Source organism: Bacteroidota bacterium, from assembly GCA_026391695.1.
Lineage (GTDB): Bacteria > Bacteroidota > Bacteroidia > Bacteroidales > JAGONC01 > JAPLDP01.
In genome coordinates this window covers 57672-115342 of sequence record JAPLDP010000088.1, presented here as the reverse complement: position 1 = coordinate 115342, position 57671 = coordinate 57672, and the positions used below count along the sequence as shown (strand labels likewise).

The following is a 57671-nucleotide window of genomic DNA, read 5'->3' as shown; positions in this document are numbered from 1 at the left end:
CTATTTTTGAAAATTCTGCTCTTGATTTTAGTAAGAATAAAACTGAAGGTGATGATATCCTGGGAGATGCCTATGAATATCTTATGCGTCATTTTGCCACAGAAAGCGGAAAAAGCAAGGGACAGTTCTATACCCCTGCGGAAGTAAGCCGTGTGATGGCAATGATCATAGGCATAAGCCATGAAACGACCAGTGCATCTACTACAGCCTATGATCCGACAGGTGGCTCAGGCTCATTATTGCTGAAAGTAGCTGATCAGTCCGAAAGAAGTATTTCTATTTATTTACAGGAGATGGATGTAGCTACTGCGGCTCTTGCTCGCATGAATATGATCCTTCATAATAATCCCACAGCAGAAATCAAACAGGGTAATACGTTAGCTAACCCGCTTTTCATAAATGAGCAAGGCAAAGTGAAAACATTCGACTTTGTCGTAGCCAATCCTCCCTTTTCTTATAAAGCATGGAGTACAGGTGTAGATCCTGTAAATGATGTTCACGGACGTTTTCAGGATTATGGTATTCCGCCTGCTAAAAATGGTGATTATGCCTTCCTGCTTCACATAGTACGTTCCATGAAAAGTAAAGGAAAAGGCGCCTGCATCATGCCTCATGGTGTGTTATTTCGTGGCAATGCCGAAGCAGGGATAAGAAAAAATCTCATTCGTAAGGGATACATAAAGGGCATCATAGGACTTCCTGCAAACCTGTTTTATGGTACGGGTATACCGGCTTGCATCATTGTCCTGGATAAAGAAAATGCTGAAAACCGTAAAAGCATCTTCATGATCGATGCCAGCAAAGGTTTCATGAAGGATGGGAATAAAAATCGTCTTCGTGAACAAGATATTCACAGGATTGTAGATGTGTTCAACAGACAACTTGAGGTTCCTAAATACAGTCGTATAGTACACTTGGCAGAAATAGAAGAGAAAGAATATAACCTCAACATTCCACGGTACATTGACAGCCAGGAACCAGAGGATATCCAGGATATTGAAGCCCATTTGAAAGGAGGCATACCTGATGCAGATATTGATGCCTTACAACCCTATTGGAAAGTGTATCCTTCGCTTAGGAATGTCTTGTTTGAAAACAGTCCACATGTAGGTTACAGTCAATTAAAGTTTGCAAAAGATGATATTAAACAGACTATTTTCTCCCATCCCGAATATGTACGCTACAGCAAACAGGTTGAGTCAGTATTTACCGACTGGATAACCAGAAATATACCGTCTTGCAGAAGTATTAATGCAGGTACAAAACCTAAAAGATTTATTCATGAACTTAGTGAAGATCTGTTACATGCTTTCGACAACCTGAGGCTTATTGACAAATATGATGTATATCAGTGCCTGATGAATTACTGGATAGGGATGATGCAGGATGATGTCTATATGATTGTAAGCGATGGATGGAAAGTAGGAAACCAGGTGGAATGGGATGCCAGGGGAAAAGAATTTGAGGGTAAAATAATTCCGAAGCGTCTGTTAATTGACCGTTTTTTCTCAGATGAGCAGAAAGCCCTTGAAGAATTGGAATCTCAATGTGATGCTATTTCATTGCAAATAGAGGAACTGGAAGAAGAGCACGGAGGTGAAGAAGGTTCTTTTGCAGATTTGGAAAAGGTGAATAAGGCTAATGTTCAGAAGCGACTGAAAGAATTATCCAGGGATGATAGTGATGTAGAAGAAGAAAGAAATGTATTAAAGACATATCTGAAACTGTCGGAACAAGAGGCTGAAGCCAATAAAAAAGTTAAAGAAGAGCTGGCTAAACTGAATGAAAAGTTGCTTTCTAAGTATGATGTCCTGACTGAAGAAGAAATAAAAGTACTTGTAGTAGAAGGTAAATGGATGAATACTCTAACTGCTGATTTACATTCCGAAATGCAGCGCATCAGTCAACGACTTACTCAACGCATTAAAGAGTTGACCGAGCGCTATGAATCACCAATGCCACAAGTAACCTACGAAGTTGAAGAACTGGAAGGGAAAGTATCTGCTCATCTTCAAAAAATGGGATTTGTATGGAAATAAAAGAAGGATATAAGCAGACGGAGATTGGTGTTATTCCATGTGATTGGATTGTAAAAGCTATTAGTAAGGAAATAGATTTGTTAACCGGTTATCCTTTTCCGAGTAATAAATACTCTAATGAAGGTATCAAATTACTTAGGGGTTCAAATATCAAGAGAGGAGTAATAGATTGGTCAGAAGATATTACTCAATATTGGGAAAAGCTGACCCATGAATTGAAAACATATATTCTTGACGAGGGTGATATTGTCATTGCAATGGATGGTTCTTTAGTCGGTAGAAGTTTTGCAAGATTAACAAAAAAAGATTTGCCAGCATTGTTATTACAACGTGTTGCAAGAATAAGATCTAGTAAGATTGACCAAGGATATTTAAAGGAATTTCTTTGCAGTGATTATTTTTCAAAATATTGTGATTCAGTTAAAACGGTAACTGCCATACCCCATATAAGTCCTAGAGATATTAGGAAATTTACTATTCCTATCCCCCCCACACTCATTGAGCAAACCGCCATAGCTACCGCCCTCAGCGATGTCGATACACTCATAAGCAGTCTGGAGAAACTCATTGCCAAAAAACAAAATATAAAACAGGGGGCGATGCAGGAGTTGCTTACAGGTAAAAAGAGGTTGCCAGGATTTAGTGGGGATTGGGAGGTGAAGAAGTTGGGGGATATTGCTTCAATTAATCGTGGTGCATCACCAAGACCTATCGATAGCCCAATATGGTTTAATGAAAACTCAAGAATAGGTTGGGTAAGAATTTCTGATGTAACAAAATCAATAAAATATTTATATGAAACAACTCAAAAATTATCAGAGCAAGGAATAAAATGCAGTCACTTTGTTCCAAAAAATAATCTGATAATGAGTATATGTGCAACAGTTGGCAGACCAATAATTACAAGATTAGATGTTTGTATTCATGATGGTTTTGTCGTATTTAATAACCCAAAAATAGAAAAAGAATATTTGTATTATTATCTAAGCTTTATTGAAGAAAGTTGGTCTAAAAATGGTCAAACTGGCTCACAAATGAATTTAAATACAACAATTATTCAATCAGAGGAAATCCCAGTTCCCCAAAGAGAAGAACAAATAGTCATTGCCCAAATTCTCAGCGATATGGATGCGGATATAGAAGCATTGGAACGGAAGCTAGCTAAATATAGAATGATCAAGCAGGGGATGATGCAGATGTTGCTGACAGGGAAAATCAGGTTAATATGAGCAAACGGATGATTTTAAAACCATTATCGGGCATTATGCTGCTGGCATTACAGATAACGGGGAAGTTACCGGGGAAGTTACCGGGGAAGTTAAAGGAGTTGTTTTCAAAAGAAGTTAAAAGAGTTGGGCTAAATACTATTTTGATGCGCTGGAGATTGAGTAGTGTAGTTCTGAAATTAAAGATTTGTTTCATAGATGCAGACTTTTTCTTTTCGTACTTTTCTTTTGGACACGCAAAAGAAAAGTACATAAATAAAAAACATTCTCTATCCATTTATCTTTTTCAATGAACATCACTTCTATTCGCATTAAAACATACCAGAGAACTTGGCAACAACAAATTGAAATCTTTTCGCATTCGTTCCTGCAAATCAATTTACCTGGCACATCAAAATATTATTTAGCCAAGAGTTGGGCCTTCACAGAAATGCGTACTTTTAGGGTAACGAAGGTAATTCAATTCAATGTTGTCACAATTGTCAATAAACTTGCTTTACGGGCAAATGTGACATAACGTTTAAAGAGAACATACAAAGTTGCATTTTACTACTGGTATAAATGCTTCGAATTGAAAAATCTGATAAATTAATGAGGTATGAGTAATGTTGGTCAAATAGAACGAGCTACCCAAAATCGTATTGTCAAATTATTCAGCGATCAATTAAACTACTTTTACCTTGGTAATTGGGAAGATCGACTGAATAACAGCAACATTGAAGAGAAATACCTTAGAAAGTACCTTGCTTCTCGGGATTATAACGATATACTTATCAATAAGGCATTAGATAAATTACGGATTGCTGCAAATAATTACGAGAGAAGCTTGTACGATAACAATAAAGAAGTGTATGGATTTCTTCGCTTTGGTGTTAAAGTGAAAGCTGATGTGGGTGATAATACAGAAACCGTACATCTGATAGACTGGAGTAATCCTGAAAAGAATGATTTTGCCATTGCAGAAGAAGTGACCATTCAGGGGAACTACGATAAACGACCAGATATTGTCCTGTACGTTAATGGTATTGCATTAGCAGTCCTGGAACTAAAACGCAGTACAGTTTCTATTGGTGATGGCATCCGACAAAATCTGGTGAATCAGAAAAAAGAATTTATTCAATCCTTCTTCTCAACCATTCAGTTTGTATTTGCCGGTAATGATACAGAAGGTTTACGTTACGGAACAATTCGCACTCCTGAAAAATATTTTCTTAAATGGAAAGAAGATGTGGATGACATCAGCATGTTGCCATTGGATAAGTACCTGCTGAAATTATGCAATAAAAAACGTTTTCTGGAGATCATCTATGATTTTATCCTTTTTGACGGAGGTATAAAAAAGTTACCACGTCATCACCAGTATTTTGGAGTCAAAGCATCACAGGAATTTGTACGTAACAGAGAAGGTGGCATTATCTGGCATACACAGGGTAGTGGGAAAAGTCTGGTGATGGTCATCCTGGCTAAATGGATACTGGAGAACAATCCTAATGCACGTGTGGTGATCATTACTGATCGTGATGAATTGGACAAGCAGATCGAAAGGGTTTTTAATGATTCGGGTGAACCTATACATCGCACCAGCAGTGGCAAAGACCTGATGGATCAACTGGGACAGTCATTACCAAGGCTATTGTGTTCATTGGTCCATAAATTTGGTAGAAGATCAGAAGATGATTTTGATGATTTCATTGAAGAACTGAAAAATAATCCTGTCAGGACAGTAGGTGAAATTTTTGTCTTTGTAGATGAATGTCATCGTACACAAAGTGGCAAATTGCATAAAACCATGAAAGTCATGCTGCAGAATGCGATATTCATTGGCTTCACGGGAACACCATTACTTAAGCAGGATAAGCAAACAAGCCTTGAGGTATTCGGAAGATATATACATACCTACAAATTCAATGAGGGAGTTGAAGATGAAGTTATTCTTGATCTGGTTTATGAAGCCCGTGATATTGATCAGAAAATCACTTCCCCTGATAGGATTGATACCTGGTTTGAATCAAAAACCAAGGGATTGAATGACTTTCAGAAGTCAGAGTTAAAGAAAAGATGGGGTACAATGCAGGTGGTATTGAGTTGTCGTTCCAGGATGGAGAAACTTGTTACCGATATAATATTTGATTTTAATGTGAAGCCACGCCTTAATTCAAATACTGGTAATGCCATTCTGATATCTTCCAGTATTTATGATGCTTGCCGTTATTACGAACTCTTTCAAAAAACAGAATTAAAGAATCATTATGCCATTATTACCTCCTATAATCCCTCCACACGTGATATTATAACAGAAGACACAGGTGCAAATACAGAAACGGAGAAAGAATTTATCTATCAGACCTATAAAGCACTTCTTGGTGACAGAAGCACTGAAAAGTATGAAGATCATGCAAAGGAGAAATTTGTAAAAGAACCTGCGACCATGAAACTTCTTATTGTGGTTGACAAGCTACTTACAGGTTTTGATGCTCCTCCCTGTACTTACCTGTATATTGATAAAAGCATGCAGGATCATGGCTTGTTTCAGGCAATATGCCGTGTAAACAGACTGGATACTGAAGACAAGCAATTTGGTTATATTATTGATTATATGGATCTGTTCAGAAGAATTGAGAACGCTGTAGCCGTGTACACTTCTGAATTGGATTACGATACGTTTGCAAAAGAAGATTGTGATATATTACTTAAGGATCGTTTAATAAATGGCAAGGCGAGGTTAGATGATGCCCTGGAAGAGATCGCCTTGTTATGTGAACCTGTACCTGCTCCAAAGGATACATTAGCATTCATTCATTTCTTTTGTGGAAATCCTGAAAATGAAGATGATCTTAAAGCCACTGAAGTAAAACGCACTGCATTATATAAACTTACCATTAATCTCATACGTGCTTATGCGAATATAGCTGCCGAAATGGAAGAAGCAGGATATTCTGTAAAAGAGATAGAAGACATTAAAAGACAAGTTGATTTTTATCTGAAGTTGAGAGAAGAAATACGTAATGCAAGTGGTGAAACGCTTGATCTGAAGACCTATGAAGCTGACATGCGGCAGTTGATTGATAATTATATCCAGGCTGAAGATCCAAGAAAAATCTCATTTTTTGATAATTTGTCATTGGTTGATCTGATAGTAAAGACCGGAATTGCAGATGCCATTAATAATTTACCTGATAGGATAAAAGCCAACCGACAAGCTGTTGCAGAAACAATAGAGAATAATGTCCGGCAAAAGATCATCAAAGAACATTTGATTGACCCTGCATTTTTTGAGGATATGTCAAAGCTGTTGAATGAAATTATCATAGAACGGAAAGCTAATGCCATAGACTACGAAGAGTACTTAAAGAAAATTGCTGACCTTGCAAAACATGTAAGTCAGGGAAGGAAGGACAATCTGCCTGAAAAATTAACAACACATGCACAGGTGGCATTGTATCATAACCTGGAGAAAGATGAAAATTTGGCATTGGCATGTGACGAAGCCATTCGTTATATTAAAAAAGACAACTGGAAAGGCAATGCACAAAAAGAGAATGAGATAAAAGGAGCGTTGTATAAGGTGCTAAAGAATGTGAGTAAGGTAGAACAGATTTTTTCAATAGTTAAACAGCAATCCGGATATTGACGTGCAGCAGTTACAATTAGGTGATATGACAATTGATGTGGTGCAGAAGAGTATTAAAAATGTGCACCTCAGCGTGTATCCTCCTTCAGGAAGAGTGAGGATAGCTGCTCCTTTGTATATGGATATAGATACGATCAGGATTTATGCTATTTCAAAACTTACCTGGATAAAGAGGCAACAGCAAAAGTTTAATGAACAGGAACGCGAATCTGTACGGGATTTTATTACTCAGGAAAGTCATTATTACATGGGTAAGAGATATCTTTTACGAGTTATATTCCATACTGCAGCCCCTAAAGTTGTATTACGCCATAACAGAATAGAACTTCATATCCGAGAAAATACGAGTAGGGAACAAAGGGAACATATTTTAAATGAATGGTACAGGCAGCGATTAAAAGATGTTATACCTGGCTATATTTCCAAATGGGAACAAATCATGAAGGTAAGGGTTGAAGAATTTGGCATCAAAAAAATGAAGACCAAATGGGGAACATGCAACAGCGAAGCAAAACGAATATGGCTTAATTTAGAATTAGCAAAGAAACCTCCGCAATGTTTAGAATATATCATTGTACATGAGATGGTACATTTGCAAGAAAGACATCACAACGACAGATTTATTTCATTAATGGACACCTTTTTACCGCAGTGGAGGTTTTATAAAGAAGAGTTAAAGCTTTTACCAGTGAGCCATGCGGAATGGAGTTATTAAAAGGAATCTTTTATCAATAGTTTCTAATTAGGTAAAGCTTGCAGACAGAAAAAATGCAATCACTTAAAAGAAAGGAAATACGAATATTAGAAAATCAAAGTAACTTTATATCATTAATGATTAAAAAATACCACTTTAAATATTGATCCGTATTTGTCCAGATTTGGCAGAAGACATACAGTGCTGACAAATAAAAAAGAGTAAACATTTTTAAAATCAAAATAAATGAAAAAGAAAATAAAATGGACTCGCATCATCTACATCGTAGGCGTTATTGCTTTGATAATTGGAGTTATCGATCCTATGGAAGGATCAATTGTAATAGCAGCTGGTAGCGCACTTGTTGCATTATCAACATACTTAACACACGATCGACATTGGAAAATATTCCTGGTATCACTGATAATGATTCTATTTGGCGTGTTTTTTCTGTTTTATTTATCATCACTAGGTGGTTTTGGAGGCACGTCATCACTATCATGGTGGTGGGGTATACTAGTTCTTCCTTATCCCATAGGATGGCTAATATCCATAATTATTTTGATTGTCAGGGCTATTAAAAAGCCAAAGCAACAAATCAATGCATAAGCAGAATTTAGCCTTTATTGCCACATTGAACACAAGAATCGCAGTGAAGTATGGAAATCGCTGATTTGGTTATCCAGATTGCTTTCTATTGCTATCTTGAAGAATAAATAAAATAGTCTCCTATAAGAACAACATCAGAGCCAATGTATATATAGAAATATTATCAGAACGCTTTATTTTAGCTCACAATGGCATTAAACAGTTTTTATGTTTTTCTTTAAATTTTTCAATTTCATTCCTGTTATCCAATCCGAAATTTCTTCCGGTGATCTCCCACTTTGCACCGCATAACTTGCATTTTATGTAACCGTCGGAGAAATTAATCAAAATATGTCCGGCATCAGGTTTCATCTTTTGCCCAGCATCGAGTTTCATCTTTTGCCTCCTTTTGGGTACTTTATAATTTTTTCTTTATCAGTCATAACATTAATCTTTAAATATAGGGTGTAAGTCTTCTGCCTAATCTGGACAAATAAGGATCAATATTTAAGGTGGTATTTTTAATCATTAATGATATAAAGTTACTTTGATTTTTTGATATTTGAACATTCCGGAGTAAAATGTATCATTGTGTAAGCCTTCCTATTTTCTGATCATTCAAAAAATATTATCTAATTTTCATCTACAATGATGAAGTTATTATAAACTGATTTTCTATTCCTGCAATATGGTTCCCCATCTAATAAATTAGTTTAAATTTGAATAAAGTCTGTCCTAATGAGTGAGACCACCTCTGATATCTGGCATTTACTGGTCAAATTCTCCGTCCCTTTGGGCGTAAGTAGGCTCCGGGGCTTGCCCTGGGGTTCATACCCGTGATTGAAAAATAATTCATTGAAAAGTTGCAAATCATATATAAACATACGATATTTGACAAATATTTCAGTGTTTTTAATTTTTCCAATCCTGCTAATGCCGGTACATTCTATATCAATAATTTCTGATTTGTTACATTAGGTTTAAGAGTCATTCATTGATATTTCAATAAATATGGAGATTAAAGCCATGAATTCCAAAATGAATAAATTCAGATGGTCTAAAATAATAGCCTTAGTCCTTTTAATAACGGGAACTATTTATTCAAACTCCACTGTTAATGCCCAGGTGTTTCCTAATGCGGGTAATACTCGGAAAAATTCAGTATTCATCGAGGGATGTATTGGGTATGATATCTTCATTAATAAAAATCTTAAAAGTGAATATGGAAATGGCAGTATATACCCTTCATTAGCCCTGGGTTATTATCCATCTGAATTGTTTTCTTTCGGCGTGGTCGGAAATCTGCTTCATTCAAGCAGGGATTTTCCTTTGATTAATGCTGCGGAAACCCATACACTGACCTCATGGCCTTTAACAGCTTTTATAAGATATAACATATCGCTTGGTGAGGATGATTTTTATTTATTTGGAGAAGCAGGGGGAGGGATTGCTATTGCAAAATCAAAAGCGGAAGGATGGGTAAAAACCTCAGCCCATAGTAAAACTGACTTCCTTAAAATTGAAAAACAAGTCTCACCTGATTTTTACTGGAAATTAGGAATAGAAATGTTTTCAAATAATAAATGTTCTGTAATCATTCAGGGCACTTATTCTTATCAACCAATCAAAGAATGGGATCTTAAAATCTCTGGCTTCATATTAGCAGCTGGCTTTAAGTACATAATCATAATGAGTCCTGACGAAAAAGAGAAAGCACAACTTATTGTACAATAAGTAATTCCAACTGAAGTTTTGAAGGTGATACCATTTCTGTAATTATCTAAGGAACTGGCTTCACTCCTAACACACACTAGGCGATTTACTCTTGGATGGTATCAATTACCTCCTTCCCTGATATGGTGCATCCTGGGGCTTTATTTTGCGTCGTCTTCTTGTGGGGGTACCCTTTTTTCTGCAAATTGGACAAAAAGCCTTGAACATCAAAAGTTCGATATCCATCAAAACCGATTGTTGTTTTTGTTTGATTTAATACACCATGCAGCATTACTTCTACTACCCATTCCTCAAATTTAAACCGGCCATGGGTTTGTTCACTAGCCAGATTCCTGGCAGAATCAAGATCCTTTGGAAAACCTGGTAAAAGTATGGCAGTAATTGTCCGAGGCTCTCTCATTAAACATTAATTTACAAGCAATTACAGAGCTTTTAAAAAGAGTAAGAGTTAATAAGAGTTTATAAGACTCTTATAAGAGAGATAAAATTACGCTAAGGCTACATTTTCTCTCTTTATATTTTTCACAGTATAAATAATGATAGAAATTAATATCATCCCAATTCCTTCGTGTTGAGATCCGCATTAACGATTTTCATCACAAAGACAGAATGAGGATGGTCAAAAGATTGCCGTATTTCCTTGACCAGGGCGTTCATCATGATGTCATAATCCCCGAATACCTGGGTGCTCATCCCGTTTGTCCTGACCGTAAGCCCTTCATGTGTATTCAGCCTGTCGATGAACTCATGGATCGGGGGGACATACTCATCCCTCAATGGGTAATAACTGATGTCTGCTGATGTTTTCATTTTTTTTTAATTATCTGACAAAATTAAAAATAAAGATTTAATTAATTATCTGTAAAATATTTTCTACCTTTGAATATATTTTATCTTTATTAACAGGTATGAAAAGAATAATAAAGCTATGGCAGGCTGTTAGCTTGACCGTTGGTAAATGGATGCTTCGCCTTCGCCGGATCATGCACAAAGGTAGTTTTAACAAGTCCGAGTTAAAATAAGGCCTTTTAACGGGTGCAACAATATACTACCTTAATGCCGTCCGTGCATTGTAGGGCTTTATTTTTGCGTCGTCTTTCATTAAAAAAACGTCCTACCCATAATAGAACCGGAATCGTAGTTTTATTACCTTTTAAAGCCAATGCTTTCAATCCAATTAATCAATTTTCCGGGCAGAAATACTCCTGGCTTAACAATATGAATGTTGCCTTTGAGGGAGCTTCCTACTCGTAAAATACGGGTGGTTGTTTACTGTGAAAATCTATGTTTACTTATTCTGAAGCATCGCAGCCATAGGATCGTAAAAATTCATGCAAAGTGCATAGACCCACATTAAGTAATACCGGATACCCCGGGAGAGATGGTAATGAAACTGTGACGCAAAATAATGACCTGTAATAAACAATTCACTCCACGTGAATAAATATATTACCGCCACGGAAAGGTCAGTGGTGTATTGATGTCGACAGCCAGGAGGAAAAGATCGAAATGGAGGCTATGCTTGGGGCATTTGATGAAACATTAGCAAAAAAAACACAGATGGCCAATGGAAATTAAAAAACGGATAGACGGACTTTCAGACATTGAAGTGGATTATTTAAATGAAAAAAACAATCCTGATGACAGGGTGCCGGCAAATAATAACTATTGTCGACTGCCTACTGATGACTGATCAATATCGGTTGAAATTACGTCTTTCGCCGCCTGGATTATCTCCCCGTTCTGTTCTAGGTTTAGCTATCGATACGGAAATGACTTTGCCATCAAATTCTGCTAGGTTCAATCCTTCAATGGCTTTCTTGGCTTCTTCATCGGTTTTCATCTCAACAAATCCGAAACCTCTTGATCTGCCCGAAAGTCTATCGGTAATCACTTTGGCTGATGTTACTTCGCCATACTTGTCAAATAACTGCTTTAAGTCTTCGCTGCTAACTCTGAAATTTAAATTTGAAATAAAAATGTTCATGAAAATTAAAAATTAAAAATTAATAAAAAAAATTATGAAACTCTTGAGCGCAATTGGTATAATCCAACCACTTCTCAACTTGACCGGCAAAGATAGTGTAAAATATATCACATGTTACACATTTTATCATTTTATTTTTCCGGCAGTTGAAGGCTTCAATGACCTCAAGTGAAAGACATTTCCGCTATCGCAACAAATAATAAAGACAAAGGGGCGCTGAGTTGCCATGGCGTGCCCTGGTATCAGGTAGATGGAAGGGGGTAGAAATACCTCCTCTTTGTGTTTGCTTTACGCACAGCGCACGATTAACCCCGGGGTAGCGATACTTTTCACTCTGAGATCGTGCATCCTGTGGCTTTATTTTGCATCGATTTCTTGAAGGTCTGTCGTTTTCTGTAAATTGGACAAAAGACCATAACTTTCTTACCAGTCAGTCATTATTTTTTGGTATTTGGAATTTGTTATTTGGAATTTAACACAAAGGGCTTCATGATTGAGGAAATCATGAAGCCCTTTGTGTTTGTGGGGCGTATTGGGATCGAACCAATGACCTCATGCCTGTCAAGCATGCGCTCTAAACCAGCTGAGCTAACGTCCCAGACTTATATCAAAGATTAAAAATTAAAAATCAAAAATGGGAGAGCAAAGGTAGTAAAAAATTGAATTGAAAAACAAAAATTTACCTCATTGGCACATTGGCACATCAGCTCTATAGCCTGTAATGATCTATCTGAGTATCTTCTGTATGATCCTCTCGGTTCCTGATATCACTTCAATGACATACAAGCCCTGCGGATATCTGCCCATATTGATGCTCTGATGCCCTGTGGCCGTCATCAGTTGTCCCTTGAGAAGAACTTGTCCCGTGGCATTATAGATGCTCACCAATACCTGCCCGGCAGATGGCCCGGTGAAATTGATCACCAACTGATTCTGATAGGGATCAAACGACATTGTCACATCTCTTACAACTCCATGCTCACCGACTCCCACACCCAGGTTAATTTCCAGGGCATCCACAATCAGCACACTGCCGATGACAGGATTTGTCGGTGGGGATGAAAAGATCACAATATTCATGGAGTCGGGATCCTCTTGTGAAAAGTAGAAAACCGGCACTTCGAAAAGAGTCCAGCTGCCGGCAGAGGTATTAATTACTGTCAATCCGGCGCCGATGGTGTCACGCTGTCCTGATACCGAATTATATTTTGTCAATGCAATTGAAAAGGAACAGGCATCTCCGCCCTGCGGTGCATACCGATAGTGGCCTGTCAGCTTCACCGGACGCTCAGTGAATGGCGTGCCACCGGTAATCGAAAACTCCTGTGTGGCAAAATTTACGGTAAATTCACCCAGCGTCAGTAAGCCGGGGACGGTTGCAATGCCCATCACATTCATTGTTTCCAGACGGGCTGAATACAGGCCCTGGTAAACAGTGACCGTATCCCTGGTGACTTCAAAAATATTAACCAGCCCGGTCTCAGCATTTGGTGAATCCCAGTATGTAGGCACTTCGTATGTGTCAAAATTATCCCATTGCTCAAAATCCTTATTGGGTATGTCATCCTGGGCGGCAACCTGTAAAAAGAAAAGTGAAAAAAGGATAAGGCATAAAGTAAATAACTTTTTCATAGGTCAAGTTTTAAGTTTTATTACAATTAAATTACTTTTGAATACACAAATGTAAAAATAATAAAAAAAACGGTGAATTTATTTTTTTTGCGGGGAAATATGAGATGACAATGATCAATGATCAGTGATCAATGATCAATAATTTTATCAAAAGGGGCTGGTAGGGGGGATGACAGTAAATTAATTAGACAATAAAACAATTTGACAATATGACGATTATGAAAAAAAACTTTTATTTTCCTCTGCTGATGCTTGCAGTCCTGATCGTTCCAATGCTGCTTTCGGGACAGGGCAACGGAAAGATCACGCTGGATGATGTCATAAAGAATTTCACCTTTTATCCTCGGTCGGTTTATGGCATGAATTCCATGAACGACGGGATTCACTATACCATGGCTGCTGAAGGCACTGCCATCGTGAAATATGAATATGAAACCGGAAAGGCTGTTGATACCATTCTTAATCCGGACGCTATGAAACGCGATTCACTGCCCTACTTCGACGGTTATAATTTCAGCAATGATGAATCCAGGATTTTATTTTCGACCGGAACAGAACCTATCTACCGCTATTCTTCCAAAGCCGATTATTACATATTTACGATCCGCTCAAAAGAGCTGAAAAAACTTTCGGTAAATGGCAGGCAACAACTGGCGACATTTTCGCCTGATGGCTCCATGGTGGCTTTTGTCAGGGATAATAACCTTTATATTATCAATCTGCTGTCGGGTGAGGAAAAGCAGGTGACCACCGATGGCCGGTACAGTTATATTATCAATGGTGCTCCTGACTGGGTTTACGAGGAAGAATTCGGTTTCAGCAAAGCATTTGCCTGGTCACCCGACAGCAAAAAGATCGCATATATGCGCTTTGATGAGAGCACTGTCCCCATGTTTAATATGACCATGTATGCCGGACAAAAGCCGGAATTAAAAAATAACGTGCTTTATCCTGAGAACAGGACGTTCAGGTATCCCAAGGCAGGCGAAAGCAATTCGCTTGTCACTGTGCATGTGTATGACCTGAAGACCGGTGCAGATATCAGAATGGACATCGGCAAGGAGGCAGACCAGTACATCCCGCGTATAAAATGGACCAACGATCCGGGTATCCTCTGCATTTACCGGCTGAACCGCCTTCAGAATAAGCTGGAATTGCTGGCAGCACAGGCCACTACCGGCCAATCGAAGGTTTTTTACAAAGAGGAAAATGCCTGCTATATCTCCGAAAACAATTTTGATGCCCTGACATTTCTCAGGGATAATGCTCATTTCCTCTGGTTAAGCGAACGCGATGGGTGGAATAATATTTACCTGTGCAGTATGAGTGACTATACCGTTAAAAGAATTCCAACAGGTGATTTTGATGTGAAAGAATGCTATGGCATTGATGAAGAGAGAGGCGTTATTTATTATCAGGCATCGGAACTGTCGCCTGCCAGGGCGGAGATCTATTCTATCAGGCTTGACGGAACAGGCAAGAAAAGGATATCGGATAAGGCAGGCAATAACTCGGCTAAATTCAGTAAAAATTATCAATACTGCAAGCTTACCTGGTCCAGTTATGCCACACCTGATTATGTGGCTCTTTATAACTCACAGGGCAACATCGTGCGGGTACTTGAAGATAACCAGGATTTAAATAATAAGCTGAAAAGCTATTCATACAGCACACCTGAGCTTTTTACCTTTAAAACCAGTGAAGGTGTGGAACTCAACGGAGCCATGCTGAAACCTCCTGATTTTGATCCTGCAAAGAAATATCCCGTATTCATGTATGTATATGGCGGGCCAAACTCGCAGACTGTCATTGATACCTGGAATTTTGGATGGGATAATTACCTGGCTCAGGAAGGATATATTGTAGTGACTGTGGATGGCCGCGGCACAGGTGCCAGGGGCGAGCAGTTCCGCAAGATGACCTACCTGCAGATGGGAAAATATGAAACCATCGATCAGGTGGAAGCTGCCAAATATCTGGGCACTCTTCCTTATGTGGATCCTGAACGTATCGGTATATGGGGATGGAGCTTTGGCGGATATATGACACTGATGTGCATGACCAAAGGTGAAGGGACCTTTAAAATGGGCATTGCAGTGGCACCTGCCACCAGCTGGCGGTATTATGACAATATATATACTGAACGGTTCATGCGCAAGCCACAGGATAATCCAAACAGTTATGATGAAAATTCCCCGTTGAATTTCGCCGATAAGTTCCAGGGCAAATTATTGATCATCCATGGCACCGGCGATGATAATGTCCATGTCCAGAATACTCTGGAGTTTACCGAACGGCTGGTTCAGGCTGACAAGGATTATTCCATGCTGCTCTATACCAACCGTAACCATGGAATTTATGGAGGTAATACCTCCTATCACCTTTTCAGGAATATGACGAAGTTCATACTGGAGAATCTATAAATAGGATACAAGGCTATCGTATAACCCAAGAGAGCTTCTTTTTTTTTGCTCGGGCCGCAAGGCCTCGTTATGGTTTCGCAACTGGGAAGCTCCCTCGACGCTGCGCTCCTCAGTCCGCTCACTTTTAGGACATATCCTTTTAAAAGATAATATCAATGAAATTTTTTTTGCAGATTAAATATTTAAGCGTATCTTTGCACCCCTGAAAACCTATAAATAACCTGTTGTTCTATTTAAAAGGAGAGTATAAGTAACATGATCATTATACCAGTTAAAGAAGGCGAAAGCATCGACAGGGCTTTGAAAAAGCTCAAGAGAAAGTTTGAAAAAACCGGCGTGGTTAAAGAATTGCGTGAAAGACAAAAATTTTCGAAACCATCGGTTAAGAAAAGGGAAGAAAGGCTGAGAGCCATCTATATCCAACAGTTACAGCAAGCACAAGAGTAATTTTTTCAGAGAGGAAATTTTGTTTTTTACAATTTTATAACTAACTTTATCGTTAGTTAAAGAGGCAGGGTTTCTTCTTTTATTTTTTCTGAATGACGCTGGAGAAATTTATCGATTACATAGGTTACGAAAAGCGATATTCAGTCCATACCATTAAAGCCTACCGGACCGACCTTGATCAATTTTACCATTTTCTGGATGTGCGTTACGGAATGAATGATATACAAAGCGTTGACCACATGATAATCCGTTCATGGCTGGTAGAGCTTATGGATCAGCATGTCACCGCGAGAGCTGTCAACCGTAAGCTCAGCACGCTGAGATCATATTTTAAATTTCTCATCAGAGAGGGTGCCATCAATGAAAATCCTATGGCCAGGGTCATTCCGCCAAAAGAATCGAAAAAATTGCCTGTTTTCGTTGACCGTGAAAAAATGGATTTTTTGTTCAGCCAAATTGACTTTGGAAATGATTTTGAAGGCATTCGCGACAGGCTGATACTTGAACTTTTTTACCAGACAGGCATGCGTTTATCGGAATTGGTCAGCCTGAAGGATTCCAGCATTGATACGGATAATCTGACCATAAAAGTCCTCGGCAAACGGAATAAGGAACGCCTGATTCCGATAACAGGATTCATGAGGGATCTTCTGAAGGGCTACCAGGATATCCGTAACCGGGAGGTGGATAAAGTGAACATTGAGGGGTATTTATTTGTTACCAGAAAAGGCGAGAAAACATATCCCAGGCTGATCTATCGGATAGTTGTCAGGTACCTCGGAACTGTGACCACACTGGAGAAAAAAAGCCCTCATATACTGCGGCATACATTTGCGACTCATTTATTAGATGGCGGTGCTGACCTGAATGCGGTGAAAGAACTCCTTGGCCATGCCAATCTTTCAGCAACACAGGTTTACACACACAATACGATCGAGAAGTTGAAAAAGATTTATAAACAAGCTCACCCAAGAGCATAAAAAGGAGGTTATCCATGAATGTCAACATCACTTCAGTACGATTCAAGGCAGACCGGAAATTAAAGGATTTCATAAATGAGAAGGTAAGCAAATTATCGCATTACTACGATGGTCTGCTGGGAGGAGAGGTAAAATTAAAGTTGGAAAACACGGATGTACCTGAAAACAAGATAGCCGAAATAAGGATATTTGTGAGAGGTAATGATCTGTTTGCGAAGAAACAGAGTTCTACTTTTGAAGAAGCTACCGATATAGCTGTTGAGGCATTAATGCGGCAGCTCAAGAAATACAAGGAGAAGCAGCGAGGTTGAGATTTTGAAATATTTTCATAAAAAAGTAAAAAAAATCTTTGTTGTTATTTGGAGAGTTACTAAATTTGCAGTCCTTTTCGAGAGGGCTGCATTTATATATTGATTGATAAGCGATTGGCGCATGCCGATGTAGCTCAGCTGGCCAGAGCAGCTGATTTGTAATCAGCTGGTCGGCGGTTCGAATCCGTCCATCGGCTCTGTTCTTTTATTTGTTGAAAGCATGACGGGGAGATACCAGAGTGGCCAAATGGGGCAGACTGTAAATCTGTTGGCTATGCCTTCGGAGGTTCGAATCCTCCTCTCCCCACATGCGGAAATAGCTCATTTGGTAGAGCGACAGCCTTCCAAGCTGTAGGTGGCGGGTTCGAGCCCCGTTTTCCGCTCCAACAGGCCGATGTAGCTCAGTCGGTAGAGCGCATCCTTGGTAAGGATGAGGTCACGGGTTCGACCCCCGTCATTGGCTCATCGTTGAATGAACAAAAACGTTTTTATAAACACAACCTAACATTATTTGATATGGCAAAAGAAAAATTCTCACGTACTAAACCGCACGTCAATATCGGAACTATCGGTCATATTGACCATGGCAAAACGACGTTGACGGCTGCTATTACCCTGAATTTGCAGGATAAAGGATTGGCTGTTTACAAATCCTTTGATGAAATTGATAATGCTCCTGAAGAAAAAGCAAGAGGTATCACCATCAATACGGCCCATATTGAATACCAGTCAGTCAACAGGCATTATGCTCATGTGGACTGCCCTGGCCATGCCGACTATATCAAGAATATGGTTACCGGTGCCGCCCAGATGGACGGAGCCATACTCGTCGTTGCCGCCAATGACGGCCCTATGCCCCAAACCCGTGAACATATCCTCCTGGCACGCCAGGTCGGCGTCCCCAAGATTGTAGTCTTCATGAATAAAGTGGATATGGTTGACGATGAGGAACTCCTCGAACTTGTCGATATGGAAATCAGAGACCTGCTGGCATTCTATAAGTTCGAGCATGACTCACCCATCATCCGCGGTTCAGCCCTCGGCGCACTCAATAAGGAACCTAAATGGGTGGAAAAAATATTTGAACTCTTGGAAGCTTGCGACACCTGGATACCTCTGCCTAAACGCGAAAGAGAAAAGGATTTCCTCATGCCCGTCGAAGACGTTTTCTCCATCACCGGCCGTGGTACCGTGGCTACTGGAAGAATTGAACAGGGTGTTATCAAAATCGGCGAGCCGGTTGAAATTATCGGCCTGGGCGCAGAAAAACTGAAATCTGTCGTTACCGGCGTTGAAATGTTCCGTAAAATTCTCGACCAGGGTGAAGCCGGCGATAATGCAGGTCTTCTGCTGAGAGGTATTGAAAAAACCGATGTCGCCAGAGGTATGGTCATCGCCAAACCCGGTTCAATCACACCGCACAAACATTTCAAGGGTGAAGTTTATGTCCTTAAAAAAGAAGAAGGTGGACGTCATACACCATTTCATAACAAATACCGTCCGCAGTTCTATTTCAGGACCACTGATGTGACCGGAGAAATTACCCTTCCGCATGGAATTGAAATGGTGATGCCCGGTGACAACCTGACTATTGAAGTCCATCTGATCCATGAGATCGCTATGAGTAAAGGTCTGCGCTTTGCTATACGTGAAGGCGGCAGAACCGTTGGCGCCGGACAGGTGACCGAGATCCTTGACTGATAACATTGCGGATGACACTGATGGTATTGGTATCCGGGATATTGCCGTGATACTGTTATCAGGACATTCATCAATATGAATATCAATGTACGGGTGTAGCTCAACTGGTAGAGTAGTGGTCTCCAAAACCATTGGTTGCAGGTTCGAGTCCTGCTACCCGTGCTAATAAAGATAAAGAAAATGGCTCGTTTCAAGATAAAAGAATATGTCAAAGAAAGCTACGATGAACTTATGCATAAGGTGTCGTGGCCTACATGGAGTGAACTGCAAGGCAGTGCGATAGTTGTCTTCGTTGCTTCCCTGCTTATTGCACTGGTTGTATTCATCATGGATATGTCCTTTAAAGGTATCCTCGGACAGTACTATAAATTATTTTAATTGTCACTCCAACTGATTCATAAACTGTTATTCAATCCTTCAATCCAGGCTTAGATATGGTTGAGCAAGAAAAAAAATGGTATGTTGTCAAGGCCATCAGCGGTAACGAGAAGAAGGTGAAGCAGTATATTGAAAATGAAATCAGCCGCCTTAAACTGCAGGATTTTGTGTCGCAGGTTTTAATTCCGACAGAGAAGATATATCAGGTAAGAAAGGGAAAGAAAGTCAGCAAGGAGCGGAATTTTTTCCCCGGATATGTGCTCATCGAAGCCGTCCTGGTCGGGGAAATCCCTCATATCATCAGAAATGTCCCGGGTGTTTTGGGATTTCTCGGATCAAAAGGGGAACCTAATGCATTGCGGCCTTCGGAAGTGAACAGAATACTCGGAAAAGTCGACGAGCTTAAAGGCTTGGGCGAGGAACTGAATGTTCCCTTTATCGTCGGAGAAACCGTCACCGTCATCGATGGACCTTTTAACAGCTTCAGCGGCGTTATCGAAGAAATAAATGAAGAAAAGAAAAGACTGAAGGTCATTGTGAAGATTTTCGGAAGGAAGACACCTCTGGAACTGAGTTTTATGCAGGTGGAAAAAGAACAATAGAACAATGAACAATGATCAATGATCAGGGATCAGAGAGTTGAATGAAAGAATAAGTGATAAATAAATTTTTATAATTAATAGGAAATGGCCAAAGAAGTAAGTGGTATAATCAAGTTGCAAATCAAGGGAGGAGCGGCTAATCCTTCACCTCCCGTCGGACCTGCGCTGGGTGCCAAAGGCGTGAACATCATGGAATTTTGTAAGCAGTTCAATGCGCGTACGCAGGATAAAACCGGAAAACTCCTTCCGGTTATTATCACAGTATTCAAGGATAAGTCATTCAACTTTATCATCAAGTCGCCACCTGTTGCGGTTCAGCTGATGGAAGCAGCCAAAGTGCAAAAGGGGTCTGCCGAGCCAAACAGGCAGAAGGTAGCCTTTGTTACCTTGGAGCAAGTAAAAACGATCGCCGAAGATAAGATGAATGACCTGAATGCTTTCACACTTGACTCAGCCATGAAAATGGTTGCCGGCACAGCCCGCAGCATGGGTATTACTGTAAAGGGAGAAGATCCCGCTGAGAAATAAATTGTAAAACAAGCACAAACGATTGTTGAGATGACGACATTGACCAAAAACAGAAAAGCCGCGATAACGAAGTATGATAAAAGTGTGACTTATTCGCTGGCCGACGCAGTTGGAATCATAAAAGAGGTGACGACCACAAAATTTGATTCGTCAGTCGACCTGGATGTCAGGTTAGGAGTAGATCCCCGGAAGGCTAACCAGATGGTCAGGGGCACTCTAACCCTGCCGCATGGAACGGGCAAAACCAAAAGAGTTTTGGTGTTATGTACTCCCGACAAGGAAGATGAAGCCCGGGAAGCCGGCGCCGATTATTTCGGCCTCGACGATTATATCCAGAAAATAAAAGGCGGATGGACAGATATCGATGTGGTCATCACCATGCCTTCTATCATGTCGAAAGTAGGTGCCCTGGGTAAGATATTAGGCCCCCGCGGCCTCATGCCAAATCCGAAATCCGGCACAGTGACCATGGATATCGGAAAAGCAGTGAAAGAAGTTAAAGCCGGCAAAATCGATTTCAAGGTCGATAAATATGGTATCATTCATGCCGCTGTCGGTAAAGTGTCGTTTCCACAGGATAAAATTGTGGATAATGCAAAGGAATTGATACAGACTATTATCAAACTGAAACCGGCAGCAGCCAAAGGAACTTATGTGAAAAGCATATTTATATCCAGTACCATGAGCCCCGGCGTGCGTGTTGACCAGAAATCCGTAACAGTATAATTCATATTTTGAAATTGGCGAAAAATCTGAAAGTAGCAAGCTATGACAAGAGAAGAAAAAAATCAGGCAATTGAAACTCTGACTGAGAAATTACGGGGAAGCAACAATGTCTATTTTACGGACATATCAAATCTGAATTCCGAACGCACCAGCAACCTGAGGAGGCTGTGTTTCAGGCGGGATGTCAAGCTGGTGGTTGTGAAGAACAACTTGCTTAAGAAAGCTATGCATAAAAGTGGCAGGAATTATGAGTCTTTATATAATATTCTTAAAGGTTCCACGTCCCTGATGATTTCTGCATCGGGTAATGCTCCTGCAATGCTGATAAAAGAGTTCCGGAAGGATTCGGATAGGCCTGTACTGAAAGGGGCCTATGTGGAGGAAACGGTTTACGTAGGCGATGAACAGCTGGAAGCGCTGATACACATCAAGTCCAAGAACGAGCTGATCGCAGATATCATCTTCCTGCTCCAGTCGCCGGCACGTAATGTCATTTCAGCCCTTCAGTCGGGCGGACATACGCTTTCGGGTATAGTCAAAACCCTGTCGGATCGCCTGGAATAGGATTATTAGTGAGAAATTAAAATAAATAACCATACATTAAAACCAATTAAAATTTAGATAAAATGGCAGATTTAAAAACGTTTGCAGAAAAACTTGTGAATTTAACAGTAAAAGAAGTCAATGAATTGGCGCAGATTCTGAAGAGTGAATACGGCATAGAACCTGCTGCAGCTGCGGCTGTAATAGTTGCGCCTGCAGCCGGCGCTGGTGCTGCTGCTCCGGCAGTGGAAGAACAGACCGCCTTTGATGTGATCCTCAAGTCATCCGGCTTGTCGAAATTGGCGGTCGTGAAACTGGTTAAGGAAATGACCAGCCTCGGCCTTAAAGAATCTAAAGAGCTTGTCGATGCGGCTCCAAAAGCTATCAAAGAAGGTGTTACAAAGGATGAAGCAGAAGCGTTAAAGAAACAATTAGAGGAGGCTGGCGCTGAGGTTGAGGTTAAGTAAAAACATATCGAATAATGTTCAAGAGAAGTAGGCTTCTTTCCAAGGCAACATGGAAAGAAGCTATTTCTTGTATCTGCGCATTATCTAATAAGTTCATTTTTACTACAAACCTTAAAATCATAATACCTTGGCCATACAAAAGATCGACAGAATCAATTTTGGCAGAACTGAATTCCAGGTTGAATATCCTGATTTTCTTGATGTTCAGTTAAAGTCATTCCGGGATTTTTTTCAGTTGGAAACCAATCCGGAAGACAGAATTAATGAGGGTCTGTATAAAGTTTTCGCTGAGAACTTCCCGATAACAGATGCGCGGAATAATTTTGTCCTGGAGTTTCTGGATTACTATATTGATCCTCCCCGTTACTCGATAGATGAGTGCATTGAAAGGGGGCTGACATATAGTGTTCCGTTAAAAGCCAAACTGAAGCTATACTGCACTGACCCTGAGCATGAGGATTTTGAGACCATCATACAGGATGTTTACCTTGGCATGATGCCATATATGACACCTAAAGGCACCTTTATTATCAATGGTGCCGAACGTGTTGTCGTTTCACAGTTACACCGTTCTCCGGGGGTTTTCTTCGGTACAAGTTTCCATCCCAACGGCTCCCAGCTCTATTCGGCCCGCATCATTCCTTTCAAAGGATCATGGATGGAGTTTACCACCGATATTAACAATGTCATGTATGCCTATATTGACAGGAAAAAGAAATTACCTGTCACCACCCTGCTCAGGGCTATAGGTTATGAGTCGGATAAGGATATCCTTGAGATATTTAATCTTGCCCTGGAGGTGAAAGTATCCAAAGCTGGATTAAAAAAGGTTGTCGGACGTAAACTGGCTGCACGGGTGGTCAGGTCATGGATCGAAGACTTTGTGGATGAAGATACCGGCGAGGTCGTTTCCATAGAACGTAATGAAGTGATCATCGAAAGAGAGACCATACTGGAAAATAAACATATTGACCAGATCGTCGATGCGGATATCAAGTCCATTCTGCTTCATAAAGAAGAAACGGAATCGAGTGATTTCTCCATAATTTTCAATACACTTCAGAAAGACCCTGCCAACTCTGAAAAAGAAGCCGTCGAATTTATATACCGACAGTTGCGCAATGCCGAGCCACCTGATGAGGAGACCGCCAGAGGCATTATCGAGAAGCTGTTTTTCTCTGATAAACGCTATGACCTGGGCGATGTCGGCAGGTATCGCATTAACAAGAAACTCATGTTGCAAACCGCTCTTAATGTGAAAGTGCTGACAAAGGAAGATATCATCTCCATTATCAAGTACCTCATTGAGCTGGTCAATTCGAAGACGGAAGTGGATGATATTGACCACTTAAGCAACCGTAGGGTGCGTACTGTCGGCGAGCAGTTGTATAACCAGTTTGGTGTTGGTCTGGCGCGTATGGCACGTACCATCAGGGAAAGAATGAATGTGCGGGATAATGAGGTATTCACACCTATGGATCTGATCAATGCGAAGACTCTTTCCTCGGTGATCAACTCATTCTTCGGGACAAACCAGCTGTCGCAGTTCATGGATCAAACCAATCCCTTGTCGGAGATCACGCATAAGCGCAGGGTTTCTGCACTCGGTCCCGGCGGGTTGTCACGTGAACGTGCCGGTTTTGAGGTGCGTGACGTACATTATACGCATTATGGCCGGTTGTGCACGATTGAAACACCTGAGGGACCCAATATTGGTTTGATATCATCGCTGTGTGTTTTTGCCAAGATAAACCGGCTGGGTTTCATCGAAACACCATACCGGCAGGTCGTCGAGGGCAGAGTGTTACTCGGTGAACCGCCTGTTTACCTCAGCGCTGAAGAAGAAGAAGAGATGATCATTGCCCAGGCCAACACACCTCTCGATGAAAGCGGGAACATTATGCTGGAGAAGGTCAAGGCACGTTTTCAGGCAGATTATCCTATCATCGAGGCAGGCAAGGTGAACCTATTGGATGTGGCACCCAATCAGATTGCCTCCATAGCTGCATCACTCATACCCTTCCTTGAACATGACGACGCCAACCGCGCCCTCATGGGATCAAACATGATGCGGCAGGCTGTCCCCTTGCTGAATCCGGAAGTGGCTATCGTCGGCACCGGCATCGAAGCTCAGGTGGCACGCGATTCCAGAGCCCTGCTTCATGCTGAAGGTGATGGCATCGTTGAATATGTTGATGCCAATGAAATCATCATTCGCTATAGCCGTCCTGATGCCGAAAAACTTATCAGCTTCGACGACGACGTCAGGCGTTATAAAATGACCAAATTCTCACGTACCAACCAGAATACATGCGTAAACATACGTCCCCTTGTGAGGAAAGGTGAAAAGGTTTTCAAAGGGAAGGTGCTGTGTGAGGGATATGCCACCAAAACCGGCGAGCTGGCTCTCGGCCGTAACCTTATGGTGGCTTTCATGCCATGGAAAGGATATAACTTCGAAGATGCTATCGTCGTATCAGAAAGGCTTGTTAAGGAAGATCTTTTTACTTCCGTTCACATTGAGGAATTCACACTTGAAGTGCGGGATACCAAAAGAGGCCTGGAAGAACTGACAAACGACATACCCAATGTCAGCACCGAAGCAACCAAGGACCTGGATGAAAATGGATTGATACGCATAGGCGCCGATGTGAAGGAAGGTGATATCCTGATCGGTAAGATTACACCGAAAGGCGAAAGCGATCCTACGCCGGAAGAAAAATTGCTGCGGGCTATCTTTGGTGATAAAGCCGGTGACGTGAAGGATGCATCACTTAAAGCTCCGCCTTCCATGCGTGGTGTGGTTATCGAAAAAAAGCTCTTTTCCAGGGTTATTAAAGACAGAAAAGCCAAAGCCAAGGAAAAAGACGATCTGACCAAGCTGGACAAGGAATTCAAGAAACAAAGCGATGAACTGAAGAATAAGCTCATTGATAAGCTTACTGTTCTTGTTAATGGTAAGACATCACAGGGTGTTTATAATAATTTCCGCGAAGAGATCATCCCCAAAAAGGTCAAGATCACCTCAAAGATGCTGGTAAACATTGATTATACCAGTGTCAATCCGAATAAATGGACAACGGATAAGGAAAAAAATGACTTCATCAAGCAACTCCTGTATAACTATAACATAAAATACAAGGAAATTTTAGGTGTATATAACAGGAAGAAGTTTGTAGCCACTGTTGGTGATGAGTTGCCAAATGGTATTGTGCAGATGGCGAAGGTATATGTAGCCAAGAAGCGCAAACTGAGAGTTGGCGACAAGATGGCCGGCCGTCACGGAAATAAAGGTATAGTGGCAAAGATTGTGCGGGAAGAGGATATGCCATACCTGGAGGACGGCACACCTGTTGATATTGTGCTTAATCCTCTTGGTGTACCTTCGCGAATGAATCTCGGGCAGATTTATGAGACGGTACTGGGATGGGCAGGGTATAAGCTGGGATTGAAATTCTCTTCACCGATCTTTGACGGTGGCAGGATAGATCAGATCAACGAATATTTAAGAAACGCCGGTCTTCCAGAGAATGGCAGGGTATACCTGTATGACGGTGGTACCGGTGAACGCTTTGATCAGCCGGCAACGGTCGGTTTTATATATATACTCAAGTTGCATCATATGGTTGACGACAAAATGCATGCGCGCTCCATCGGGCCTTATTCTCTCATTACACAGCAGCCTCTTGGTGGTAAAGCCCAGTTTGGCGGACAGCGTTTTGGTGAAATGGAAGTCTGGGCTCTCGAAGCCTTCGGTGCAGCACATATCCTTCAGGAAATACTGACAGTGAAGTCCGACGATGTACAGGGCAGGGCAAAAGCATATGAATCCATTGTCAAAGGTGAAAATATGCCCGTACCTGGCATCCCTGAGTCATTCAACGTTCTTATTCATGAGCTAAGAGGCCTTGGCCTGAATATATCATTTGAATAACATGATTGTTCAGCCCTGAACACCTGAACAACAGAAATACGTTATGATTCATTGTTCAACATTAACCCTATTTGATTAACACAATAATACGATAATATGGCTTTCAGAAAAGACTCTAACGTTACAAGCACATTTAACAAGATGACCATCAGCCTTTCATCGCCCGAGCATATCCTCGAGTTGTCAAGCGGTGAAGTGCTGAAACCCGAAACCATCAATTACAGGACATATAAACCTGAACGGGATGGATTATTCTGTGAAAGAATATTCGGGCCTGTCAAGGATTGGGAATGCCATTGCGGTAAATATAAACGTATACGGTATAAAGGTATCGTTTGCGACCGCTGTGGCGTTGAAGTCACTGAAAAAAAAGTACGGCGTGAACGTATGGGACATATACAGCTGGTCGTTCCAGTCGCACATATCTGGTTCTTCCGTTCCCTGCCCAATAAAATCGGCGCACTCCTTGGATTAGCAACAAAAAAACTGGATTCCATCATTTATTACGAACGGTATGTTGTAATCAACCCTGGAATTAAAGAAAGAGAAGGAGTAAAGTATCTGGATTTCCTTACCGAGGAAGAGTACTTCCAACATGTGGAATCCCTGCCTCAGGAAAACCAGTATCTGGACGACGACCACCCCGACAAGTTTATTGCCAAGATGGGAGCAGAAGCGTTGCATGACTTGCTGGCACGGCTTGACCTTGACCAGATGTCGTATGATCTGCGCCATAAAGCCAGCACTGAGACATCGCAGCAGCGGAAGCTGGAGGCTCTCAAACGTTTGCAGGTATTTGAAGCTTTCCGTGAAGCCAATAAACGCGTTGAAAACCATCCCGAATGGATGATCGTCAAAGTTGTCCCTGTCATACCACCTGAATTGCGGCCACTTGTTCCACTCGATGGCGGCCGTTTTGCCACATCCGACCTCAATGACCTTTACCGCAGGGTCATCATCAGAAACAACAGATTAAAGAGATTGATCGAAATAAAAGCACCTGATGTCATTCTTCGTAATGAAAAACGAATGCTCCAGGAAGCTGTTGACTCCTTGTTTGATAATTCACGGAAAGCCAATGCTGTCAAGACCGAATCGAACCGGGCACTGAAATCTCTCAGCGACAGCCTCAAAGGAAAACAGGGACGGTTCCGCCAGAACCTCCTTGGAAAGCGTGTCGACTACTCTGGCCGCTCGGTCATTGTTGTCGGGCCTGAACTGAAACTCCATGAATGTGGCCTTCCTAAGGAAATGGCATCAGAACTTTTCAAGCCTTTCATCATCCGCAAACTCCTTGAAAGAGGAATTGTAAAAACTGTAAAATCAGCCAAGAAGATCGTTGACAGGAAAGACCCGGTTGTATGGGATATTCTCGAAAATATTCTTAAAGGTCATCCTGTGATGCTGAACCGTGCACCAACATTGCACAGGCTTGGCATACAGGCATTCCAGCCCAAACTCATTGAAGGTAAAGCTATACAGTTACATCCTTTGTCATGTACGGCTTTTAATGCCGACTTTGACGGTGACCAGATGGCCGTTCATGTTCCACTGGGTCATGCAGCTATTCTCGAAGCCCAGCTTCTCATGCTGGCGTCACATAATATCCTTAATCCTGCCAATGGAGCCCCTATCACAGTTCCTTCGCAGGACATGGTACTCGGCTTGTACTATCTGACCAAGGGAAGAAATGGTATTCCGGAAAATCCTGTTAAAGGTGAAGGACATACGTTTTATTCTCCCGATGAGGTCATTATTGCCTATAACGAAGGTAAACTCGATCTTCATGCCTTTATCAATGTCAGAATCAGTTTGAAGGAGAATGGTCAGGAAGTGACCAGAATGATTGAGACCACCACAGGACGCATACTTCTTAACCAGCATGTTCCGCATGAATATGGCTATCTTAATGAATTATTAACTAAAAAAAGCCTCAGAGATATCATCGGGGATATTTTGCGCCAGACAGGCACAGCCTCAACAGCCAAATTCCTCGATGACATTAAAGATCTGGGATTCCAGATGTCATTTAAAGGCGGGCTGTCATTTAACCTTGCTGATGTGATCATTCCCGAAGGAAAGGAGAAGCTTATTGGCAAAGCCAATGCAGAAGTTGAAGAGGTCATGAATAACTATAATATGGGTTTCATCACGAACAATGAGAGGTATAACCAGGTCATTGACATATGGACTCATACGAATTCGCAGTTGACACAATCGCTCATCCAGCAGTTGTCGCAGGACAGGCAGGGTTTCAACCCTGTGTTCATGATGCTTGACTCAGGCGCCAGGGGATCAAAAGAGCAGATCCGTCAGCTTTCGGGTATGAGAGGATTGATGGCTAAGCCGCAGAAGTCAACTGCCACCGGTGGTGAAATCATTGAGAATCCTATTCTTTCCAACTTTAAGGAGGGCCTGTCGGTTTTGGAATACTTTATTTCAACACACGGAGCCCGCAAAGGTCTTGCTGATACAGCTCTTAAGACTGCCGATGCCGGTTACCTGACACGCCGCCTTGTCGACGTGGCCCAGGATGTGGTCATCACCGAGGAAGACTGCGGCACATTGAGAGGACTTACAATTACCGCGCTGAAGAAAAGTGAGGAAGTCGTCGAAAAATTATACGACAGGATACTGGGACGTGTGTCCCTCCACGATATATACCACCCTCAGAGTGGCGCTCTGATCATCGAAGCAGGCGAGGAGATAACGGAAAAAATTGCCGAAGTGATTGAAAATTCACCACTGGAAGAAATTGAAATACGTTCAGTACTGACCTGTGAATCAAAACTCGGTGTGTGCACCAATTGTTATGGCCGTAACCTGGCCAATGGCAAGCTGGTTCAAAAAGGTGAGGCTCTCGGCGTCATTGCAGCACAATCCATCGGTGAACCCGGAACACAGCTCACACTGCGTACCTTTCACGTCGGCGGTACCGCCTCAAACATCGCCATAGTGTCGAAGATAGAAGCCAAGTATGGTGGCATCGTGGAGATCGAAGAGTTGCGTTCAGTTGAATATACCGACGCTGAAAACAGAAAATATGACATCGTCATAGGCCGTTCAGCCGAAATGCGTATTGCAGATAAAAAGACAGGAATAGCCCTTTCATCTGCCAATATCCCATATGGTGCCAAACTGTATTTTAAAAATGGCTCTGGAGTATTCAAAGGTAATGTCATTGCCGAGTGGGATCCATATAATGCCGTGATTCTTTCTGAAGTTACCGGAAAGATACACTTCGAAAGCATCATTGAAAATGTAACTTACCGCGTGGAATCGGATGAACAGACAGGGTATTATGACAAGGTCATCATTGAGACGAGGCTTAAGACACGGAATCCCAATATTCATATCCTTTCTTCCACGAATGATATCATCAAGAGCTACGATATTCCTGTCGGTGCGCATCTTGTTGTTGAGGATGGCCAGAAAATTAAAGCCGGCGAAATACTGGTTAAGATTCCGCGTGCCATTGGTAAATCGGGTGACATCACGGGCGGTCTGCCAAGGGTGACAGAGTTATTTGAAGGCCGTAATCCATCTGATCCGGCTATTGTCGCCGAGATTGACGGCGTGGTGTCGTTCGGCAAACGACTCAAGAGAGGCAACCGTGAGGTCATTATTACCTCCAAATCAGGTGAGGAAAAGAGTTATCTGATCCCCACATCAAAGCAGATCCTGGCACAGGAAAATGACTATGTGAAAGCCGGTACGCCGCTGTCGGAAGGTGAAATAGCCCCATCTGATATCCTGGCTATCAAAGGTCCTATGAAAGTGCAGGAATATATCGTCAACGAGATACAGGAAGTCTACCGTTTGCAGGGCGTTAAGATCAATGATAAGCATTTTGAGGTTATTGTCAGGCAGATGATGCGTAAGGTTGAAGTGGCTGACCCGGGCGATACCAAGTTCCTGGAAGGCGAGCTGGTCAACAAGCTGGATTTCTATGAAGAGAATGACTGGATATTTGGTAAAAAAGTGGTTATCGAGCACGGTGACTCCATAACCTATAAGCCAGGCCAGATTATCAGCGCCCGTAAGCTCAGGGATGAGAACTCCCTGTTGAAACGCCGCGACAAGAGGCTCGCGGAAGCACGCGACACCTATCCGGCAACAGCACGCCAGGTGTTGCAGGGTATCACCAAAGCTTCGTTGCAAACCAAGAGCTTCCTGTCGGCAGCATCATTCCAGGAGACGACAAAAGTACTCACGGAAGCTGCCATCAGGGCTAAGTCGGATGATCTGCTCGGCCTGAAGGAAAATGTCCTCGTCGGCCACCTCATACCGGCCGGAACTGGCCTCCGCGAGTACGACAACCTCATCGTCGGTTCGAAAGAAGAATATGAAGCGCTGATGGCATCGAAAGAAGATGGTGCCATCGTGAAAGAATAAAATTTATTTATCATGGAAGAACAAAGAAATCCCGCTCAGCTTAATATTGAGCTGAGCGACGAAGTGGCTGAAGGGATATACTCTAACCTGGCCATCATCACACATTCACCGTCGGAGTTCATCATCGATTTTGTCAAGATGATGCCCGGCGTGCCAAAAGCCAAGGTGAAATCACGCATTATTTTAACACCACAGCATGCCAAGAGGCTGTTCAGGGCATTGAAGGATAATATCACCAAGTACGAGTCGGTACATGGCACTGTCAAAGAACCAACAGGTGAAGCAATGCCTCCGTTTCATTTAGGAGGGCCGACAGCACAGGCTTAAAAAATAAGCAGCGGCGACGCTGCTTATTTTATTTGTCAATGTGCCAATTAGTTGAGGTGCCAATGTGTTTGAATAGGAGGGATGATAGCCTGCGGGAGAGGTTGCCCCTTTTCAATGCTTCATTTCAATTCCGTTATGGTGCGATTGATAGTATTGCCGACTCATCATCACATGAAACGGTTTTTGGCTGCATTGAAATCATCTGATCACATGGAGGATCATTTAATCGATGTGGAACTCATTTAAGCGAAAGTAGAAAAGTAGGATTATGGGAAGAGTTTATAAATGTCCTTCCTATGTGCTATTCTTGCAAAAATGATTTTATCTTTTTGTATAACTACACCAATTCTGTAATTACCAATTTTTATCCGATAGGCACTTTTGAATCCTTTAAGTTTTTTCAGATTCGGTATATCTTGTGGTTTATCGGCTTTTTCAACAATATCAATGACATTTGCTATTTCAGCGAGGATTTTCTTTGATAGTATAACACTGATGTCTTTATAGAAGTGATTTAAATATACAATAATCATTTTCTACCAAGGATTTCCATAATTTTTTTACGTGGTACTGTTTTTGAGAAATCAGCTTCTTTTATTAATTCAATTAATCCAAAGTCTTCCTTTTCTTCATCAGTCAATTGTCTGCTTTTAATTTTCATTTTCCTGAGAATATCAGACAACAATTTTGATTCTTCCTTGGATTTTGTCTTGACAATAAATACTTCCATGGTCCTATGATTTTCTGCAAAATTAATATAACAGCAGTAGATTTCAAAGCTTAGAATGTTTTAAATAATCCTTACTGGCTGAAGTCAATTTCAATTCCGGTATGGTGCGATTGATAGAATATCTTCGTGATGTTGACCCCCGTTATTGATGATTATGCCCCCTCCCCGAAAGGCACTTTATAGGCTCTTTTATTTTGGTTGGTTATATTTGTTTTAAGGCTTATATGGTACTTGCAATCTTTAATGATTTACATACATCATGCACTACCACTTGATTGAGTGACACTCTATAGATTCGTCTACTGCGACCGTTCACCGTTCTTTGTATATTTACGTTTTAAGATTGAGTGACACTCTATAGATTCGTCTATTGTGAATTCTGCATTATTTTACTCACTGGTATTGATATGTTGCCCCCCCTTGGTTTTACTTTGATATAGGAAGATTATTATCAAAGCAAAAAGGTTATAGTGGGGATCAGTATTGCCAGAATAGCGTGTTATATGCTTTACTAAAAATAACTGACGTTCTGGCAATGCTAATCCCTTTGGTTTTCCTGTTTTGGTTTATTTGATTGTAACCGTAACTTTTTACCTCTTAGGCACAGTTATTCACAGAAGATTGTTTAAGAGATTTTAAGTCAGATGGATAGACAGGATAAAAAGTTAAAAGATATTTTTTCTTTCGGAGAGTTATTGACTATTCAAAAAAGGGATGACACCTCCGGGGAGATGTCATCCCTTTTTTGTTTTATTTTATTTGCTCTTATCCGGAGGTTGCGGGATATCCGGTATTGGCTTGTAGTTCTTCAGTTCTTCTGTAATCACCTCTATGGCTTTATTCAGTTGGTCGTCGATTCCATTATATTCTTTTGCCGGGTCATTATCAATGGCAATGTCAGGTTCCACGCCATATCCTTCGATGATCCATTTGCTTTCTTCGGAGGAATAGGAGGCAAACTCCGGCTTGCGCAGGTCGCCGCCATCGATGAACGGCAGAGAGCCACGGATGCCGACAACGCCGCCCCATGTGCGCATTCCAATTACCTTGCCCAGGTTATGCTTCTTAAATGCATAAGGGAAAAGGTCTCCATCGGAAGCGGAATACTGGTTGATGAGCAACACCTTGGGGCCGAGCATCATCTGCCGCGGTGTCTGGCCCGGTATGGTCACATTTCGCGCCATGTTTGCCCTGGTGACCTCACGCTGCAACCGCTCGATGATCATGGGTGATACATTGCCGCCACCATTGCCGCGGTCGTCGATGATAAGTGCCTTTTTTGAAAGCTGGGGATAGAAGTATTTAACGAACTCATTAAGTCCTGCGGGGCCCATATCGGGAATATGGATGTAGCCAACCTGCCCGTCAGTGGCATCGCTCACCTTTTTAATGTTGTTCTGCACCCAGGTATAATAATAAAGTTGGGCTTCATTCCCTACCGGCACAACGAGGACATTGCGGCTGCCTGTCTCTTCCGGCTTGCCGTTAATAGTCAGTTCAACTTCTTTTCCGGCTGTGTTGACTAGCGACTCGTAGATATCGGTCATAGTTTTTGTGGAGACACCATTGACTGCAAGTATGTAGTCGCCTTCATGTGCATTGACGCCGACCTGTGCCAGTGGCGAATAAAGCTGGTTGCTCCAGTTTTCACCTTTGAGTATCCTGTCGATCCGGTAGTATCCTGATGCATCACGGCTGAGACGGGCGCCAAGCAATCCAAGCTGTATCCTCTCCGGCGCGGGTTTGTCGCCACCACCCACATAAGCATGGCCAATGCTCAACTCGCCGATCATCTCACCGATGAGATAGGTCAAATCGTTCCGGTTATTCACATAAGGTACCATGACTGCATACTTGTCGTGCATAGCCTTCCAGTCGACACCATGCATGTTCGGAACATAGAAGAAATCCCTCATCTGCCGCCAGCTTTCGTCGAAAATCTGTTTCCATTCTTCTTTATTATTCACCATCACCTTCATGGAAGAGAGATCAATAGTTTCATCCATTTTTATTTTGGATGAGGGAAGGTCGATGATTGCGTACTTACCGTTGGCGCTGACGAGCATTTTCTTGCCGTCGGCTGAGATCTCAAAGTTACCCTTTGTTTCCAGGCTGGTTTCTTTTTTATCTTTCAGTTCAAAGAATTTGATGCTGTTGGCTCCATCTGATGCTGTGAAGATATAGTATAACTTGTCGCCGACATTCTGGAGGTTAAAGTAATTCCCAACAGGCACCGGTAACCCTATTATCCTGTCCTGTATGCCATCAATATCGATTTTGGTGTCTTTTGATTCCTTCTTTTCCTCCTTGGTGTCTTTGGCATCGCCTTTTTCCTTTTCACCGGTTTTTTCAGCTTCAGGCTTCACTTCCTCCTTTATCGACACCTCATCGTTTTCGGGTGCAAAAGGTGACGGTGTATCCTTTACCAGTGTTATCATGTAGACCTTGCTCATGTCTTCATAAGCATAGTTCCATTCCACATTACTGTATATCGGGTTGAAATCCCGGTCGGAAACAAAGAAGATGTATTTGCTGTCGCGGCTGAAAATGGCATCTCCGGAGTCGTACCATTCTCCGGTGATCTCATAGGCTTTGCTGTCCTGCAGGTTATAGATGCACACCCTTCCCATACCATTTTGTTCGGGACGGGTGAAGACTATCCATTTACCGTCGGGTGACCATTCAAACTCTGTATATTCCCACACTTCCGACTTTTCGACATGCGTCACTTTTTTCGTGTCTATATCCAGATATTGCAGGCGGAGCATTTTATCGCTCCAGAGCAGTTTTTTACTGTCGGGCGACCAGCGCAGGCGATATTTATAAGTGTCACCACCGGTGGTGATCTGAACAGGCTCCTCGCTGCCATCCTGCTTGATAATATATATCTCATTCTCACCTGTCATATCGGAAATAAAGGCTATATACTTTCCATCAGGTGACCACAATGGATTGCGCTCATGAACGCCGGAAGTCTTCGTGAGGTTGCGTGTGATCCCTTCCTTGGCGGGTAATGTCCAGATGTCGCCACGCGCCCAGCACAGCATTCTTTTGCCGTCAGGCGCTATCTCAAAGGAGTTGATGAATTTGGAGGCATCTTTCAGTTCATCCCTGCCGGTGATGAAGTCATCGGCAATAGTAATCATTATCTTATTCACCTGTTCTGTGGCGAGATCAAGGTAATAAAGGAAACCGCCCCTCTCAAAAATGATGGTATTATCACCGATCGAAGGGAATTTGATATCATAATCGGTGTAGTTGGTGACTTTCCTGGTCTCTTTTGTGGTGGTATTGTAGACGAAAAGGTTCATGGTGCGGTCGCGGTCAGAAAGGAAGTAAATCTTATCCCTGTACCACATGGGAATGATATTCTGAGCGTCGCTGGAGGTGATAGTGGTGGTTGTCGCAGAGTTCATGTCGAGAATCCATATTTCGTCGGCCATGCCTCCGCGGTAGTACTTCCATGTACGGAATTCTCTGAAGACACGGTTGAAGGCAAGCTGTTTTCCATCCGGCGAAAAAGAGCAAAATCCCCCTGTTATCAGCGGCAATTCGGTCGATAAACCGCCGTCAAGGGATACTTTGAAGAGCTGCCCTGTAAAATCATTGAAGGTCTGTTTGCGTGAACGGTAAACAATTTCTTTACTATCGGGAGTCCATGTCATCACGATGTTATTTGGTCCCATGCGGTCGGAGATATCATCCCTTCCCAGTGTAGCCGTATAGGTCAACCTTCTCGGAACACCACCTTCAGCCGGCATCACATAAACTTCGGTGTTGCCATCGTACTGTGCCGTAAAGGCAAGATACTTTCCATCGGGAGAAAAACGGGCAAACATCTCATAGCCCTCATGATTTGTGAGCTTACGTGCCATCCCGCCGCTTTTTGCAACCGTATAAAGATCACCGGCATACGAAAAAACAACCTGGTCGCCATGAATGGCAGGGAAACGCATCAACCTGGCTTCAGCCTGGGCATGTAAAATACCTTGGACCATGGTTATCAACAAGATCAAAATAAAGTACTTTTTCATGAATTGAAGTTTTAGATTTATACTATAGGATTAATCGATTTCCAAATGAATGACGGCAGATAATAAAAGAGGACAGATGCACTGCACAAATTTAGAGATTTGGGCTGTTATTTACGAATACTGTGCCACTTTTTGTATCAGTTTTAATATCAGGCGATTTTCCTGAGCAAGACTGATAAAATCCTTCCGGGATGTTCCCAAATGTACACATGATGTCCATTGTCGGACAGTGACATATTTATTTTTAATAAATGAAGCATAAAAGTAATCAGAAGGATTAACTTTGCTTTTCTTATTAAGAATAAGGGCAAAATTATTAGTAGTCATGAAAAAATTTACGATATGAAAAAGTTGATAGGAATTTTTATTCTAGGAATGCTTTTACCAGGCATTCTGCATGCACAGGTCATCACAAAGGAGTATGATATGCCGCAATATCTGGATGTTGAAACGCAGTCGGGTAACATCCAGTTGTTTATGTTGACACCTGAAAGTCCGTATATCGGATTAAAAGGTGATCCTTTTCTTGTGGAGTCATTTCAAAAGGGCTTCCTCGTCATTGATGGTAACATTAAAATCAAGGATGTCCTTCTGCGTTATAATATTTACCACCAGCGAATGGAAATGTTAAAGGACACCACAATATATGCGATTAGTTACCCCGACAGGATAGAACTACTCAATATCGATGGAAAAGAATTTGTTTATAGCCCCTTTAGAGATGAGAAAGAGATCACTCGTGGTTATTTCGAAGTACTTAGTTCCGGTACATATATGCTGCTTAAACGATATATATGTCGTTTAGAAGAAGGATATTACAACGTGCAGTTAAGTGCTGGTGACCGGTCGTATAAATATGTTAAATTCGACAGTTACTTTTCTGCGAAAAGTGATACTCCGGCAGCTAAGCTGAAAACTTCAGCCAAGGGAATATCGGAAGTGCTGGAATCGAAGGATGGGAGCATTGAGCGTTATATCAAAGAGAATAAGCTTAATATGAAGCATGAAGAGGACCTGATAAAAGTGTTCTCATACAAAAATTCAAATTTAAATTAAATAAATATATTTTCATTTCGAAAGTCGTTTGTGGTTCTTTGGGTTGAATTTCATGAGTGGAAATTAAAAATTTAATCATGCATAAGAAAAAAATGGGCTTTAATTCCATGTTGATACATGGCGGGCAAATCGATGATTTTTATGGCAGTGCAACGACGCCGATCTATCAGACGTCAACATTCAAATTCAAGAGTGCAGAACATGGCGCACAGTGTTTTTCGGGTGAATCGGATGGGTATATCTACACCCGCATTGCCAATCCAACCATCAGGGCTCTGGAGAATGCCGTAGCCGAGCTGGAGAATGGGTATGGAGGCATAGCGACCTCTTCGGGCATGGGTGCTGTTTCATCTGTTTACCTGGCCTTTCTGGGGAAAGGAGATCATATCGTTAGCCATGATGCTTTGTATGGGCCCTCACGGGGGATAATTGAAACTATCCTGTCTCGGTTTGGAGTGGAATATACGTATATTGATGCCACGCTCACCGACAACGTAAAAAGCGCACTGCAGCCGAATACAAAGCTAATTTTCCTGGAGACGCCATCGAATCCGACCATGGGCATACAAGATATAGTTGCTATCAGTAAGATAGCCAGGGAAAAAGGCATTCCGCTCTGCGTGGATAATACGTTTTGCAGCCCCTATCTCCAACAACCCCTTGAACTTGGTGCTGATATCGTCGTGCATTCGATGACAAAATTTATTAATGGCCATGCTGACGTAGTGGGTGGGATGATCGTCACCAAAGATGAAGCATATTATAAGTGTCTCCGGCCGGTAATGGTCAATATGGGATTCAACATGGATCCCCACCAGGCTTACCTGATTCTCAGAGGCTTGAAAACACTGGCATTACGATTAGACAAAGCACAGGATAATGCGATGAAGATCGCTGAGTACCTCGAAGGTCATCCTAATGTGGAGTGGGTGAAATACCCCGGATTACACTCACATCCACAGTATGAGCTGGCCTGCCGCCAGATGAGAGGTCCCGGCGCAATGATCAGTTTTGAACTGAAAGGTGGCGTTGAAGCTGGTAAGATCGTGATGAACCATGTCGGATTTATTCTGCTGGCTGTGTCACTTGGCGGCATCGAAACCCTCATTCAGCATCCGGCATCGATGACACATTCAAAGATGTCAGGCCAGGCACGTGAAAAAGCCGGTATAACCGATGGATTAGTCCGCCTGTCAGTCGGAATTGAAGATACTGATGATATCATCAGTGACCTGGATCAAGCTTTAAATCTTATATAATTTAATTTGTCGCCTGTCATGCCCAGACGGGTTATCATCACCGGAATATCAATTTTTTTTGCTATCCTCATGGTTTTATCTGTGAGAGGATATGCCCAGAAGGTCTGTCTGGTACTGAGTGGCGGTGGTGCCAAAGGCGTGTCCCATATTGGTGTGATAAAGGCGCTGGAAGAAAATGGCATTCCTATCGATTGCATTACAGGCACTTCAATGGGAGCATTGATAGGTGGCCTTTATGCCAGTGGATTTTCTCCGGATGAAATGACCACCTTGCTCACCTCCAGTGAATTCCAAACATGGATAACAGGAACAATCCCCGAGGAGTATCTTTATTATTTCAAGCAGCCTGATCCGGATCCTTCATGGCTGAGTCTGAAATTTAATATCGATTCATTACGAGCATCAAGAATACTTCCTTCCAATATTGTGTCGCCGGTTATGCTGGATTTTGGTTTCCTGGAGATCTTTTCGCAGGCCAGTGCGGCATCGGGGTATAATTTTGATAGCCTGATGGTCCCCATTCGCTTTGTAGCTTCTGATATTGCCGACAATAAGCCCGTCATACTGAGGAATGGTGATCTTGGTCTGGGATTAAGGGCGGCTACAACATATCCATTTTATTTTAAGCCAATACGGCTTAACGGGAAATTGCTGTATGACGGAGGCATGTATAATAATTTCCCTGTAGATGTTGCCATTAATGAATTCCACCCGGATGTCATCATAGGGAGTAAGGCTGCCAGCAATTATAAAGCCCCTGATGAGAATGATGCACTCTCGCAACTTGAAAACATGCTGATGGAAAAAACCAACTACTCGGTGCCTGAAGGAAAGGGCGTGCTGGTGGAACCTGAGCTTGAACCGGTGAATGTTATTGACTTTTCCAATACCCTGGCTTTTATTGACAGCGGATATATTGAAACTCTGCGGCATATCGATGAGATTAAAAGTTTCATTAGCCATTTTTCTAGCCCCAATGAAGTGAAACAAAAAAGGGAGGAGTTTATTCGTCACCTGCCGCCTTTTGTGATTCAAACAATCAATATTAACGGACTGAACAAGAACCAGGCATACTATGTCAGACGGCAACTGGCGCATAAAGAAGATACAATTTCAATTGAGCCGTTAAAAATGGAATATTTTAAACTCCTTGCCGACCAGCAGGTGGAGGTTGTATTCCCCAGGACGAGATTTAATGAATCGAGCGGATATTTTGACCTGTTCCTGGATTTTAAAAAGGAGAATCACTTGAATGTCGAGTTTGGTGGCGACATATCGTCAGCGCCTGTCAATGAAGCCTATGTAGGTCTGAGATACAATTACCTGAACCAGGTCGCTCTCAACCTGGGCGCAAGTTCACATATCGGACGCTTTTACAGTGCTGCCCAGATATCAGCCAGGATTGAGTTCCCTTTCAATATTCCGTTATATTTAAAGTCATCCATATCATTTAATCAGTGGGACTATTTCAGAACTTCAACCTATTTCTTTGAAGATAAAAATCCATCCTATCTTATTCAAAATGAAGATAATATTGATCTTCATGCGGGGGTTCCCTTTGGCAGAAAGGGGAAGATCGACATGGGCGGCGCCATCGCTCATATCAGGGATGATTATTACCAGAGAAATACCTTTAGCAGGACAGATACTGCGGATAAAACATATTTCGATATGCAAGCCTTGGATGTGCTTTATGAGATCAACACGCTGAACAGGAAGCAATATGCCAGCGACGGAGAGAACCTGTATATGAATCTGAAATATATCACCGGAAAAGAGACCACTGAACCCGGATCTACATCTATGTCGGACGAGATTGAAAAACGCCATCATTTCTGGGGCCAGTTTAAGCTTAGATATATTAATTATTACCCCTTTGGGAAAAAGTTTCGTTTTGGCGTTCATGCGGAAGTACTCTTATCCAGTATTTTATCAAATACAGATCTGTTTTCCAATTACACTGCCAGTGTCCTGATGGCTCCCGCCTTTCAACCCATACCTGAAAGCAAGCTCCTGTTCATCCCTGAATTCAGGGCTTTTAATTATGGTGCCGGAGGTATGAAGTTATTGTTTAACATCAGTAAGAATCTTGTTTATGATATTGAAGGATATATCTTTTTACCCTACCAGCAGATCATCCAACAGCCTGATTATACTGCTGAACTGGGACCACCGTTCAGCGCAAGGCTGTATATGGCCTCCACAGCCTTTATATATCATAGCCCTATCGGACCTGTAAGCTTCAGCCTGAATTTTTATGACAGAACAGTCGATAAACTGTCTTTTATCTTCAATTTAGGGTATGTTATATTCAATAAAAGAGCAATTGACTGATGATGAATATACTACACTTAACATAGAGTTCTGTTAAATTCCATAAAAATAGTTCATGGTATTAAAATATTACTATTTTTGCAGTCCGGCTTTTGGAATCGTTAATATATAAAATATTTAATGTTTTTCTTTTAGCGGATTTACATGCACAAGCGTTAAAACCGTTACGTCATAAATACACTATGTGTTAAAGTCAAATAATTACAAGTACATTATCATAATCCTGTCATGACCTTTGTTAGGACAGGAGGAGAACTCTTAACTGTTTAAATGAACAGAACAATGGACGAAAACCAACTTATATCCAATCCTCCTGAGGATCAGATCAACCAGGAAAATTTAATTCAGGAGGAACCAAGCGAATTAAAGGCATCTGTCGAAGCGATCATCAGTTCGGATGATGATCCTGTCACGGATGTTGAAATCTCCGGTGAGGTGACAACATCTTCACTGCCAGCGGATGAACCTGCTGCTGCTCCCAAGGCAGCAGATGTACTGCCTGAAAAGCCAAAGCGCCGTCCCGGACGACCTAAAAAAACCGCACCACCGGCAGAAATAATTGTTGCTGCGGATATAATCTCTGAAATAGCTCCTCCATCTGAAGCGAAGGATCAGCCTTCTGTTCCTTCTCCCTCTCCAATGGTGGAGCAGGATGCCATTGTGCATCTTACCCCCGTGGAATCCGGAGAAATTAAACTGGAGATAGATTCCGATGAAATTGAAGAGGCCGAAGAGGAAATTGAGACCAGGGTGAGCGTGGAGAATTTTGATGATTATTCCAAAGCGCAGCTTGTCGATCTCATCGAAGAAACCGTCAAGGAATCAGATATAACCAAGATAAAAACACGGGTGGCATTGATCAAGGTCGCCTTCCTTAAACGGAACAGGGAAGACAAAGATCATAAACTGTCGGAATTCATTTCCGCAGGTGGTGTTGAGGGCGACTTCCTGCCCGCCACCGACCCGCTGGAAGAGCGTTTTAATGCCGCCTTTGAAAAATATAGACAGAATAAATCTATATTTAACGAAGAACTCGAAAGGATTAAACACGCCAATTTTGAAACCAAGAAGAAGATACTGGAAGAACTCAAGGAACTCATTAATTCAGAAGAAACCCTTAAAAAAACCTATGATGAGTTTAAGTCACTTCAGGATCAATGGAAACAGATAGGCCTTGTTCCCAAGAATGAAGTCAATAACCTTTGGCAGTCATACCATTTCCTGGTTGAGAAATTCTTCGACAAGGTCAAGATCAATAAAGAGCTTAAAGACCTGGACCTGAAGAAAAATCTTGAATATAAAATCAGGCTGTGCGAGAAGGCAGAGGAGCTGCTTCTTGAACCCTCTATCAATAAATCCTTCAAAGAGTTACAACAACTTCATGAAGATTGGAAGGAGGTGGGTCCGGTTGCTCAGGATAAAAAAGATGAAATATGGGAACGTTTCAGGAGTGTCACTGAAAAAATCAATGAACGGCGACGGGAGTACTATCAAGAACTCCAGCAGGATCTGGAAAATAATTATAACACAAAACTTGTACTTTGCGATAAAGCAGAACAATTAATTGCCATTCCCAATGAGTCGGTTTCTGACTGGCAAAACAACACGGAACAGATAAATGAGTTGTTCAGGATTTGGCGATCTGTAGGCCCTGCCCCAAAAAAATATAATGATAAAGTTTGGGAACGATTCAAATCCGCTATTGATATGTTCTTTTCCTCGAAAAAGGAATATTTTGGCAAGGTTAAGGAACAACAAATTAATAATTATAACCTGAAGCTGGATCTGTGCGTTCAGGCTGAGGCTTTGAAAAATAGCACCGACTGGAGGCAAACAACCCAGGATTTCATCGCCCTGCAGAAAGACTGGCGAAATATTGGCCCTGTGCCACGAAAACATTCCAATAAGATATGGAGGAGATTCAGGGCAGCATGTGATGAATTCTTCAGTAAAAAAGCCGAATATTTTTCAAATATCCAGAAACATGAAGAGGAAAACCTGCATCTGAAGGAAGATCTGGTAAAACGGGTTCAGGAAGCTCAATTTACCGGCGATAAAAATGAAGATCTAAGGATCATCAAGGAAATGCAGCGTGAGTGGATGGATATTGGACATGTGCCGATGAAAGATAAGGACAGGCTGCAGAATGAATTCCGCAGTGCCATCAACAAACAGCTCGATAAACTGAAAATCAATGCTGTTGAGATCAGTGCACTGAATTATAAATCACGCTATGAATCATTAAGGAATGCTCCTGACTCACAGCACATGCTCAGCAAGGAAAGAAATATTCTCATTAACAAGATCACCCGGTTAAAAGAAGATATCGGATTGTGGGAGAATAACATCGGATTCCTGGCACAATCGAAAAATGCTGTACTGCTTAAAAATGAATTCGAGAAAAAAATTAACAGTGCCAAACAGGAAGTGATCATTCTTGCAACCAAACTCAGGATCCTCAATGGTCAGAAAACTTAATGGCTGGTAATATATTTGGAATAGTCTTCCGGCTTATCACCTATGGTGAATCACATGGTGCTGCCATCGGCGGCGTGGTCGATGGTTGTCCCTCCGGCATCATGATGGATTCAGATTTCATTCAGAGTGAACTGAACAGACGGCGTCCGGGTCAAACCCACCTGACATCCCCAAGGGATGAAAAAGATCCTGTTGAAATCCTTTCCGGGGTCTTTAATGGAATGACTACCGGCGCTCCCATAGCATTTATTGTCCCTAATAAGGATGCCCATCCTGAGGATTATACAGATTTAAATGGTGTTTTCAGGCCATCGCACGCTGACTATGCTTATTATAAAAAATATGGCATCTACGATCACAGGGGCGGGGGACGTGCTTCGGCAAGGGAGACCATTGCCAGGGTGGTTGGTGGCGCCATAGCCAAGATGATCCTAAAAGATTATGGCATTACCATTCGGGCTTATGTCAGCAGCATCGGGCAAATTGCGCTCGCCACGCCATACGATGAACTTGACCTGACATCTGCCGAAAGCAGCCCTGTGCGTTGCCCTGATTCCAGATGTTCTGAAGAGATGACCAGATTGCTCGAAACCATCATTGCTGAAGGCGACAGCATCGGTGGTTCAGTGACATGTGTTATCAAACAGGTTCCGGCAGGACTGGGTGAGCCGGTGTTTGACAAGCTCCAGGCGGACCTGGCTAAAGCTATGCTGAGTATTAATGCAGTGAAAGGATTTGAATACGGTTCCGGTTTTAAAGGATCCTCAATGAAGGGCTCTGAACATAATGATCAAATTATAGCTACACCTACTGAACATGATCCGGTTTTTCATACGCTGACAAACTACTCCGGAGGCATTCAGGGTGGCATATCCAACGGTGAGGATATTTATTTCAAGGTGGCTTTTAAACCTGCTGCCGGTATCAGAAGGGAGCAACGTACTGCTGATATACATGGGAATGTGGCCAGTATCATCCCCGGCAAGAGGTATGATGCCTGCGTGGCTATACGTGCTGTCCCCATTGTCGAGGCTATGGCTGCCATTGTTATCACCGACCACCTCCTGCGGCAAAAGGCTTATTCTAAATGACAATATGATGAAAAAAATATTAAAGATCTTCGGAATTGTAATTATAATTCTTTTACTCATTGCAGTCCTGACTCCTTTGTTATTTAAAGGCAAGATCATCGAGAAAGTCAAACAGGAAGCCAATAAAAGTCTCAACGCGAAAATCGGTTTTGAAGGATTCAAAGTATCGCTTTTCAGGAATTTTCCTGATCTGAGTATCGGGATCAGGAACTTTACAATTGTCGGCATCGATGAATTTAAGGATGACACTCTCGCTGTTATTCCCTCACTGTCCATTACAATAAATCTGAAGAGTGTACTTAAGGGTGACACCTATGAAGTAAAAAAGGTCAGTGCAGAGCAGCCCGATCTTCTGCTTAAGGTTCTTAAAAACGGGAAAGCCAACTGGGATATCGTCAAGCCTTCGGAATCTTCACCGACTCCCACCGCTGAGGTTACAGAGGCGCCATCGTCATTCAGGATCGCTTTAAGGAAGTTCGCAGTCACAAAAGGGAAAATTATTTACAACGACGAAGAAACCAGAACTCTGGCTGAAATCACCGGCTTGGATATCCTGTTATCAGGCGATCTGACAGCTGATGTCACAAAACTTGATGCAAATGTAAACATTGGGGATTTGACTGTCGGTTATGACGGAATAACTTACCTGCACCATGCAAAGGCTGATTTTAAAACGGTTATTGATGCCGACCTGGTAAATTATAAATATACCTTCACTTTAACTGAGGTCACCATCAATGATGTAATCCTTGGTATAGAAGGATATGTTGCCATGCCGGGGGACAATATTGCGATGGATTTGACATTTAATTCCAGAAAAACTGATTTCAGGAGCTTACTGTCGCTGGTGCCGGCGATATATGCCAAAGATTTTCAGGACGTTCAGACATCAGGCCTTCTGACTTTAAATGGTGATGTTAAAGGTATATATAATGAAACACTATTCCCGTCATTCCATTTAATGATTAGTGTCGAAAATGGAATGTTCAAGTACCCTGATCTTCCGGTAGCGGTGACTAATATCCGTTTACTTTCAAAAATAACCAGCCCCGGCAGCACACTTGACAGCATGATCGTTGAAATTCCCCAGATGCACGCTGAGGTGGCTCAAAATCCTGTCGATATAAGGTTAATGTTAAAAAATCTTATGTCCGATCCCTGGATTGACGCAAGTATGAAAGGCACAGTGAATCTTGGCCAGATCAAGGATTTTTATCCGCTTCCGGCCGAACAGAAACTTGACGGGCTTATTACAGCCGATTTCTCTCTGAAAGGTTCTATGTCATCCCTTGAAAGTGGCGCTTATGATCAGTTCACCGCACTGGGATTTATCATCGTTGATAATTTGAATTTCAGCGACCCTGCTTTTCCAGAGGGCATTCAAATCTCTAAAGCAAGGATAGATATTTCTCCTGAATTTATCCAACTCTCTGCATTCGATTCAAAGTTTGGGAAAAATGATTTCAGCGCAACAGGTAAGCTGACCAATTATCTGCCCTATTTTCTTAAGGATGGAACGATAAGTGGTCAGCTGGTCACCAAATCACAATACATCAATCTGGACGATCTTTTATTCGGATATGACCAGGGATCTGTGCAGGCTGGTTCTGCCGATACAACGTCATCACTTGCTGTGATTGAGATACCATCGGATATTGACTTCATATTGACCTCCGGTTTTGACAGGCTTATTTATGACAAGATCGACATGTCGAATGTGAGGGGTATAATAAAAATCCTGGACAGCAAAGTCACGCTGCAGGAGTTGAAAATGAATGCATTGGGCGGAGAAATGATCATTAATGGCAGTTATGATACCCATCTTCCACACCACCCTGAAGTAGACTTAACACTAAATATTAAGACCTTAGATATTCAGCAGGCTTATAACACATTTGCGGCGGTGGAAACCTTTGCTCCTCTGGCGCAAAAGACAAAGGGTTTATTTTCCACCAGCCTGAAAATGAAAACTGAACTGGATTCGGCAATGATGCCGGTATATAAATCACTGACCGGTGGTGGAAATCTGTTGACTTCCAATATCGTTATTGAGGATATCCAGGCAATGAATCAGATTGCCAACATTTTGAAAATTGATAAATTCAGAAATATGACCCTCGACAAGATCAACCTAAGTTATGAATTTATTGATGGTAAAGTGGTTGTCAAACCATTTACATTTAAGCTGGGAAATATCGGGGCTCAGATCGGAGGTTATACATCCTACCAGGGAGCTATCGATTATATATTGCATCTTCAAATCCCGAAAAGTGAATTTGGTAATTCATTGAATGCTGTCATGGGGAATCTGCTGAGTAATGTCAATAAGCTCGGCACAGATATTACATTGGGGGATATTGTTAATGTAGATGTGCTGATTGGAGGGACAGTGACACAGCCAACTGTTAAGGCTGGCCTGAAGGAAACTATTGGCACACTGGTGGATGATCTTAAAAAACAGGCTGAAGAGGAATTATTAAAGAAGAAGGAGGAGCTTGAAAATCAGGCCAGGGAGGAAGCTGCAAAATATATGGTACAGGCGCAGGCAGAGGCTGATAAGATCATGCAGGAAGCGCAGAAAAAAGCCGATGGCATTGTGAGCGCAGCTCAGCAAACTGCCGATAAAATGAAAAAAGACAGTGAAGTCAATGCTGCAAATCTGATTGAGGAAGGTAAGAAAAAGGGTCCTCTAGGAGAAATAGCAGCACGCAAGGCGGCTGATGAGATGAAAAAAGAAACAGCCAGAAAAGCTGACCGGTTGGTTGAGGAAGCCAAAAAACAGGCATCAGGCATAATGGCAGAGGCACAAAAAAATGCCGACAGGATACTACAGGATGCCAGAAATAAGACGAAATAAACATGTTAAAATTTGTTAAATGTCTGCATGGCAGTGTTTAACATCTTTCCAAAATGTATTTAATTTGCACCACATTTAAAGTTAACTACCATGGATATCCTTGTTGAGAATTTCACTAAAAAATATGGCACCCAGAAAGCTGTCGATAATATCTCTTTCAGGGTTAAAGCCGGTGAGGTGCTTGGATTTCTTGGCCCTAACGGGGCGGGAAAGACAACCACAATGAAAGCTATCACCACTTTTTTTGCACCCAATGAAGGGGATATAAAAGTGGGTAATATCTCGGTGCTGGTCAATCCCGTAGAGATTAAAAAACATATAGGCTATTTGCCTGAAAACAATCCCCTTTACCCGGATATGACTGTCATTGATTACCTGAAGTTTGTCGCAGGTCTTTATGACATCCCTGAGAAACAGGTCAGGGGGCGCATTCTTGAGATGGTCAGAGTTTGCGGGCTGGAGGGCGAAAAGCATAAGAAAATCGGAGAACTTTCCAAAGGCTTCAAACAACGTGTTGGTCTGGCCCAGGCGCTCATTCATGAACCTGAAGTGCTCATTTTTGACGAGCCTACAGCCGGCCTTGACCCAAACCAGATAGCAGAAATACGCACTCTTATCAGGAAGATAGGCCGTGAGAAAACCGTCATACTCAGCTCACATATCTTGGCCGAAGTGGAAGCCACATGCGACAGGATTCTTATCATCAACAAGGGCAGGATCGTGGCCGACGGCACCCCGGGTGAATTGCGTAAACATATCCAGGGTAAGGAAGTATTGCGCATCACTGTTGAGGATGGTGAAAAAAATACTATTTTCAAAGCACTTCAGAACCTGGATTCAGTCGAGTTGGTCGATTTTATACTCAATAAAGAGAACGCCTTTGAAATCCAAAGCAAAGCAAATAAATCTTCGCGTAGAGCCATTTTTAAGCTCTGCGTGGAGAAAGGATGGGCACTGACAGAGCTGACCTTCATCGAGACGAAACTGGAAGATGTGTTCAGGGAATTGACAATGAGTTAATTGTTATAAATAAAATATTCAATGATATGAAAAAGATATGGGTAATAACACGCCGTGAATTGAGAGCATTCTTTGATTCGCTGATGGCTTATATCATGCTGGTTCTTTTCCTGGGATTCAGCGGTTTTTTTACATGGATTTATGGCAGTGACATCTTTTTCTCAAACCAGGCCAGCCTGCAGTCATTCTTCAGTATTGCATACTGGACATTGTTTTTTTTCATTCCGGCCCTGACTATGCGGCTGCTGGCAGAGGAAAACAGGTCAGGTACCATCGAGCTGCTGCTGACCAGGCCTGTGACTGACTGGCAGGTGGTCATAGGCAAATTCCTGTCGACATTTATCCTGATCATCATCGCCCTGCTGCTTACCATTCCTTATTATATCACGGTAGCACAGCTTGGAAATGTTGATCACGGAGCCGTCTGGTCAGGTTATCTGGGACTTATCCTGATGAGCGCCATGTATATCAGCATAGGCATGTTTACCAGCAGCATATCAACAAATCAGATTGTAGGATTCCTTTTAGCACTGTTCATCGGCATATTCTTTCATATCATATTCGATGTTCTGGCATCCAACATATCCGGTGTCTTGGGGCAGATATTCAGCTATCTGAGCCTCTCCACTCATTTTGACTCCATCTCACGAGGCGTCATAGATACAAAAGACCTCCTCTATTTCCTGTCTGTCATTTTCCTTGGGCTGGTATCGTGCGAGGCAATACTTTCAAAAAGAAACCTGACAGATTAATACGATTGTTTTTCATCAAAAAGATATGACAACCATGAAAAAGAAAAAGTCGATAATATATCAAATCCTGTTGATACTGGCAGTTATCGTGTTGGTCAACATTCTTGCTGATAAGTTTTTTGTCCGTTTCGATCTTACCGGTGATCACCGGTACACCTTAAGCAAGGCAACAAAAAATATCATCAGAGACCTCGATGAGCCTGTCACCGTGACAGCTTATTTTACAGAAGACCTGCCACCACAGTTTATAAAGACCAAACGTGATTTCAAAGAGTTGCTTGTTGAATATAACAATATCTCTAAGGGCAAGGTGGTATATGAGTTTATAAATCCCAATGAAAGCCAGGAGACAGAGATGAAGGCCATGAAACAGGGTATTCAACCTGTGCTAATCAATGCCAGGGAGAAAGACCAGGTGAAACAGCAGAAGGCCTATATGGGTGCATTGATTCAGATGGGTGAGCAGAAGGACGTGATACCTTTTATGCAACAGGGGTCAGCAATGGAATATGCCCTGTCATCAAGCATTAAGAAGCTGACAGTAAAAGATAAACCTCTCATCGGCTTTCTCCAGGGTCACGGTGAGCCTGGACTGTCCGCTTTCCAGCAGGTATATTCATCATTAACTGTCCTTTACTCCGTTGAACCAGTTACTTTGACCGATACGGTCAATAATCTCCTTAAATACAAGACTGTTGTGATAATGGCACCTGTGGATTCCATTCCTGAAAGCCATTTCAGGCAGCTGGATGAATACCTTGCCCAAGGCGGAAACCTGCTGATCGCCATCAAACGCGTTGAGGGTAACCTGAACCAGTTGACAGGCCAGGCAGTCAATACCGGCCTGGAGAAGTGGCTGGCTGACAAAGGGTGCACAGTGGAATCCAATTTCATCGTGGATGCAAGCTGTGCCAGCGTTGGCATGCGGCAGTCACAAGGCATGTTCACTTATACGTCCAATATCCGTTTCCCTTACCTGCCCGTCATCACCAAGTTTGCCGACCATCCGGCAGTGGCAGGCCTTGAAGCAGTGATACTGCCATTTGCCAGCTCAATAACTTATAGTGGAGATACATCCGTGTCGTTTCTTCCTATTGCCTTTACATCCGATAAATCAGGCACTCAGCCCGCTCCCGTTTATTTTGACATTCAGAAACGCTGGACCGATGGTGATTTCCCGTTGGCAGCAATACCTGTTGCAGGAATTCTGAGTGGTAAACTCTCCGGTAATGTGAATTCCAGGATAGTTATCATTGCCAATGGCGATTTCGCTGTGAACGGTGAAGGGCAACAGGCTCAGCAGATACAACAGGATAATCTGAATCTCATGGTCAATTCAATCGACTGGTTGTCGGATGATACCGGTCTCATAGAACTCCGGACAAAAGGTGTTACGGCCCGCCCTCTTGATCAGATCGACGAGGGCAAAAAGACATTTCTGAAATATCTCAATTTCCTGTTGCCGATAGTTATCATAATAGGTTACGGAGGAATCAGGATGCAGCGTAACAGAAAACTAAGAATTAAAAGAATGGAGGAAGGCTATGTTTAAAAAAATGAATTTCAGGATACTTATCATCGTTTTTCTTGTTCTTCTGGCTGTTGTTCTGATTTCAAAATACGTTGACAGCAGAAGAGGAGAAAGAACATTTAAAAAGGAGCTTGTCCAGGTCGATATGAATGATATCACAGCAGTGCTGTATAATCCGGATCCGAAAACGCCTGATGAGGTGAAAATCGTCAGAGATGGTGGACAATGGAAGGTCTTTTCCGGTGACAAAGTATACAGAGCCGACTCATCGATGGTTGCAGGCATAATCACGTCGCTGATTAACCTGAAACCTGAAAGGGTGGCAGCAACAGATGAGTCCAAGTGGAAAGAGTTCAAGGTTGATGACACCAGCGGCACCCTCGTCACGCTGCTCAAAGGTGAGGATGTCATTGCAAGCCTGATTATCGGTAAATTTTCATATACTCCTCAGCCTTCCCAGAATCCCTATCAGAAACAGCAGGGTAAGATGACATCTTATGTACGTTTGAAAGATGACAAAGTTGTTTATGCTGTTGATGGATTTCTGAAGTTTGCTTTTCAGAAGGACGCCAATGCACTCAGGGATAAAGGATTAGTGAGGACAAAGAAAGAAGACATCATACGGTTGGCTTTCAATTATCCCGGCGATTCATCGTTCACACTGACGCGGCAGGGTAACAGCTGGATGGTGAACGGACAGGTATGTGATTCCGTTAAAACCGTCAGATACCTGGCGACAGTCGCCCGATTGTCCAGTGGCGATCTTCTTGATGAAACAAATGTGACCCCGGGTTATGCTCAATATACCGTGACGATAGAGGCCAATAACATGAATCCTATTGAATTGAAGGCGATACCGGCCGACACTGTCAATAAATTCATCATTACATCAAGTCTGAATCCCGGTGCTTATTTCAGCGGTGGGAAAAATAAACTTTTTAATAAGATATTCGTCAGCAGTAAAAACTTTCTTCCCGTCCAGTAGGTCAGTGTCTTAAGGCTGACTTTTGAGCATGCCTGCTATATGCTCCAGGGTGCCGTCAGTTGTGGCCGATGCAAGACCCAGGATGTGCGACACCAGAGGGTAGATATCTGTATTTTCGAATGTAGGCTGGACATATCCCTTTTTAAATGCCGGTCCTAAGGCATAAAAGATGGCATGCATATCCATGTTCCGGTTATCGTAGCCATGTGTTCCGCCATACATATAGTTTCCTCTGTCGCTCCATCTCACCGACCATAAGCTGTCGGCAACGACGATAATGTCGCCAACTCTGGGATTATTCCCATAATGCAGGCGTGGCGGCACCTCTCCGCGTTTCCATGTGCTGATATGCTGGATACGGTTTAATATGGAATAAACCGTATCAAAATAAATATCCTTTACATAGAGATTATATATTGGATTGCTGCCTTCAATGGCATCAAACCATGCCCTGTCGAGCTTCTCTCCCAGGAATTCGGTTTTATCCCTGAAAATTTGCGCCATGCCATGATCAGAAGTAACAATGAGATTGATCTGGTCATAAATGGAAAGTGTTTTAAGCTTTGTGATCAGTACACCGACAAGGCTATCCATATATACGACTTTACTCATGGTATGTTGGCTTTCAGGACCATAGTCATGGCCTGTCACATCCGGCTCCTCAAAGTATAGCATGACCAGGTGCGGCCGTTTGTCAGTAGGTAATTGAAGCCAATAAACAACGGTATCAATTCTGCGTTCAAAGGAGATATCCTTATCATACTCTTTCCAATAAGTGGGACGGATATTTTCGATAGATGCTTCCGAACCTACCCAAAAATACGATGCGGTGATCATGTGCTGCTTTTCCGCAGTCACCCATAGCGGCTCGCCAGCATAAAACCTGCCATCCTCAACAGCATCGCGATCCTCAATAGCATAATGAGCATCCAGAGCCCGATCATAGAAGCTGTTATTGACGATGCCGTTATGATCAGGATATAAACCTGTTGCCATTGAATAGTGATTGGGAAAGGTTTTTGATGGAAAGCAGGGCTGCAGGGAGCGGGCTTTAACACCGTTTTCGGCCATGTAATTCAGATTAGGAGTGATGACCTTATCGGGATAATCCCAACGGAAACCATCCATGGAGAGAATGACGACATAGGGTTTTTGAGATACATCGGATGATACCTGTGCTGAGGTTCTGACAGGTTGCCGGCAGCTGCCAAGCACGAGGAAGATCGTCAGCAAAAGAATCCCGATAATTCGGAAGTGGATTTTCATTTTAGTAAATTGATAAAAGTACATAAAAATCAAACACCTCACCCCATCCAGGGGTGAGGTGCTTGTCTGACTCTATGATCAGTCCTAAAACGACGTCGTCTTACTGTTTACCGAAAATGTACCTCACGCCAATCTGTCCCTGCCACCTGGAGCTGAAAAGACCGGAGTCGTCAATACTCCAAACATCACCTTTTGGCTTGGTGAAAGTGAAATTTGGAGTGATCCCATCCTCCTGGAAACCTTCAAACTTGATCAACGGATAGTTATTATAATATCCGGAAACATAATACCTGCGACCCCAATCCTTATTCAGCAAATTGGTGAGATTAAATACATCGAAAGTGACCTGGAGGGTATTCTTGTTGCCACCTTTGGTGGTAATATAGAAATCCTGTGCAAAGTGCAGATCGATGATACTCTCAAATGGTGTATGTGAACTGTTACGCTCCGCATACTGGCCACGTCGTGTTTTCAGGTATTCATCATTCTCAATGAAATTGTTCAGGTCATCCCATTGTTGGTCTTTAGAAAGCACGATTTCATCATTTTTAACAATATCAATAAGATTGATGTCATTCTGGTCGTTGGGCACATATATTAATTCAAGGCTTTGGTTATCCTCACCGAGGAATTTGCTGGATCCATCGGCATAACCATATGAGTAACGCTGGCCATACTGTCCATTGTAATAAATGCCAATGGTTGTAGCCATATGTTTTATATAATCAATTTTATATGACAGAAAAGCAATCACCCTTGAACCCATGGCAAAATCGGATATGCCCAGGTCGAGGTCATTTTTACCTCTCACGTTAGGAACCCTCCATTGCGATGAATTCTGCGACGATAGCCCATCGTTCATTGATTCTCCCATTCCATATGTATAGGACAACATACCGGAGAATCCATGAAATTCATTTTTCTGTAACTTAAATGTAATATAATAGGTATATCCTTTATTTGTATTATCACCGAAAATGAAATCGGTATAGTTTGAATTTGTGTTACTCAGGTCAACTTTAGTCCAAAGCGGGCGGTTGTCACCAGTACCGGTTAGTGTTTTGCCACTCTTAATGTACCTGTAATTATGGTACATGATATTATTGAGGGTTTTAGTATAGGTGAATTCGGCTGTTCCAATGAGACTCCATGGAAGTTTCTGGTCAACAGCCAGGCTAGCCCGGAATACCTGCGGGAATTTAAACTTCTTTGCAAAGAGGTCAACTTGTCCGGATGGTTTACCCGGCGGCAGTGATGGCTGATTATCCCATACAGGATTAAAATACAACCTTTGATCAATATCCGTAGGGTCAAGTAACAATCTCATACCTCCTGTAGTCACGCCATTGTTGGTGTAGGAGCCTCCTGGCCATACAAAAGGTATACGGCTGGTAAAGACACCTATGCCGCCACGTACCTGTGTCTTTTGTTTACCGTTGACATCCCAGTTGAAACCTAATCTGGGTGAGATCATCAGTTGTGTTGTTGGCATCTGACCAGTTTTTGCATCTTTCATATCATATCCGGCAGCCTCAATCAGCGGAATAATGGTGTCATTGAAATTATTGTTGACAGGAGGTTGTTCCAGGTACATAGGGATATCGAATCTTACGCCGAGGGTAGTCTTGAAGTTTTCCGACCACTGGTTTTCCCATTGTCCATAAAAACCAAGTTGTATAGCATTGAAATCGGCCGCTGCTTTCGAACCATCACCGGTCACATTATCCATGAGAGAAAAGGTCCTGTCGTACTGAAAAGCCGGCCCACCATTTAAGAAAACACTCAAGCTATCGAACTGGTAAGAACCGAAGTTTTGACGGACGAACAAGTTATAGAAATGGTAAAACTCATTGTGTGTCCCGATGGTAAAGGTGTGTGTCCCTTTATAGATCTCAAAATTATCCGTGAGAGTGACAATGTCCTGATTCAGAATATTAGCCGTAGAGAATTCCTCGCTTCCAAAATAGACGCTGGCATTGCCATCCTTGATTTTGACAAAGGGAAAGTTATCTCCCATCGGATCACGGTCGTCTTTGACAAAAGTAAGACCCAGAATGAGGTCATTTGAGTATTTGTTTCCGATGGTACTCTTCAATTCAAGGGCTGTAGAATTGGTTTTACTTGTAAAATCCTGACCGGCATTTGAGAAATAAAGACTGGTACTGCTTGGGTAACCGGGAATGATAGCTTTGCCATATGAATATTGATGACGAAGCATCAGCTTATGATTTTTGCTAATGTTCCAATCGAGGCGCCCAAAAAGTTTGAGTCCGTCAAGGGTGCGGTCGGCACCTTCAAAAGATCCGGGATCATATCCATATTCACTGTTAACAAAACTGGTAAGGCTCTGGAGATCTTCACGTGTAAGGCTTCCGGTGTATTTAGTGAAATCGAATGGTTGCGGTGTAGCATCTTTTTGAATTTCAGCATTGGCGAAGAAGAAAACCTTGTCCTTTATAATTGGTCCGCCAAGACGGAAACCATAAGTACTTGAAGAGAAATCAGAGAGCTTTATTCTATCTACTTCCGGGTTGTCTGTCGGGGTTTTCCCTGCTAATGCTTGATTTCTCATGTAATAATATGCAGATCCGGAAAATTCATTTGTCCCTCTGCGTGTGACTGCATTGATGCCACCTCCGGCAAAACCACCCAGTTTAATATCATATGGGGCAACAGAAATGGTAAACTGGTCAATGATATCCATGCTGAAGGGTGAAATGCCAATTTGTCCGCCATTTGTACCACTTGCGGCGAGTCCATAAACATCATTATTTACAGCACCATCAATGAAAATAGCATTATAACGGTTGTTCATACCGGCAATTTCCAGTGCACCGTCGCCATTTACTCTGGCTTGGGGAGTAAGACGCGTAAAATCGGTAATATTCCTTCCAACTGATGGTATTTTGGAGATACTATTCTCTCCAATATTAGTTTGCGCACCCGTACGATTACCGTCGAAAATACTTTCCCTCTGCCCGATGATTTCGGCTCCGATAAGCTGCAAAGCTGTTTCGCTCAACGTTGCATTGTATTTATGAGTCTGTCCGAGAACAAGATAAATATTATCCTGCTCAAAATTCTGATAACCCACATAGGAGATGGTTAGCTTGTAAGGGCCACCTACATTCAGGTTAGGTAAACGGTAAAAACCATCAAGGTCAGTAGTCGTACCATAATGTGTACCGGAGTTCACGTCAACAATCAGCACAGTGGCTCCGGGAAGTGGATCATTGTTTGAACCACTCACTTTGCCATTAATGGCCGAGGTCGTCGTCCCTTGTGCGAACACTAAATTGGCCACCATGATAAGTAAGGCCAATAATGAAATAAATTTGTAAATTTTTTTCATAGACATAGATTTTCACGGTAAACAACCACCCGTATTTTACGAGTAGGAAGCTCCCTCAAAGGTAACATTCATATTGTTAAGCCAGGAGTATTTCTGCCTGGAAAATTGTTTCATTACCTCGAGAATGAGCGGGAGGGTTCTTTTCTTTTTAAGTTGAACGGTAATATTGTTTTCGTCGATGACAATATCGGCGCCATTGAGTACGAATTTCTCATATAATCGTTGAACGGTGAAGTTCTCGTATCGTTCAAGCCTCAAAGCAAGCAATCTGTAAAGGTTGTGTGCGAGAATGGACATGGTCAGATCAAAATCAACTTTAATGACCATTGAAGAGGACACCAGGTTCAAGTGAAAGAATTCAATTTGTTCCGAGATGGTTTTTTCGACAATCCAACGGCGTGCATATTTTCTGATTATTTTTTCGACAGCCATATCAAAATCGTTGGTAATGATTATGGCAGGTTTGATTTTACCATTCCCTGTTATTGTAATCTGACGAATTGTGTTATCATACCCTTTAAGGAAAACCTCTTCATCAAATACCCTCAGGGTCCTGTGTTTATTTCCGGCACATTCAACTTTCACTACCGTCCATCCTTTTACGGGTAAATTCTGGATTCTGTCCAGGATTTGTTTTCCTCTGCGGCGGATGGTGATAAATTTAATTTCTGCTTTATCCAGTTCCTTCAGGTTTTCATAATTGGTGAACTTGCTGTCAAAAACGATATAGCGAAGCGGCTCCTTATTGGAATTGTTGCTACGATAGAAATCCAGAAATTCAAGAACGACTGCGCTTTCATTTTTTTGTAAGATATTGGCATTGCCGTAATCAATCAGTCCGGTGTCAGGATCATGTGCAAGAACGGCCAGCATACTGCCCAGTGCCTTACCCCTTTTACCCGACCAGTTGTTCTCTAGATGACTATCGTCGCCCCAATACGGAATCGTTGTAAAATCCAGATTGGCGGCATCTTCCAGCAATCCGTTTTTCATCCATACACGATGAAGTTGTTTTAAAAACCCCCGGTTCATTTCACTGGTGATGCGATCGGAATAGGAAGTGTACCATGCGGTTTTTGGCAATACATTCAGCCCTGCAAATAAACCCATACCCCTGTCCATACACCAGGTGTCATCTGACGAATACCGGCGACGATTCGCTAACTTCAAGGCAAGAAAACATAGAATGGACGATGTTTTTCCTATGAGTGAGGTGCCGGGATAGGCTGAGTTGTCAATGACCGTGTCTATCTTGTAGTGTTTGATCAAGGCAAGAAACATCAGTATCCCGGCATTGGAGCTTTTAATAATCTCCGGATCAAATGACAGAGGGCTTGACTTTTCAGCTTCTATCTGTACACGATCGAGTTGCTGGCGTACAAGTCTGGATCGTCTGGGTAAACGCGAAAATCCTTCGGATGAGATAATGTTATAAATATTTTTCTCGGACAAGGAGTAGCCCAAACCATCCATGGCGGCTTTGATATCTGGTACAGAGTAGTATTTCTTTCGCATTTCGATAATAACCGATTTGGCGTCTTTGGTCGAAGAGGAAATTTTTCTTCCCGCATGCTTTTCAACGAAAAAGAAAGAGCCTGTCATGTCCCCATTCAATTTACTGCGAAAGGAAGAG

At 42.2% G+C, this 57671-nt stretch carries 45 protein-coding genes and 6 tRNA genes (2 of these 51 cut by a window edge); 37 read left to right on the top strand and 14 right to left on the bottom strand.

Annotated elements, in window-relative coordinates; all coding sequences use genetic code 11:
* Together NT175_14165 and NT175_14160 are read left to right on the top strand one after the other, a co-directional pair.
* Positions 1-2039: the 3' portion of a type I restriction-modification system subunit M gene (locus tag NT175_14165; GenBank protein ID MCX6235837.1), read on the top strand. The gene continues 361 nt to the left of window position 1, outside the view; 2039 of the gene's 2400 nt are visible here — the last part of the coding sequence; its start codon lies off the left edge, out of view; the stop codon is at positions 2037-2039.
* A complete protein-coding gene (locus tag NT175_14160) occupies positions 2030-3268 on the top strand; it encodes a restriction endonuclease subunit S (GenBank protein MCX6235836.1) in 1239 nt (412 codons plus the stop codon). Before NT175_14165 ends, NT175_14160 begins: the two co-directional genes overlap by 10 nt.
* Here NT175_14160 and NT175_14155 read toward each other — a convergent pair.
* Complete coding sequence (locus NT175_14155; protein ID MCX6235835.1) at positions 3255-3461, bottom strand: hypothetical protein; 207 nt, start codon at positions 3459-3461, stop codon at positions 3255-3257. The genes NT175_14160 and NT175_14155 overlap by 14 nt on opposite strands.
* A gap of 402 nt (positions 3462-3863) precedes the next feature.
* On the opposite strand from NT175_14155, the gene NT175_14150 reads away from it, so the two are divergent.
* The 3 genes from NT175_14150 to NT175_14140 all read left to right on the top strand — a co-directional run bounded on the left by NT175_14150 (position 3864) and on the right by NT175_14140 (position 8199).
* Positions 3864-6896: an HsdR family type I site-specific deoxyribonuclease gene (locus NT175_14150; protein ID MCX6235834.1), complete on the top strand. Its 3033-nt coding sequence runs from the start codon at positions 3864-3866 to the stop codon at positions 6894-6896.
* A 1-nt stretch (position 6897) separates the two neighbouring features.
* The gene (locus tag NT175_14145; GenBank protein MCX6235833.1) at positions 6898-7611 is read left to right on the top strand and encodes a SprT family zinc-dependent metalloprotease; all 714 of its coding nucleotides are present in this window, start codon (positions 6898-6900) and stop codon (positions 7609-7611) included.
* Between the two features lie 225 nt (positions 7612-7836).
* The gene (locus tag NT175_14140) at positions 7837-8199 is read left to right on the top strand and encodes a hypothetical protein (GenBank protein MCX6235832.1); all 363 of its coding nucleotides are present in this window, start codon (positions 7837-7839) and stop codon (positions 8197-8199) included.
* A 183-nt stretch (positions 8200-8382) separates the two neighbouring features.
* On the opposite strand, the gene NT175_14135 is transcribed toward NT175_14140, so the two are convergent.
* On the bottom strand, positions 8383-8574 hold the full coding sequence (locus NT175_14135) for a hypothetical protein (GenBank protein MCX6235831.1): 192 nt from the start codon (positions 8572-8574) through the stop codon (positions 8383-8385).
* A 615-nt stretch (positions 8575-9189) separates the two neighbouring features.
* Between NT175_14135 and NT175_14130 the strand changes: the two genes are divergently transcribed.
* Positions 9190-9912 (top strand): hypothetical protein, encoded by a 723-nt coding sequence (locus tag NT175_14130; protein MCX6235830.1) that lies wholly within the window; start codon positions 9190-9192, stop codon positions 9910-9912.
* An 85-nt stretch (positions 9913-9997) separates the two neighbouring features.
* Here the strand turns inward: NT175_14130 and NT175_14125 are convergent, their stop codons facing one another.
* Positions 9998-10312: a hypothetical protein gene (locus NT175_14125; GenBank protein ID MCX6235829.1), complete on the bottom strand. Its 315-nt coding sequence runs from the start codon at positions 10310-10312 to the stop codon at positions 9998-10000.
* Positions 10313-10464: 152 nt separating this feature from the next.
* Complete coding sequence (locus NT175_14120) at positions 10465-10722, bottom strand: hypothetical protein (GenBank protein ID MCX6235828.1); 258 nt, start codon at positions 10720-10722, stop codon at positions 10465-10467.
* Between the two features lie 757 nt (positions 10723-11479).
* Between NT175_14120 and NT175_14115 the strand changes: the two genes are divergently transcribed.
* Entirely contained in the window at positions 11480-11605 is a 126-nt protein-coding gene (locus tag NT175_14115) for a hypothetical protein (GenBank protein MCX6235827.1), read from the top strand.
* Here the strand turns inward: NT175_14115 and NT175_14110 are convergent, their stop codons facing one another.
* The 3 genes from NT175_14110 to NT175_14100 form a co-directional block, all read right to left on the bottom strand.
* Positions 11606-11899 (bottom strand): RNA-binding protein, encoded by a 294-nt coding sequence (locus NT175_14110; protein MCX6235826.1) that lies wholly within the window; start codon positions 11897-11899, stop codon positions 11606-11608.
* A gap of 523 nt (positions 11900-12422) precedes the next feature.
* A tRNA-Val gene (locus tag NT175_14105) sits at positions 12423-12497 on the bottom strand.
* A gap of 128 nt (positions 12498-12625) precedes the next feature.
* The gene (locus NT175_14100; protein MCX6235825.1) at positions 12626-13531 is read right to left on the bottom strand and encodes a PCMD domain-containing protein; all 906 of its coding nucleotides are present in this window, start codon (positions 13529-13531) and stop codon (positions 12626-12628) included.
* Between the two features lie 218 nt (positions 13532-13749).
* Here NT175_14100 and NT175_14095 point away from each other — a divergent pair, with 218 nt between their 5' ends.
* From NT175_14095 to NT175_14000, 20 genes are all read left to right on the top strand, one after another.
* Positions 13750-15954, top strand: coding sequence for a S9 family peptidase (locus NT175_14095; protein ID MCX6235824.1), 2205 nt, complete (start codon positions 13750-13752; stop codon positions 15952-15954).
* A gap of 255 nt (positions 15955-16209) precedes the next feature.
* Positions 16210-16401: a 30S ribosomal protein S21 gene (rpsU, locus tag NT175_14090; protein ID MCX6235823.1), complete on the top strand. Its 192-nt coding sequence runs from the start codon at positions 16210-16212 to the stop codon at positions 16399-16401.
* Positions 16402-16493: 92 nt separating this feature from the next.
* Positions 16494-17381: a tyrosine recombinase XerC gene (locus NT175_14085; GenBank protein ID MCX6235822.1), complete on the top strand. Its 888-nt coding sequence runs from the start codon at positions 16494-16496 to the stop codon at positions 17379-17381.
* Positions 17382-17395: 14 nt separating this feature from the next.
* A complete protein-coding gene (gene raiA / locus NT175_14080) occupies positions 17396-17692 on the top strand; it encodes a ribosome-associated translation inhibitor RaiA (protein ID MCX6235821.1) in 297 nt (98 codons plus the stop codon).
* Between the two features lie 123 nt (positions 17693-17815).
* Positions 17816-17889 (top strand) — tRNA-Thr (locus tag NT175_14075).
* 28 nt (positions 17890-17917) lie between these two features.
* A tRNA-Tyr gene (locus NT175_14070) sits at positions 17918-17999 on the top strand.
* A gap of 3 nt (positions 18000-18002) precedes the next feature.
* Positions 18003-18078: transfer RNA gene (locus NT175_14065), tRNA-Gly, on the top strand.
* Between the two features lie 4 nt (positions 18079-18082).
* Positions 18083-18155, top strand: a tRNA-Thr gene (locus tag NT175_14060).
* 53 nt (positions 18156-18208) lie between these two features.
* Complete coding sequence (gene tuf, locus NT175_14055) at positions 18209-19393, top strand: elongation factor Tu (GenBank protein ID MCX6235820.1); 1185 nt, start codon at positions 18209-18211, stop codon at positions 19391-19393.
* 89 nt (positions 19394-19482) lie between these two features.
* Positions 19483-19555: transfer RNA gene (locus NT175_14050), tRNA-Trp, on the top strand.
* An 18-nt stretch (positions 19556-19573) separates the two neighbouring features.
* On the top strand, positions 19574-19771 hold the full coding sequence (secE, locus tag NT175_14045) for a preprotein translocase subunit SecE (GenBank protein ID MCX6235819.1): 198 nt from the start codon (positions 19574-19576) through the stop codon (positions 19769-19771).
* Positions 19772-19827: 56 nt separating this feature from the next.
* On the top strand, positions 19828-20373 hold the full coding sequence (nusG, locus tag NT175_14040) for a transcription termination/antitermination protein NusG (GenBank protein ID MCX6235818.1): 546 nt from the start codon (positions 19828-19830) through the stop codon (positions 20371-20373).
* Positions 20374-20457: 84 nt separating this feature from the next.
* Positions 20458-20901: a 50S ribosomal protein L11 gene (gene rplK / locus NT175_14035; GenBank protein ID MCX6235817.1), complete on the top strand. Its 444-nt coding sequence runs from the start codon at positions 20458-20460 to the stop codon at positions 20899-20901.
* A 30-nt stretch (positions 20902-20931) separates the two neighbouring features.
* A complete protein-coding gene (gene rplA, locus NT175_14030) occupies positions 20932-21627 on the top strand; it encodes a 50S ribosomal protein L1 (protein MCX6235816.1) in 696 nt (231 codons plus the stop codon).
* Positions 21628-21669: 42 nt separating this feature from the next.
* A complete protein-coding gene (gene rplJ, locus NT175_14025; GenBank protein ID MCX6235815.1) occupies positions 21670-22191 on the top strand; it encodes a 50S ribosomal protein L10 in 522 nt (173 codons plus the stop codon).
* A 62-nt stretch (positions 22192-22253) separates the two neighbouring features.
* Positions 22254-22637, top strand: coding sequence for a 50S ribosomal protein L7/L12 (gene rplL / locus NT175_14020; GenBank protein MCX6235814.1), 384 nt, complete (start codon positions 22254-22256; stop codon positions 22635-22637).
* 127 nt (positions 22638-22764) lie between these two features.
* Positions 22765-26571 (top strand): DNA-directed RNA polymerase subunit beta, encoded by a 3807-nt coding sequence (gene rpoB, locus NT175_14015; protein ID MCX6235813.1) that lies wholly within the window; start codon positions 22765-22767, stop codon positions 26569-26571.
* Between the two features lie 96 nt (positions 26572-26667).
* Positions 26668-30966, top strand: a complete 4299-nt coding sequence (rpoC, locus tag NT175_14010) for a DNA-directed RNA polymerase subunit beta' (GenBank protein MCX6235812.1) — start codon at positions 26668-26670, stop codon at positions 30964-30966.
* A 12-nt stretch (positions 30967-30978) separates the two neighbouring features.
* Positions 30979-31293: a DUF3467 domain-containing protein gene (locus NT175_14005; protein ID MCX6235811.1), complete on the top strand. Its 315-nt coding sequence runs from the start codon at positions 30979-30981 to the stop codon at positions 31291-31293.
* A 68-nt stretch (positions 31294-31361) separates the two neighbouring features.
* Positions 31362-31499: a hypothetical protein gene (locus NT175_14000; GenBank protein ID MCX6235810.1), complete on the top strand. Its 138-nt coding sequence runs from the start codon at positions 31362-31364 to the stop codon at positions 31497-31499.
* A gap of 60 nt (positions 31500-31559) precedes the next feature.
* Here the strand turns inward: NT175_14000 and NT175_13995 are convergent, their stop codons facing one another.
* The 4 genes from NT175_13995 to NT175_13980 form a co-directional block, all read right to left on the bottom strand.
* Positions 31560-31826, bottom strand: a complete 267-nt coding sequence (locus NT175_13995) for a type II toxin-antitoxin system RelE/ParE family toxin (protein ID MCX6235809.1) — start codon at positions 31824-31826, stop codon at positions 31560-31562.
* Positions 31823-32023, bottom strand: a complete 201-nt coding sequence (locus NT175_13990) for a hypothetical protein (GenBank protein MCX6235808.1) — start codon at positions 32021-32023, stop codon at positions 31823-31825. The genes NT175_13995 and NT175_13990 overlap by 4 nt, the downstream gene beginning before the upstream one ends.
* Before the next feature lie 755 nt (positions 32024-32778).
* Positions 32779-36057, bottom strand: a complete 3279-nt coding sequence (locus NT175_13985) for a PDZ domain-containing protein (protein MCX6235807.1) — start codon at positions 36055-36057, stop codon at positions 32779-32781.
* A 111-nt stretch (positions 36058-36168) separates the two neighbouring features.
* Complete coding sequence (locus tag NT175_13980; protein ID MCX6235806.1) at positions 36169-36384, bottom strand: hypothetical protein; 216 nt, start codon at positions 36382-36384, stop codon at positions 36169-36171.
* Positions 36385-36399: 15 nt separating this feature from the next.
* On the opposite strand from NT175_13980, the gene NT175_13975 reads away from it, so the two are divergent.
* The 10 genes from NT175_13975 to NT175_13930 all read left to right on the top strand — a co-directional run bounded on the left by NT175_13975 (position 36400) and on the right by NT175_13930 (position 51420).
* A complete protein-coding gene (locus NT175_13975) occupies positions 36400-37113 on the top strand; it encodes a hypothetical protein (GenBank protein ID MCX6235805.1) in 714 nt (237 codons plus the stop codon).
* A 74-nt stretch (positions 37114-37187) separates the two neighbouring features.
* A complete protein-coding gene (locus NT175_13970) occupies positions 37188-38372 on the top strand; it encodes a PLP-dependent aspartate aminotransferase family protein (GenBank protein MCX6235804.1) in 1185 nt (394 codons plus the stop codon).
* 18 nt (positions 38373-38390) lie between these two features.
* Entirely contained in the window at positions 38391-40706 is a 2316-nt protein-coding gene (locus NT175_13965; protein MCX6235803.1) for a patatin-like phospholipase family protein, read from the top strand.
* Positions 40707-40988: 282 nt separating this feature from the next.
* A complete protein-coding gene (locus NT175_13960) occupies positions 40989-43184 on the top strand; it encodes a DUF349 domain-containing protein (GenBank protein ID MCX6235802.1) in 2196 nt (731 codons plus the stop codon).
* A complete protein-coding gene (aroC, locus tag NT175_13955; protein MCX6235801.1) occupies positions 43184-44275 on the top strand; it encodes a chorismate synthase in 1092 nt (363 codons plus the stop codon). Before NT175_13960 ends, aroC begins: the two co-directional genes overlap by 1 nt.
* 7 nt (positions 44276-44282) lie before the next feature.
* A complete protein-coding gene (locus NT175_13950) occupies positions 44283-47132 on the top strand; it encodes an AsmA family protein (GenBank protein MCX6235800.1) in 2850 nt (949 codons plus the stop codon).
* Positions 47133-47222: 90 nt separating this feature from the next.
* Positions 47223-48152, top strand: a complete 930-nt coding sequence (locus NT175_13945) for an ATP-binding cassette domain-containing protein (protein MCX6235799.1) — start codon at positions 47223-47225, stop codon at positions 48150-48152.
* A gap of 26 nt (positions 48153-48178) precedes the next feature.
* Positions 48179-48904 carry an ABC transporter permease gene (locus tag NT175_13940; GenBank protein ID MCX6235798.1) on the top strand — a complete coding sequence of 242 codons (726 nt, stop codon included), beginning with the start codon at positions 48179-48181 and terminating at the stop codon, positions 48902-48904.
* A 34-nt stretch (positions 48905-48938) separates the two neighbouring features.
* Positions 48939-50456 carry a Gldg family protein gene (locus NT175_13935; protein ID MCX6235797.1) on the top strand — a complete coding sequence of 506 codons (1518 nt, stop codon included), beginning with the start codon at positions 48939-48941 and terminating at the stop codon, positions 50454-50456.
* Positions 50449-51420: a DUF4340 domain-containing protein gene (locus NT175_13930; protein ID MCX6235796.1), complete on the top strand. Its 972-nt coding sequence runs from the start codon at positions 50449-50451 to the stop codon at positions 51418-51420. The genes NT175_13935 and NT175_13930 overlap by 8 nt, the downstream gene beginning before the upstream one ends.
* Positions 51421-51429: 9 nt before the next feature.
* Here the strand turns inward: NT175_13930 and NT175_13925 are convergent, their stop codons facing one another.
* The 3 genes from NT175_13925 to NT175_13915 all read right to left on the bottom strand — a co-directional run.
* Positions 51430-52686: an ectonucleotide pyrophosphatase/phosphodiesterase gene (locus NT175_13925; GenBank protein ID MCX6235795.1), complete on the bottom strand. Its 1257-nt coding sequence runs from the start codon at positions 52684-52686 to the stop codon at positions 51430-51432.
* 100 nt (positions 52687-52786) lie between these two features.
* A complete protein-coding gene (locus NT175_13920; GenBank protein MCX6235794.1) occupies positions 52787-56038 on the bottom strand; it encodes a TonB-dependent receptor in 3252 nt (1083 codons plus the stop codon).
* 36 nt (positions 56039-56074) lie between these two features.
* Positions 56075-57671, bottom strand: the 3' portion of a protein-coding gene (locus NT175_13915; protein ID MCX6235793.1) for a transposase. It continues 146 nt past the right edge of the window; the window shows 1597 of its 1743 coding nt (coding positions 147-1743); its start codon lies off the right edge, out of view; its stop codon occupies positions 56075-56077.

Excerpts from the sequence above, each read along its gene's own strand:
- NT175_14160 (MCX6235836.1), top strand. The coding sequence starts at position 2,030 with ATGGAAATAAAAGAAGGATATAAGCAGACGGAGATTGGTGTTATTCCA.
- NT175_14155 (MCX6235835.1), bottom strand. The coding sequence starts at position 3,461 with ATGAAACAAATCTTTAATTTCAGAACTACACTACTCAATCTCCAGCGC.
- NT175_14150 (MCX6235834.1), top strand. The coding sequence starts at position 3,864 with ATGAGTAATGTTGGTCAAATAGAACGAGCTACCCAAAATCGTATTGTC.
- NT175_14140 (MCX6235832.1), top strand. The coding sequence starts at position 7,837 with ATGAAAAAGAAAATAAAATGGACTCGCATCATCTACATCGTAGGCGTT.
- NT175_14135 (MCX6235831.1), bottom strand. The coding sequence starts at position 8,574 with ATGAAACTCGATGCTGGGCAAAAGATGAAACCTGATGCCGGACATATT.
- NT175_14130 (MCX6235830.1), top strand. The coding sequence starts at position 9,190 with ATGGAGATTAAAGCCATGAATTCCAAAATGAATAAATTCAGATGGTCT.
- NT175_14125 (MCX6235829.1), bottom strand. The coding sequence starts at position 10,312 with ATGAGAGAGCCTCGGACAATTACTGCCATACTTTTACCAGGTTTTCCA.
- NT175_14120 (MCX6235828.1), bottom strand. The coding sequence starts at position 10,722 with ATGAAAACATCAGCAGACATCAGTTATTACCCATTGAGGGATGAGTAT.
- NT175_14115 (MCX6235827.1), top strand. The coding sequence starts at position 11,480 with ATGGAAATTAAAAAACGGATAGACGGACTTTCAGACATTGAAGTGGAT.
- NT175_14110 (MCX6235826.1), bottom strand. The coding sequence starts at position 11,899 with ATGAACATTTTTATTTCAAATTTAAATTTCAGAGTTAGCAGCGAAGAC.
- NT175_14100 (MCX6235825.1), bottom strand. The coding sequence starts at position 13,531 with ATGAAAAAGTTATTTACTTTATGCCTTATCCTTTTTTCACTTTTCTTT.
- NT175_14095 (MCX6235824.1), top strand. The coding sequence starts at position 13,750 with ATGAAAAAAAACTTTTATTTTCCTCTGCTGATGCTTGCAGTCCTGATC.
- rpsU (MCX6235823.1), top strand. The coding sequence starts at position 16,210 with ATGATCATTATACCAGTTAAAGAAGGCGAAAGCATCGACAGGGCTTTG.
- NT175_14085 (MCX6235822.1), top strand. The coding sequence starts at position 16,494 with ATGACGCTGGAGAAATTTATCGATTACATAGGTTACGAAAAGCGATAT.
- raiA (MCX6235821.1), top strand. The coding sequence starts at position 17,396 with ATGAATGTCAACATCACTTCAGTACGATTCAAGGCAGACCGGAAATTA.
- tuf (MCX6235820.1), top strand. The coding sequence starts at position 18,209 with ATGGCAAAAGAAAAATTCTCACGTACTAAACCGCACGTCAATATCGGA.
- secE (MCX6235819.1), top strand. The coding sequence starts at position 19,574 with ATGGCTCGTTTCAAGATAAAAGAATATGTCAAAGAAAGCTACGATGAA.
- nusG (MCX6235818.1), top strand. The coding sequence starts at position 19,828 with ATGGTTGAGCAAGAAAAAAAATGGTATGTTGTCAAGGCCATCAGCGGT.
- rplK (MCX6235817.1), top strand. The coding sequence starts at position 20,458 with ATGGCCAAAGAAGTAAGTGGTATAATCAAGTTGCAAATCAAGGGAGGA.
- rplA (MCX6235816.1), top strand. The coding sequence starts at position 20,932 with ATGACGACATTGACCAAAAACAGAAAAGCCGCGATAACGAAGTATGAT.
- rplJ (MCX6235815.1), top strand. The coding sequence starts at position 21,670 with ATGACAAGAGAAGAAAAAAATCAGGCAATTGAAACTCTGACTGAGAAA.
- rplL (MCX6235814.1), top strand. The coding sequence starts at position 22,254 with ATGGCAGATTTAAAAACGTTTGCAGAAAAACTTGTGAATTTAACAGTA.
- rpoC (MCX6235812.1), top strand. The coding sequence starts at position 26,668 with ATGGCTTTCAGAAAAGACTCTAACGTTACAAGCACATTTAACAAGATG.
- NT175_14005 (MCX6235811.1), top strand. The coding sequence starts at position 30,979 with ATGGAAGAACAAAGAAATCCCGCTCAGCTTAATATTGAGCTGAGCGAC.
- NT175_13995 (MCX6235809.1), bottom strand. The coding sequence starts at position 31,826 with ATGATTATTGTATATTTAAATCACTTCTATAAAGACATCAGTGTTATA.
- NT175_13990 (MCX6235808.1), bottom strand. The coding sequence starts at position 32,023 with ATGGAAGTATTTATTGTCAAGACAAAATCCAAGGAAGAATCAAAATTG.
- NT175_13985 (MCX6235807.1), bottom strand. The coding sequence starts at position 36,057 with ATGAAAAAGTACTTTATTTTGATCTTGTTGATAACCATGGTCCAAGGT.
- NT175_13980 (MCX6235806.1), bottom strand. The coding sequence starts at position 36,384 with ATGACTACTAATAATTTTGCCCTTATTCTTAATAAGAAAAGCAAAGTT.
- NT175_13975 (MCX6235805.1), top strand. The coding sequence starts at position 36,400 with ATGAAAAAGTTGATAGGAATTTTTATTCTAGGAATGCTTTTACCAGGC.
- NT175_13965 (MCX6235803.1), top strand. The coding sequence starts at position 38,391 with ATGCCCAGACGGGTTATCATCACCGGAATATCAATTTTTTTTGCTATC.
- NT175_13960 (MCX6235802.1), top strand. The coding sequence starts at position 40,989 with ATGGACGAAAACCAACTTATATCCAATCCTCCTGAGGATCAGATCAAC.
- aroC (MCX6235801.1), top strand. The coding sequence starts at position 43,184 with ATGGCTGGTAATATATTTGGAATAGTCTTCCGGCTTATCACCTATGGT.
- NT175_13950 (MCX6235800.1), top strand. The coding sequence starts at position 44,283 with ATGAAAAAAATATTAAAGATCTTCGGAATTGTAATTATAATTCTTTTA.
- NT175_13945 (MCX6235799.1), top strand. The coding sequence starts at position 47,223 with ATGGATATCCTTGTTGAGAATTTCACTAAAAAATATGGCACCCAGAAA.
- NT175_13940 (MCX6235798.1), top strand. The coding sequence starts at position 48,179 with ATGAAAAAGATATGGGTAATAACACGCCGTGAATTGAGAGCATTCTTT.
- NT175_13935 (MCX6235797.1), top strand. The coding sequence starts at position 48,939 with ATGAAAAAGAAAAAGTCGATAATATATCAAATCCTGTTGATACTGGCA.
- NT175_13930 (MCX6235796.1), top strand. The coding sequence starts at position 50,449 with ATGTTTAAAAAAATGAATTTCAGGATACTTATCATCGTTTTTCTTGTT.
- NT175_13925 (MCX6235795.1), bottom strand. The coding sequence starts at position 52,686 with ATGAAAATCCACTTCCGAATTATCGGGATTCTTTTGCTGACGATCTTC.
- NT175_13920 (MCX6235794.1), bottom strand. The coding sequence starts at position 56,038 with ATGAAAAAAATTTACAAATTTATTTCATTATTGGCCTTACTTATCATG.